Source organism: Ruegeria sp. BHSB064, assembly GCF_059613205.1.
Genome location: NZ_JBXWSB010000017.1, coordinates 1 through 55,474 on the forward strand (window position 1 = coordinate 1; position 55,474 = coordinate 55,474).

Sequence of the window (55,474 nt, forward strand, 5' to 3'; positions counted from 1 at the left end):
GTAAACTGACGCGGGATAGCGTCAAAATCTAGCGGTCAGGCTTCCATAATGAACATCTGATTGTGTAGCGACGCCTTGAGAACGGCTTGCGCCGTTGTTTCGACCGACAACGCTTCGCGCGCGAGTCGCAGGTGCTTTTCCACAGTGGCAGAGGTCAGCCCCATGAGCAGCGCGATGTCTTGCGTGGTTTTGCCGTCTCCCACCCATTGCAAAGCTTCTCGCTGCCGTTTCGTCAAAGCACGGTTTGGCGGGTTGAAGGGCAAAGTGAGAATTTTCAGATGCGCGACGTTGTTCATCAACAGAATGTCTTCGCCATGCTCTTCCCAGACTGCATCGATCTCCTCCTGGCTCATCCCGTTTTGAGCCGAAAGTGAAATCGCACCTTTGGACCGCATGGAGACCGAGTTGAAACTGACTGTATAGCCAGTCACAACACCCATGGACTTGTTAAACTCGAACACTTTGCGTTCTTCGTTCGTCAAAGTTCCGCTGGAGTTCATGTCCTGAATCATTTTCCAGCTGGCAGCTCCTTCATTGTCCAATGCCCATTTCAACATGGGAGCATGAAAATAAAGGCCGCCCTTCAGGAAACCGTCCACATAAGCGCGCTTATGGTTGGTCAGAATTACAAAGTCTTCAGGGTCGCCCAAAGACGTCGCCGTTCTGTAGACCGTATATCCATAAATCAGGCGATCGAATCCGTACTTACCCATTTGACGACAATGCGCATCCCACAGGTCTTCCATGGTTTTGGTGTAGCTGACGTAGCGCAGGTATTCTTTGAGTGTCATGCCGCGTCACCCGCTTTCAAATGCGCGGACAGTGCATCCAGAGCCAGAATGTAACCTTGCGCACCAAAGCCGCAAATCTGACCCAGAGCAACCGGCGCGATAAAGGATTTGTGCCGGAACGGTTCGCGGGCATGAATATTGGAAAGATGCACCTCGACCAACGGCAGTTCGACCGAGGCAATAGCGTCCATCAACGCAATTGACGTGTGTGTAAAGGCACCGGCGTTTAGAACTAGACCTGATTGCACGCCACGCGCGGCATGGATTGCGTCAAGCAACACACCTTCGTGGTTGGATTGAAGATGCGCGACATCCAGCCCAACAGACGCGCCGTGCTGCACGCAACGTTCTTCGATCATGTGTAAAGTTGTGCTGCCGTAGACCTCAGGCTGACGCGTGCCAAGCAAATTGAGGTTTGGGCCGTTTAATACCAGTACTTTATGCATGTCTTCACAATCCCCATTAGTGGTTCATAGACATCTAAAGGCCGGGTTGTCTACCTAGCTTCACACAACAAAGCTTCGCCTGCGGCTTTGGTGCAAGACTTGTCCAAAAGCTGTATTTTCGGGTTTAGCTCATTCCATCGTTATGACCAGTTTTCCAAGCACGGATCGCTGCGACATTTGCTCAAGTGCCTCAGAGGCGCGTGCAAGGGGAAACCGGGCACTGATGTGTGGTTTTACTTGCGCGGATGCATGAAGGGCGAACAGATCTGAAATGTTCCGAGCATGCCCTTTGGGGTCGCGGTAAACGGACGCACCCCAGAATACACCGACAATCTGGCATCCCTTCAACAAAGGCAGATTTAGGGGGATTTTGGGAATACCTGCCGGAAAGCCAACCACAAGATAGCGCCCGTTCCACGCCATGCAGCGCAACGAGGGTTCGGCCAGAGCACCACCCACCGCGTCATAAACGACATCCACGCCATTGGGCCCGGCGATTTTCTTGACCTCGGCAGAGAAAGCCTTTTGCGCGTCTTTGTCCAAATCTTGCGGATAGATGATGACCTCATCTGCTCCAATCTGGCGGCAAAACGCGGCCTTTTCAGACGATGAAACGCCCGCGATCACTTTGGCGCCCATAGCTTTGCCAAGTTCAATGGCTGCAGATCCGACACCACCAGCGGCACCTAACACCAATAGTGTTTCGCCTGTCTTTAGGTCAGCCCTGTCTTTAAGCGCGTGATAGGAGGTGCCATAGGTGAAAATGAAACAAGCGGCGTCTTCATACGGCATGCTCTCAGGTATTTTGATGGCAGTGTCGGCCCGGATCGTCGCGTGGGTCGCAAAGCCATCATGCCCCGTCAGGGCAAGAATGCGATCGCCGACCTCGAAACCAGTCACGTTTTCGCCCAATGCCAGCACTTCGCCTGCGATTTCGCCACCGGGAGCAAAGGGGCGTGGCGGTTTAATCTGATACAGGTCCCGAATGATCAATGTATCGGGAAAGTTCACACCTGCAGCTTTAACAGCAACCAAAAGCTGGCCTTTACCGGGCTGAGGGTCGGGCAGGGTGGTAAGCTCCAGTGTTTCGGGCCCGCCCGGCGCGACGCTGAGTAATGCTTGCATACGACCTCTGTTCTGCCTGTAACTTGTCTTTGGGAAGTTTTGGTGCCGCTTTAAAGTTTGTCAACGTGAACGACGGCCGCCTGTCGTAACGGTAACAGGTGGAACAGGGCAAGCTCTGACAGGCATCAACGAGAGTGAGGAGCACCAGAATGACGCCAGACACCCTATTTTCGCTTGAGGGCAAAACCGCACTTGTCACAGGTGGCGCAACAGGCATCGGGCGAATGGCGGCGGAAGCGCTCGTGCAAGCAGGCGCGCGCGTTTTGATCGCCTCGCGCAAAGGGGACGCCTGCGCCGAGGTTGCAGCTGAGCTTAACGCGTTGGGTGCGCCAGGGCACGCCGAGGGCTTTGCGGGCGATATAGGCAGCGAGGCAGGTATAGCCAGCCTTGTATCAGATATTCTGAAGCGAACAGAAACACTTGATATTCTTATGAATAACTCGGGTGTGTCGTGGGGCGCGCCACTGGGGCAGTTTCCCTATGATGCGTGGGACAAGGTGATGTCTGTCAATGTGACGGGGATATTCGAATTGACCCAAAGGCTTTTGCCTATGCTCATGAAGTCAGGAACTGCCGACGATCCCGCCCGTGTTGTCAATGTAGGGTCTGTGATGGGTGAAGTGCCCATGGGGGACGGGGCCTATAGCTATTCGGCGTCTAAAGCTGCGGTTCTGCATCTGACAAAGATCATGGCAAAAGAGCTTTCTCCGTACCACATCACGGTCAACGCACTGGCACCGGGGCCGTTTGTATCCCGGATGACGGCTTTTGCCACAGCGGACGAGACCACTCGGGATAAAGTTGGCAAATCTGTGCCTCTGGGCCGGGTGGGACGTGACGAAGACATTGCAGGGTGCATGCTGTTTCTGTGCGGCCGGGGCGGCAGCTATGTGACCGGAGCGGTAATTCCGGTTTCGGGCGGGATCAATGTGGTGACTGCTGGCAATATTTTTGCAGAAGCCTTGTGATCGGAAGATAAGCCATGAGCAATGACACCAATCTCGATCTGGTTGCCGTGGATACGTACCTCGGCACGCATCTTTCAGGATATAAGGGACCGTTGGAGGCGACCAAATTCACGGTTGGGCAATCCAACCCGACTTTTGAGCTTCGAACGCCCCAAGCCACTTATGTGCTTCGACGTAAACCCCCGGGGGTGTTACTGAAATCAGCCCATGCCGTTGATCGTGAATTCAGAGTGCAACGCGCGCTGTCAGGCAGTCAGGTTCCGGTGCCTGAAATGTTCCTGTTGTGCGAGGATGACACCGTAATTGGTTCAGCCTTCTACGTGATGGAGCGCTTGCGCGGCAGAGTCTTTCCCGAACCAACCCTGCAAGGCGAAAGCAATGAAACGCGCACTGCGATGTTGGACGAAATGAACAGGGTGCTTGCCAGCTTGCATATGGTCGACATCGATGCTGTCGGTCTGTCCGATTTCGGCCCTGCCGGTAACTACTATGAGAGGCAGATATCGCGTTGGACCAAGCAATATCGTGCGTCCGAAACGTCGGTGATTGAAGACATGGATGCTTTGGCATCTGAACTTGAAAACTCGGTTCCTGCGGATGATGGGCAGCGCACCTTGGTGCATGGAGACTATCGCATCGACAACCTGATGTTTGCGCCGGACCGCACGGACTGCATCGGTGTGTTGGATTGGGAATTGTCTACGATTGGCCATCCATATGCGGATCTGGCCGCGGTGATCATGCAATGGCAGCTGCCGCCGGGAAAACAGGGGCGCGGCCTGGCGGGGATAGACCGCGCCAGCTTGGGTCTGCCCAGTGATCAGGCTTTTGTCGCCCAATATTGCAAGCGACGGGGTTTGCAGGGAATTGACAACTTCGGGTTCTACCTGGCCTTCAACTTCTTTCGTATGGCAGGCATTTTGCAAGGCGTCTACAAGCGCGCTTTGGACGGAAATGCCTCGGATCCGGAACGGGCCAAAGCATATGGTGCCTATGTCCCATTGTTTGCGCGGCACGGGCTGGATGCGCTGCGCAAAACATTCAATTGACTGTGTAAGCCTCAGGAATCAATCGCTTTGTGTCCGCTCTAACTCTACCTTTACGTTCGGCAGGCTGTTCTTGCCAAAAAACATCTCGGTCCCGACGAACACGGTAGGAACGCCAAAAACGCCGCGGCGAACATTGGCTTTGGTTTGATCTTTCAGGTCTTGTTTGACGTCAGGGCCGGTCATGGCTTCACGGATTTTGCGAACGGGCAATTCGTTTTCGTGCAGAATGTCGACAAGAACCGCCAGTTCGTCAACTTTTTGCCCATGTACCCAAATTGCATCAAAAATTGCATCTATGTACTTGGTTTCCCAAGATTTACCTCTCGCGAAATGAGCCCCGCGCATTGCGAATTTGGTGTTCATTGGGAAATGCGGGCTCATGTGAAAACTCAACCCACGCCGCCGCGCAAAGCGGTGAAGATCATGGGTCAGATAGGCTGTTTTCTGGCGGTTTTCTGAAAACGCTTGAAACGGGTTTTGGTTATGGGTCGCCTTGAAGACGATCGGTAGAAGAACAGGAACATAGTTGATCTCAACATCGTGCTGTGCGGCCAGATCCGGCAGCACTTTGTGGGCCAGAAAGGCATTTGGGCTGCAAAAGTCGTAAACAAAATCGATGTTTTGCGTCATGATGATCCCTTCCATCCGTTTTGGAGGCTCTGCTCTGATCAGTACACTGCGAATCCGGGTTAGCCGCACTCTAACACCTCATCGCAGGACAAGCTTGTGTCGTCTAAGACGAAACCGAGGATAACCCGAAATTTTCGCTGTTAACTCAGACCTCAAACCGACACACTCAAAGAAGAAAATTGGATGAAAGAAGTCACATGCCTTTACAGCCAGTGATGTTTGATCAGTCGCGCCTGGATCGAATTCGGATCTGGATGGACAGCTATGTCGAGCAACGGAAGTATGCAGGATCGTCCTTTTTACTGCGCCAAAACGGGTCCGAAGCTTTTTTTCATGCAAGTGGTCTCAGGTCAGTGGAAAACGATCTGCAATTTGAGCGCGACACGTTGGTACGCATCTACTCGATGACAAAGCCGATCACATCCGTTGCCTTGATGATGTTGGTTGAACGCGGTCTGTTTCATTTGGACGCTCCATTGTCGGAATTCTTGCCTGAATTCAAAGAGATGCGTGCGCTTGTTCCCGAAGCTGAAACCATAGACCAGACCGAAGATGCGCCAACGCCAACTCTGCATCAGTTGCTGACGCATACCAGCGGCTTCAGCTATCCGTTCAACCCTGGAATTCTGCCCGAAGCCATGGATGAGCAAGATCTCATGTTCAAACCAAATCAAGGACTTCTGGCAGATCGCGTGCAAGATTTGGCTGGTCTTCCGCTCGCATTTCAACCAGGCACCCGCTGGGAATATTCGGTCGGCACCGATGTTCTGGGCCGGGTGATCGAGGTTGTCTCTGGCCAGACGCTAGCGCAGTTCTTTGAACAGCATATCTTTGAACCGTTGGGCATGCGCGAGACCGGTTTTTTGGTGTCATCTGGGGCAGGGGACCGATTTGCCTCGCTCTACACACCCCTCACTGGGGACGCCATGGCGCTGAACTCTGCCAATCAAGGCGATGAAAGCCTGCGATTGGTCGACAGTTGTGCCAGATCACCGTTCTTCGAAACCACAACCTTTTCAGGCGGTGGCGGGCTGATCTCGACGCTTGATGACTACGCTAAGTTCGCAGATATGTTACGCAATCGCGGCTTTGGAAACGGGCAGCGCCTGCTTGGGCCGAAGACCATCGAGTTCATGATGCGCAATCATTTGCCGGGGGACATCGCCTCGATGGGGTCAAAAAGTTTTGCTGAACAACCTATGGAGGGAATGGGATTTGGTCTTGCCGGGTCGGTTGTATTGAACCCCGGACGTGTGCGGGTGCCGGGCTCGATTGGAGATTTCAGCTGGGGCGGCATGGCTTCGACCTATTTCTGGATCGATTGGCAGAACGACCTAACGGCCGTTTTCTTAACCCAGTTGTCGCCATCCAGCTCATACCCGTCCCGTGCCGAGCTAAAGGCACTGGTTCATGCGGCCATGATTGAATGATCTCAACCGGGCTGGTACCCAAGGCGCGATTACATAACTGTACGAGCTTAAGATGACCGAAGCGGAACGTGTCTTACTGGATCTTCTGGATATTGAACGACTGGAAGTTGATTTGTTCCGAGGCACGGGTTCGGGTGGTGAAACGCCGACACGTATCTTTGGCGGACAGGTTATTGCACAGGCGTTGGCTGCTGCCTATCGGACGGTTGAAGACCGCTTGTGTCATTCTCTACATGCGTATTTCATTCGCCCGGGTGATCCTGAAAAGCCCGTTATTTATCAAGTTGATAGAGCGCGAGATGGAGGGTCTTTCACAACTCGTCGCGTAGTTGCCATTCAGCACGGCAAACAAATTCTGAACATGTCTGCATCTTTCCATGTTCAGGACGAAGGCTGGGATCACCAGCATTCAATGCCATCCGTGAAGGCGCCCGAGAGCTACCCATCCCGGTCTGAGTTGCGGCAATCCTATGTAGACCGCGTACCCGAACGCTTGCGCGGTGAATTATTGCGTGAACGCCCGATCGAGGTGCGCGACGTGGACCCTTTGGATCTGTTTGTTCCAAAAGTATCTGATGACCGGAACCAGACCTGGTTTCGCATGGCTGCAGCGGCTTCGACCGATGCAAAAACACAGCATCTTTTACTGGCCTATGCGTCTGACATGAACCTCATGTCTTCAGGTTTACGTCCGCATGGTCTGAGCTGGTTTAGTGGCAAATTCAATGGCGCGAGCCTAGACCACGCGCTTTGGTTCCATGCGCCTGTTCAGTTTCAGAATTGGCACCTCTATGTGATGGACTCACCTTGGACGGGGCAGGGGCGCAGCTTTAATCGCGGATCAATCTACTCCGAAGATGGTACTTTGGTGGCATCGGTCGCTCAGGAAGGGTTGATGCGCAAGGCTCATCTCAAACGCTAAGATTGGCTGGTAAACTTCTGATGTAACTTAGACATTCCGGACAACCACCTGTCATAATCAGCGGTTTTGAGCTGCATGTAATCCAAAACTTGAGGATGTGGTAGTACAAGAAACTGTTCGGCTTGTATTGCTTTGATGCAGGCTTCGGCGACGTCACTGGGTTCCAGCATTCCGTCAATGGATGCAACCGAGACTTCGTGACCTTCGGTCATCTTCGAACGGACCGCTTGCGGGCACAAAACCGAGACTTTTAAACCTTGTGATCCGTATGTCAGCGCAAGCCATTCGGCAAATCCAACAGCTGCGTGCTTACTGACAGCGTACGGGGCTGCACCTGGTTGGTTCAACAAACCGGCAGCTGAGGCGGTCGTCAGTATGTATCCGCTGCCGCGGGCAATCATGCGGGGAACCAGATGCCGTGCTGTCCAAACATGTGACATCACGTTGATTTTCCAAATCCGGTCCCAATCTTCATCCGCAGTTTCGATTCCACCGAGCGTCAAAATTCCGGCATTCGCGCAGAACATATCGATTGGGCCGACTTCGTCTTCAGCAAAGTCGATCAACGCCTTGATTTGGTCCTCGCTGGAGACATCGCAGGCAAACGCATGCCCATTTATCTGAGCGGCCAGAGATTGCGCACCGTCTTGGTTGATGTCCGAACACACAACACGCGCGCCTTCATGAGCAAACCGTTCGGCCAATCCACGACCAATGCCGTGCGCGGCGCCCGTTACAACAACTGTTTTATCTTTGAAGTTCATGTACGTTCCTGAACGCTTTAAGCCAGTGTAGAAACAGTGTACGTGTGCGTAACGTTAGACAAGCTACTTCTGCTAAATTACCATAATACCAATTATGCGCCTTTTTACACTTTAAGTGAAAGGCAAGAAAATGCGGAAATTTTTGGTAACGGAACTTCTGGAACCGCTTGTCCGGCGCATCGGCACGGCAGTTGGAACCTTCGTAGCCGGTGCTAGCACCATTGCGGATGTAGAGCAAGTATCGGCGGCAGTCGTTCTCCTGCTCGGCGTCGGCATTGACCTGACGCTCTCGTATTTCGACCGCAACAAGGTCCGCTGATATGTGGGGTCCTGCAGCATGGGGAGCAGCCGCAAACGTCGCTGGAACCGTCCTTGGCGCTTTTGGCGTCGGCGGTGACAGCGACTACAAAGCACGTGTGCACGATTGGCAAATGATGGAAGCGCAACAGCGCTACTATGCTGCCAACCGTGCGCACGCGGAAAAACGCGAAGATATCCTGCGCGGCCATGCAGAGGCCCGCGCGGATTATCTCGACTACACCTACTACCAACGCCAACGCGAAGCGCTGGAACGCGCGGGTTACAACCCGCTGCTTATGGCACCAAACGGCGGCGCTGCCTCCGGCGCGATTTACTCTGGCGGTGGTGGATCACAGGGCTATGCCCCGCAATTCGGCTCCTCAGCCGGCGCAACCGGACCTGAACTAGCCGATAGTTTCCATTCGCTGTCAACGGCTCTCACAGACTTAGAAGCGGCCAACATGCGCCGCGCAGAATTGGAAGTCGAAAAGCAGCGCTTGGAAAAACTCAATCAGCGCACTATCTTGGAACCGCCTAAAGGCGGAATTTATGATAGGAATAAAGCTGATGCTTCGCGACTGTTTGGTGGCAATTCTCATACTGATGGTGATAGCCAGTCTGATTATGCTGGGCCTGATAGTCTTGGCGGAACACTAGCCCCAAACCGCGAAATTGAGGCCGCGCCATATTCAACTGGCGCGGGAATTACCGAACTCAACAACGCGGGAACCTTCAATAAACCGATAGTCGTCCCCGGCTCTGATGGCGAGCCCTGGGGGATCGATGAGGTTATGACCGCTTTAGTATTCGGCCTCCCCCAATGGGGCTATCGCGCTGGTCAACATATCAGCGACAAACTCAGCGAACGGCGCAACGACAAACTCTGGGAAGAGTGGTACGAGCGCGAACGCACCAAAACCCCCAAAAAGCCGCGCTCCGATCAAGAGCGCAAGGACTACATGCGTGAGTATTACCCGACCGTCTTTGACTGACGGTCGGCCCCTTAAACCTGTTCAAAAACAAAAGGATGAACAACAATGTCAAAGTATCAAATGCCTCGTGGTATCCGTCGCGAACGCCGCAAACCTGCCGGACGTTTCCGGGGCGGTAAGCTGGCCCCAGTCTACGCAACCGCTCTTCGCGAAAGTGAAGCGGGTGTGATCGATCAGACAATCACAATGGAACTCGACCCAATCCCGGGTCGCATGATTTCGCGCATGAAAGCGCAAGTGATCAGTGTCTACGTCCCTGCGCAAGCAATGGATGCGCTGAAAAACCCCGGCGACGCCTACCCCGGCAACGCTGAGGTTGTCCGGGAAAAACTGCTGAGCGGAAACCCGTTGTTCGGCCTCGAACCCGAAAACGAAATCTCCCAACGCTGCGGCATCAACCCCACGTCTGTCGGCTCCGTCAAAATGGTCAATGAAGCCACCCGCCTCGCCTACATCTGTGCAGTCAACCACCTGCGGCAACGCAAGTATGACAAGGCGCAGTTGCTGGATAGCACGTGCATGACCGTCACCCCTGCCCTTATCGGACAAACCGCGCTGGATCGCCTTAACGGCGTTCTTGACCCGGAAGATCGCGTAAATGGCAAAGTGAACCTTGAAGGATCGATCCCGGTACACGGTCTGGGTATCCAAATGAAGGACGATGAAACCGGCAACCAATACGGCACCCACCCCATCAAAATGCGCGATAGCGCGAAGCCGGGGTTGCCTCAAAGCGTCGACGCTTGGGTACAAAACGAATACGTCGATAGCGGCATCGCAATTCGAAGCGACCCCGTGTCCGGCTGGCCTGACGTCTTTGTCGATCTGGCCGATACGGCAGATATCAGCCTTCAAGACTTCTACTTGGCTGAACGTCAGGACCGACTGGTCCGCGCCATGCGCAAGCTTGTCAACGACAACCCGGAACACGGCGAAGAGATGCTCCAACGCTGGGTGCACGGCCTTTCCATCGACCCCGGCAAGCAACCCGTCGTCCTCTATGAGATGGAAGAGCCTTTTGAAGCCTATATGGAGCGCGCAATGGACGGGCCAAGCCTGAACATGCGTCAATCCAATCTGGTCTATCAGAAACGCTTTACCCTGACTGTTCCAAAGACCGAATTCGGCGGCGTGGTCATTACGCTGGCTGCTCTGAAACCGGACGAAACCTTGGTCAACCGCCCCCACCCCGTGCTCGCGGAACCTTGGGGCGCGCGCAACTACGCGGCAGATGAACTCATGCTTGATCCGGTTCCGGTCACAATGCGGCAACTAAACTCCGAAGTCACCTTGGCCGATGAGGATACAACCGCGTTCTACGTCGGCAACAACCACCTGTTGCGCAACTATGAGGACTACGGCTTTACTCGCAATCTCGACAAAACCACTGTCGAAAACGAACTGGCCATTTGGCAACTGGAAGTGCCAATGTCCGTTACCCCTCACTCGGTCATCTACCCGGACGATATTCCGCACCACCCCTTCGCGGATGAGACCGCCGAAGTGGTCCGTTACTGGCACGAGGGTGTCGCACGGATCATCACGCCGATCCAATTCGGCCCGACCCCGGTCGAAAACCTCGTCTCAATCGACAACGACGATCTGTTCGATGAGCAACAACCCTAAAAACCAATGACAGAAATCGTCCAGGACGATTTCTGTCCCTTTTCCCTCAAAGAAAGTGAAAACCATGAACGATCTCAACTATCAACAACTCTCCCGAGCGACGCTAATCGTACCGGCGTCCGGCGGAGAAATCGTCGCATTCAATCACGAAGGTGACGAAATGTGGTCATTAGGATTGCCGTCCGGCATCCATGAGGGCCGTAAATACCTCAAACTGATGGATGAGGACTGGACCCTTGATCTTACAATGGGTGTCACCGCCCGGCTCCCGAACGGGCGTAATGTAACTGCCATGGCCTACGGACCCGGCTACTCGGAAACCGGTGCAAACCCCGATTTCAAACCGACGCTTGCAAGCGCGGCAGAGGCCAACATGCGACGCCTGATTGAGCAATCCAACAAATCTGTCGAACGCCTTGAAAAGCGAATGCGGCAACTCAATCAGGTCCAGCAGCCCCAACCTCAACCCCAACCACAGGTGATTGATGAAACCGACAACAAAACCCCGCCAGAAACCCCGGCAGAAACCCCGCCGGAAACCCCGGAAGAAAAGTAAGTGCAACTGCAACCGTGGTTAGTGGAGGGCATTATAGCCCTCCTTCACCGGGCCAAAGAACTGGACGAACAAAATGAACGTGAGAACCTACTTCGGGAACATTCTGGCGGCGGTATTCCCGCACGAAAAGATGCAAGTTCCTAAACGGCAAACCGTCTTTTGCTACCAAGACGGGCCGATGTTTTACATCGGGCAACAAATCGTCAAGGCAATGGAAGATGCGGGATATCCGGCAAAGATCATTGAGTGCTATCGAACGCCGGAACGGCAACAACAACTCAAGGCCAAAGGCCGCTCGAAAGCCGGTGCGTGGGAAAGCCCTCACCAATATTATGAAGCCGTGGATATCATACACCCCGGCAAAGGGTGGAACGTTTCGTCTGAGTATTGGGATACCCTTAACGGCTGTGCGCGCATGGTGGCGGCGAAATTCGGGGTAGAACTCGAATACGGCTACGATTGGGGCTGGGATATGGCCCATATCGAACTCAAGGACTGGCGCAAGGTTCGCGAACGCCACCGCGTAGAAGTCCTAATGAGGGGCGAAGCGCATCCGCCGGACCAAAGGGCATTACTAGCGCGGTTCGAAGAGGTTTTGCCCACGGAATACAAGCGCTTGTGGCGCGATCTTCGCCTGCCGGACTTCGCCTATGAGGGCAAGCCGCATCCTCTTATGGGGCCAGTTAAAAACTTGGCTAAAGAACTCGAGCCAGTCCTTAAGAAGATGTACGGCAACAAATGAACCTCTGGCCCCTACCCCCAGAAACGCAACCAGACGTGATGCCAAAAGCGCATTACGTCTGGCCAAAAGGCTCAGCAAAACAGTGTGCCCGACTAACCTCGGGCCACTTAAAGGCAAACGGCTGGCGCATCCGAAACGGATGGCGTCCTTTCACGTGGCAGGAGTGGCTTAGCTGCTCCGAAATCGCGCGAGAAAGTGCCGTTGAACTGGCAGAAAAAGAGGGCTGGCGCATTAGCGCACCAGCCCTAGCGGAACGTGGTCGTGTTAAGAAACACGGCCACCGTTCCGCGCATACCCCTCTCGCTCCTGTATGCAATTACTGACACTTAGGACGCAAAGTTAATGTGCTCTAATCCACAAACCGCTTACACCGACGAGGGAACCATAGAGTTCGCCTGTCGTGTCTGTAACGAATGCATCAATGCCCGCAAAAACGATTGGGTCGCGCGCTGCATGGCGGAGAAGGCAACCATGGGCAACGCTCTGGTGCTACGCCTTTCATACCGCAACGATGCAGAGGGCAACCTGCCCCCGCGCGCTCGGGCATTCCACTACTCAGACGTTCAAGCCTTCCTCAAACGCCTTCGCGAGGAATACTACCGGAAATACGAAGCGCGCAATGAAATCTCTTACATCATTGCAGGCGAAAGAGGCTCAAAACGTGGTCGGGTCCACTGGCATATGGTCCTGTTCTCGAAACGACCGATTGACGAACTCGGCAAATGGCAGGACTTCTACTTCAAACCGATAGACGCAATGCGACTTGAGGAAAACGTGCATTGGTCCTTTTGGGACCATGGACACATCTACCTTCAGGAACCCGGCCAGCAAGGTATGGCCTACGTTCTGAAATACTGCCTCAAGGACATGTTCAACATTGTCCGGTCGGCAGGAACCATGCGGGAAACCAAAGCCGAGAATCACGGCGCGTCTTACTTCCGCATGTCCAAAGTTCCACCTATCGGCTTCCGGTGGTTGGAACAACAGTGCGACGATTGGGAACGCCGCTTGACGGTCCCCGTATCGCTCAAACTGAAACCGCCGGGATACTCCGGCTTTTGGTGGCCAAAGGGAAAGCAAAGGGAATACCTGCTGAACCGGCTCCACCAAATCAACAAACTCAGCAACGAACAAAACGGGCGCGACTGCCCGCAGTGGAATACGTTGCTGGCGTCCGTAGTGGAAGTAGAAAAAGATTGGGAAGGGTTATTCTATGGCGAAATCGAAGAAACGGAAACCGACGAGTACGACGAGTGGGCGTGGCAAGAACACCTCGGCAACTGGAAGGCAAAGGTCCGCAAGCGCTGCGGCGGCCCAAACCCGTGCGCGCGCTGTCGAAGAGGAACTAATGCGCAAGAAAGAAAGGACTTTCGAGCGTGGTACACGGACCAGCAAGCGAAGTACGTCACGGACACAAAACGCCCAGGGCGATTTACGTTCGAACAATGGTTCCGTGATCACCAAGCCATCAACCCCTTCTGCAAACTCAAGGATATCGACGGACGCCCGGACGCGTTCAAGCGTAGTGCATGAGCCTGCGAATTCGTTGGCCGCAATGCAATCAGCAGACGAGCCATCGCGCACCAAAGATAAGGGCGTCAAGTGTAAACCTGATAGCCGCGAGGCCAGAAAGGGAACGGGCGGCTCCCGCGCGTTCATCCCGTGGAAGAAAAAGTGCTAGACACGGTTAAACGCAAGTGCTAACAAAAGCTAGGCAGTGCGCGCCGCCGGTTAAACCAAAGCTAGTTCAGCGCGTAAAGGGGGGCTTCATGCCCCTCTTTTTATTTACCAGCCCCCAAAATAGTTAGGCGGTTAAACGCTCTGTTATCCAGCGCGCGCATAGCAAGGCGGTTCGCGACAAGTTGGCCCTCCAACCTTGCGACCGCTAATTCATCACCAGCGGACCGCGCGTCCTTAAGCTCGGCCCGCAACCGGTCGGAAATTGCAAGCAACGCCATCTGAACATCACTCAACTCCACAACCAAACCCTTCCTAATCTAAGCAAAAAAACATGCCCTTTAGGGCATATCCGAAACTTTTCGAACCCGCCCTTAGGCGGGCTGCAAGCTTGCTTGCAGGTTTCGGCCCCAACTAACCATTTGCGCGGTAGGGCCGTACTATTCAGCGCTGGAGGCGCGCAGTAAACACAAGAAACGGTGTGTCTAGGCATAAACGTATGTTCCCCCGCGATAATTTGCAAATGGTCTCAATTTGACACAATGCGCAAACAAGCGTCTACCGTGCATAATATCGCTTTAGCGCAAACATAGACGCCTACCCGTGGTAGAAAACGCTTTGCGTCAAATAAAAAATCGAAAACGACGCCGCAAGGGCAAAAAACCGCTTGCAACCCCCGCAATTATGTGAAACTGATATGGGCAGGCGCTATATGTAGTTGTCGCTATGCGATTACCATACTACCAATTACACGATATACTTACTTCGCCTAAACCACCGTAACTAGATTTCTCATCAAATTGGTTTTTAACGGTAAAATATTGATCACGTCGAAATTTTCACGACGTGCTTTGGTTCCTTCCAGATCCAGGTAACTTCAGTTCTGCCCTAACTTTAGCCGAGTGCGTATCCAGCGCCGCGTACCGTGCGGACGGGATCCTCTCCACCATGTTGCGTCAAGGCCTTGCGCAGGCGTCCGATGTGAACATCAACCGTTCTTGTGTCGACATAGATGTCGCGCCCCCAGACACGGTCCAGAAGTTGCTCACGGCTCCAGACCCTGCCCGGCTTTTCCATGAAAGTGCTGAGCAGCCGGAACTCGGTTGGACCGAGTTTCAACGGTTTGCTGTCGCGGCTCACTTTGTGCGTCTCAGAATCCAGAACGATGTCGTCGAACTCCAGCCGTATGCCAACAGTGGCCGGACGAACGCGGCGAAGCTGTGTGCGAACGCGCGCCATCAATTCGACAACAGAATATGGTTTGACCACATAGTCATCCGCGCCGGTTTCCAAACCACGCACCTTGTCGACTTCTTCAGTGCGCGCCGACAGCATGATGATCGGGATCGAACGCGTCTCGGGCCGGCTTTTCAGGCGGCGGCAGACTTCGATGCCGCTGAGATTTGGCATCATCCAATCCAAAACGATGATATCGGGGCAATCTTCGTCCACCAGCAACATGGCTTCATCGCCGCTGGCGGCTTTCGAGACGCGAAACCCTTCTGCTTCGAGGTTGTAGGCCAGCACTTCGCGTTGGGCCAGTTCATCCTCAACCACCAGAACTGTCGGTTGATCTGCGGACATTTCGGTCGTCTCCTACACGGTTTGCGACGTGGTGTCGGCCTTGGGTCGAGCCTCGGTTGGGCGTTCCCCGGTAACCAGATAAACCACCTGCTCGGCAATCGAGGTGACGTGATCGCCCATGCGCTCGATGTTCTTGGCGATGAAATGCAGGTGCATACAGGACGAGATATTGCGCGGATCCTCAGCCATGAAGGTCAGGAACTCACGGAACAGCCCATTATACATCTGATCGACCTCTTCATCACGGTTGATGACATCAGTGGCCAGTTCGGCGTCGCGCTGAATATAGGCGTCCAGCGCATCGCGCAGCATCCGTTCGACCTCGCGTGCCATGCGCCGCAGGGCTGCGGCACTTCCGTTGATCTCGCCCGCATCGACCAGCACCGTGGTACGTTTGGCGATGTTCTTGGCATAGTCACCGATCCGCTCGAGGTTGCCCGAGACTTTCAGGACGGACAGCACCAAGCGCAAATCGCTGGCTGTTGGCGCACGCAATGCGATCAGGCGTGCGGTTTCTTCGTCGATGATGTCTTCCAGCGCATCGATGGCTTTGTCGCCCTGCCGCACTTCTTGCGCCAGTTCCACATCGCGGGTCTCTAACGAGCGCGCGGCGCTCATGATGGCGGCTTCGACAAGGCCGCCCATCTTCATGATATGCGCTTGGATCGCCTCGAGATCGCGATCGAATACGGATGCAATATGTTGTTCGCTCATTGTCAAATACCTGAACTCAGCCGATACGGCCGGTGATGTAGCTTTCCGTGCGCGGATCTACGGGGTTGGTAAAGATCTGTCCGGTTTCCCCGAACTCGACCAGATTGCCCAGATGGAAGAAGGCGGTTTTCTGACTGACCCGTGCGGCCTGCTGCATCGAGTGGGTCACGATCACAACCGAATAGCGCGAGCGCAGTTCGTCAATCAGTTCTTCGACTTGCGCGGTTGCAATCGGGTCCAGAGCTGAGCAAGGCTCGTCCATCAGCAGAACTTCCGGTTCAGTGGCTACGGCGCGGGCGATGCACAGACGCTGTTGCTGACCACCCGACAGACCTGTGCCGGGCGCGTCCAAGCGGTCTTTGACTTCGTCCCAGATCGCGCCACGACGCAGGGATTTTTCAACGATTTCATCCAGTTCAGCCTTGTTCTTTGCAAGGCCGTGAATGCGTGGGCCATAAGCCACGTTGTCATAGATCGACTTGGGGAACGGGTTCGGCTTTTGGAACACCATGCCCACCTTGGCGCGCAACTGAACCGGGTCGACGCGTTTGTCATAGATGTCTTCGCCGTCCAGAAGGATATCGCCTTCGACCCGGCAGATGTCGATGGTGTCATTCATCCGGTTCAGACAGCGCAGAAACGTGGATTTGCCGCAGCCCGACGGGCCGATAAAGGCGGTCACAGTCTTGTCTTCAATCGCGACATCCACGTCTTTGATGGCGTGAGTGTCGCCGTAATAGACCTGAACCTTTTTGGCGTTGATCTTGATGTCTTTGGAGTCCACGGCTCTCTCCACTCGTGTCATGTCGTTCATTGTTGCCCCCTCTTACCAGCGGCGTTCAAAGCGGCGGCGCAGGATGATTGCGATGATATTCATGGTCAGCAGGAACATCAAAAGGATGATAATGCCGCCCCAGGCTTTCTCGTAGAACCCAACATCGGCGCGCGCGGCCCATGTGTAAATCTGCGCAGGCATGGCCGAGTTCGGCTCGGTAAAGCCAGCGACGAAGCCATCGGGATATCCGCGCGCCACAAAGCCCACCATGCCGATCAGAAGCAATGGTGCGGTCTCGCCCAGGGCTTGCGCCAGACCAATGATGGTGCCGGTCAGAATCCCCGGTGCGGCCAGCGGCAGAACGTGGTGGAACACGGCCTGCATTTTTGAGGCCCCTACCCCCAACGCCGCGTCACGGATCGACGGCGGAACCGCCTTCAGTGAAGCCCGGGTTGAGATGATGATCGTCGGCAACGTCATAAGGGTCAGCACCAGACCACCGACCAAAGGCGCCGATTGCGGCAGATGCATAAACTGGATGAACACAGCCAGACCCAGAATTCCGAACACAATCGACGGAACAGCGGCGAGGTTCGAGATGTTCACCTCAATCAGATCCGTAAACCGGTTCTGCGGCGCGAATTCCTCAAGATAGATCGAAGCAGCAACACCGATGGGCAATGACAGCGCCAACACCACCAGCATCATGAAGAACGAACCTACAACCGAGGCCCCTATGCCCGCCCCTCCGGGGTTGTCCACGCCCGAGTCTGCACCTGTAATGAAGGGCCAATTAAATGCCTGTTTGATGATACCTGCCTCTTTCAGGGCATCGACCAGATCCAGATCGCTGAGCTGCAGGAAGCGGCTGTCTTGCAGGGTGTCACGCGAAACGCGACCCTTGAAGTATCCGTCAACCCGGCTTGACGCGGCCAGATCGAACTGTACCGGTTCGCCCAATTTGTCTGGGTTGTCTGCGTAAAAGGTTCGGATCGTGCCACCGACTTTACCCAAAAGACGCTCGATTGCGGCCTCATCGAAATCGACGGTGACACCGCTTTCGGACAACTGCTCGTTCAGCGCCCCGATAAAGAGGTCGGAATAGGCTTTGGTCTTGAACAGAGTGCCTTCCGCTTCGTCGCGTTGTGCCGGCGACAGGGTGAACTCGACGCTCACAACGGTGCGCTGAAAGGCCGGGATGCCCTGCGACAGGATCGAAGCGAACAGCACGATCAGAAAGAAAAGCCCGGTCGCGATTGCAACGATGCCGTAGGCCCGGAAGCGTTTTTCTGCATTCGCACGTTTCTTTGTCCGCGCGTCCGTGGCCATCAACGAAGTCGCGTGGCGGTTCGTGTTCGGGCTATCCATGCTTGCGTCGGTCATTCGTACTGCTCCCGATACTTACGCACGATGTAGAGGGCAAAAACGTTGAGCCCCAGCGTGAGGATGAAAAGGGTCATGCCAAGGGCAAAGGCGACAAGCGCCTCGGGCGATGCGAAATCCGCGTCGCCGGTCAGCTGGCTGACGATTTTGGCGGTGACGGTTGTCATCGCTTCAAAAGGATTGAGGCTGAGCCGGGCGGCGGCCCCTGCCCCCAAAACCACGATCATGGTTTCACCGATGGCGCGTGATGCTGCCAGCAGGATCGCACCCACGATACCGGGCAATGCGGCCGGAAGAACAACCTGTCGGATGGTCTCGGACTGGGTCGCACCCAAGCCGTAAGATCCGTCGCGCATCGCCTGCGGCACCGCGTTGATGATGTCATCGGACAGAGACGAGACAAATGGGATCAGCATGATGCCCATGACAATACCGGCGGTCATTACGGCTGTACCTGCCTTCATCCAGCCCAAGCCGTTGTCGCCGAACACGTCCAGCAAAAGCGGACCGACGGTCAACAGGGCAAACAGGCCGTAAACGATGGTCGGGATTCCGGCCAGAACCTCAAGCAGCGGCTTTGCGACTGAGCGCACGCGGGATGAAGCGTATTCGCTGAGGTAAATCGCGGCAAACAGTCCGATGGGCACAGCCACCAATAAAGCCACCAGCGAGATGTAGAACGTGCCCCACAGCAGAGGGATGATCCCCAGATCCGACGCGCCACCGCGGCCCGAGAAGCTGGGCGCCCAGGTTGTCCCAAAGAAGAAGTCAGACGCGGGATAGAGCTTGAAGAACTCCCACGTGTTGAACACCAGCGACAGAACGATTCCGATGGTCGTCAGAATGGCAATAGAGGCCGCCGCCAAAAGCAGAAAGCGGATCCCCTGCTCGACCACGTTGCGGGCACGATAGTCGGAATGTGTCTGAATCCAGCTGATCGCGGCACCGATCAGAGCGACCAGAATGACAGCACCCGTCATGATCGCGTAACCGGTTGAATTCATGGTGCGGTAGCTTTGTGCAGCCCGCAGAACCGGTTGAGTGATTTCAGACGTCACCACCTGCCCGGCATCTTTCAGCCGCTGCGTCACGTCGGTTACGTCAGCGCGCGCGTTGCGGGCCTGATCTTCCGAGAGCAACCCGGCCGCCACAGCGTTGTTCAGCCCGTCCGCCGTGCGGCGAACCTCGGCCATAACAAGGCTCAGTGACGAGCCTTCTTTAACGGAAGTCTCCGGGATCATTTCGGAAACCTGAGACGACACGTATAGCGGCTGCGCCAGCAGCCAAATGATCAGCAGACCAAAGGCGGGTACGATCGCTTTGAGGGCTACATTTGCGCCGTAGTAAGTTGGCAGCGAGTGCAGGTTCCTGCTGTCTCCGCCTGCGCTTTGCAAGGCGCGTGCGCGTCCTGACACATAACCGACTGCGGCGATCGCAAGCACGATCAGAAAGAGCCATAGTATCGGCATGACACCCCCGTAAGGTCTTGGCTGGGAATTTCGGAAAACACAGTTGGGGGCGGCATAAGCTGCCGCCCCCGGTCATTCAAGCCAAAGGCGGGATTAGCTGCCCGAACCCATGGTGACTTCGTTTGCAATCGCGTCCTGGGTCTTAGCCAGCTCAGGATCCGCAACCAGACCATAGTTGGCCAGAGGGCCGGAACCGCCTGCGATTTCGTCAGCAGTAAAGAACTGTGCGTATTCTTTCAGGCCAGGGATCACGCCGATATGTGCTTTTTTGACGTAGAAGAACAGCGGGCGCGACACAGGGTATTCACCCGAGGCGATGGTCTCGGTCGAAGGTGCGATACCGCCCATGGTGGCCACTTTCAGCTTGTCGGTGTTGTTCTCATAGAACGCCAGACCAAACACGCCGATGCCGTTGGGGTTGGTGTCGATACGCGCCAGAGTTTCGGTGTAGTCGCCGTCGATGTCGACCGACTTACCGTCGGTGCGGACGTCCAGGCACGCGTCTTCGGCGTCATCTTCGCTCATGCCGCCTGCAACCATGGCTTCCATGGCGCCAGTGGCTTCACAGCCTTCCAGCAGAACTTTGTCTTCGAACACTTCACGGGTGCCGTGCTTGGTGCCCGGGATGAACATCGCGATTTCAACATCCGGCAGATCGGCGTTGAATTCGGCCCAGCTGTTGAAGCTGTTGTCGACCAATGCGCCGTCTTTCATGACTTTCGAACCGATGGCGTTGTAGATGTCAGCAGGCTCGAAAGCAGTGAAGGCAGGGCCCGACTGCTGGCTGGCAAATACGATGCCGTCATAGCCGATGCGGACTTCCATGATGTCGGTCACGCCGTTTTCGGCACAGGCTTTGATTTCTTTTTCGCGGATGGCACGCGATGCGTTTGCAACGTCGATGGTGTTTTCGCCAACACCCTCACAGAAACGCTTCAGACCGGCCGAAGAGCCACCGGATTCTACAACCGGGGTCGGGAAATCGGTGTTTTCACCGAACAGTTCAGCAACAATCGAAGCATACGGCAGAACGGTCGACGAACCGGCAACCTGTACGTTGTCACGGGCAGCAGCAGTGGTTGCCGATACGGCAGCAATTGCCAGCGCAGAAGCCGACAGTTTGACAAAGGACATTTCAGTCTCCCTGAAAAGGTATGTTTGATCACCCCCATGATGATCCTGCGCGAACCCCTAGGCCGCGTGCGTAAGCCTTTTGTGACAAGTGTGTAACGGTTTTATGACAACCCGCGTTTTGTAACGCTTTACCTGTCGTAAAGTGATCCGGCTTTGCGAACAGAAGCTGCGCGAAACCTAGCCCGACACGGTGTCACCGTGGCAAAATCACCGTAAAAACAGAGCCTTTACCCAACTCACTTTCAACACGCAGCCGTCCCCGGTGGCGATTGACGATATGCTTGACGATGGCAAGCCCAAGTCCGGTTCCACCCAATTGTCGGGATCTGTGGCTGTCCGCGCGATAGAATCGCTCGGTCAGTCGTGGCAGGTGAATCGGATCAATACCGGGGCCCCGGTCGATGACTTGTACGCGCACAGAAGGGCCCCGCATCGCTGTGTCCCGATCCATAGACAGAACGCGAACCAAAACATTTCCGCCGCTGCCGCCATATTTTATGCCGTTCTCGATCAGGTTGGTGAAAACCTGACGCAGCTGGTCGCTGTCGCCGGTCACAGACACCGGACCGTCCTGAGCTTCAAGCGTCAGGTTAACGCCTGCATCCTCGGCAAGCGGACGAACCGAATTCAGAATGGATTGTAACAGCCCGGTAAGTTCCAGTTGCTCACTGGGTCGCACGCGTTCTTCGCTTTCAACGCGGTTGAGGGACAACAGATCGCCCACCAAACGGTTCATCCGGTTGGCTTCATCCGTCATGATCTGAAGAAACCGGTCGCGCGCGCCGGGATCATCCCGCGCCGGTCCACGCAGGGTTTCGATGAAACCCATCAACGCAGTCAGTGGAGTGCGCAGCTCGTGACTGACATTGGCCACGAAATCCCGACGCATTTGACTGGCATGTTCCAGATGGGTGATGTCCTGAAACGTGGCCAGGATGGCGCCACCGGACACGGCCCCAATCCCGTTCATGTAGCGGCACTCAACCTCGAATGTCGTGTCCTGCGCGCCGTCATTGGACAGGTGACGCGTCTTTTTTGTGCTTTTGGACAGAAGGCTTTGTTCAATAGCCTCCAAAACCTGAGGTTGCCGCAGGATCGTGGCGAAATGCCGCCCGACTATATTTTGGCCAAGCAAGGTCGTTGCATCGGTATTGGCGGCAATGATCCGCTCTGTCTGATCCACCATCAGCGCAGGCATCGGAATAGCACGGACAAATTCGTCTAACAGGTTGGTGGACATGACTTACATCTCAATTGGCCCGGACGCCTTACGAGACGGGTTTTAAAGTTTTGCGAAACTTGCGCATGTTTTCCTGATAATGCAGCGCACTAAGGGTAATACGCTGCGCCCCTGCCTCGTCCAACTGTCGCACGACCTTGCCCGGCGCGCCCATGACAAGCGAGTTATCTGGAATTTCCTTGCCCTCGGTGATCAGGGCCCCTGCCCCAATCAGGCAATTCCGCCCGATCTTGGCACCGTTCAGAACAATCGCGCCCATGCCGATCAAAGAGTTGTCGCCAATGGTGCAACCGTGCAGCATCACCTTGTGCCCAATTGTGCAGTTTGCACCGATGGTCAATGGAAAGCCCGCATCGATATGCATGACGCAGTTTTCCTGAACATTGCTGCCTGCGCCGACGCGGATTTCCTCGTGGTCAGCGCGGATCGTGCAGCCAAACCAAACCGAAGCCCCCTGTTCCAGCACCACCTTGCCGATCAGGTTGGCATCAGGCGCGACCCATGTGTCCTCGTGAATCTCTGGCGTGTGATCTCCCAGCGCGTAAATGGTCATGACAGGCCCTCGAACTCATTTTGCAGTTTGCGCACATGCTGTTGCAGCTTTGGTTGCTGGATACGGCGCATACGTTCGGCGCTGACAATGGTCTTCAGCTTTTCTTCGGTCGCCTCAAGATCGTCATTGATCAGGACATAGTCGTAATAGCCCCAGTGGCTGATCTCATCCCAACTTTTAAGCATCCGCTTACCGATAACATCATCGGTGTCCTGACCGCGGGTCTCAAGACGGCGGCGCAGTTCGCGGATCGACGGTGGCAGGATAAAGATCGACAGGGCGTGTTTGCCGAGGTCAGAGTTTCTGATCTGCACCTCACCTTGCCAGTCCACGTCGAACAGAACGTCCTTGCCGGTGTTGATCGACTTGCGCACGGGGTCAGCGGGTGAGCCGTAGAAGTTTCCAAAAACATGGGCGTGCTCCAGCATCTGCCCTTCGGCCACGTGTTGCTTGAACTCGTCCTCTGACAGAAAGAAATACTCGCGCCCATGTTCTTCGCCGGGGCGCGGTGCGCGGGTCGTGGCCGAGATCGAGAATTCCAGATCCGTATCCCAGGCCATCAGCCGTTTGGCCAATGTGGATTTGCCCGCCCCGGACGGAGATGACAGGATGATTAAAAGGCCGCGGCGATCCGCCATGTCAGTTGTTCCCATACTCATTCTACGTTCTGCACTTGCTCGCGCATTTGATCGATTACCGCCTTAAGCTCAAGCCCAACAGCCGTCAGGTCCGAGCTTTGGGCTTTTGAACACAGTGTGTTGGCCTCACGGTTGAACTCCTGCATCAGGAAATCCAGCTTACGGCCCACGACACCGTTCTGCCCCAACAAGTTGCGTGCGGCTGTGACATGCGCGGTCAATCGGTCAATCTCTTCCGTGATATCAGCTTTGACGGCGATCATGGCGAGTTCTTGTGCCACGCGCTCGGGGTCTGCACCCTGAGAATTGTCCAGAACCCGGGCCAGATTCTCCCGTAGGGCTTCTGCCATTTTGTCCTTGCGCTGCTCCGCCAGTTCGGACGCCTTCGCGGTCAGCGTGGCGACCTGATCCAGTTGCGTGATCAGGACAGCCGCCAGGGCTTCGCCTTCAGCCCGGCGCATGTCAAGGAACGCGCTAACGAGGGTGTCAAATTCAGCTGTAAGATGCGCAACCAACGGGCTTGGATCATCTGCGCACGAACCTGCATCCAGCATCCCTTTTAAGGCCAACAGGTCCGATGCCCGCGTTGGTGCCAGAGAAATTCCGCGCGACGCCGCCATTTGCTGTGTCTGTTCAAGCGCGGTCAGGGCCTCGGTCATGGCGGTTTCATTCAGGATCAGGTCCGGGGCCGAGTCCTCGCGGCTCAGACGCATCGACAGAGTAACATTCCCGCGGCTGAGGGATTTGGACAGTTTAGCCCTCAGCGCGGCCTCTAAGCCCGTCAACCAATCGGGCACGCGCAGGCGCATATCAAGGCCCTTGCCGTTGACGCTGCGCAGTTCCCACGTCCAGCTATGTGGCCCGTGCTGCCCCTTTCCCGAGGCAAACCCGGTCATGGATCTGATCATAACTGCCCTTTCTCGTGGATCTGCAACCTCAAACATCTGCTGCACCTAATGCCATCGGCCGGTGCAGAGCAAGTATTTGCTGACGCGGCATTTGTTTGATGCGGGTTAACCATTCGTTAAAGAATTGCTCCAAAATTGAATTAACCCGAGTCAAACTGCCCAAAGCAATGGTTTGCAGGCCGCGGATGCTCCCGATGTGTTGCATTTTAGGAAAATGGCGGCCTTTTGGCGTAAGGGTGAGAAGATGAAAACCTTTTTCGGGATTGGTTCCGGGTCAGAATTTGGAAAGATCGTCGCAATGGATCGCTTTGACAATGGGCGCAGCCTTTCGCCGATCCGCCAGGCCGAGGCGTATTGGACCGCTTTGCTGAACGGTGACAGCGTTCCCATGCGCTCTCAGATCGATCCGCGCGGCTTGGAAAACATTCTGGAATTCACGTTTATACTGGAACGCATCGCACCCGGCCTTGCCCGGTTTCGTCTGGCCGGAAGCCATTTGAATGCGCTTGCGGGGATGGAGGTGCGGGGCATGCCCATGACCGCATTCTTTCAGCCCGATGATCGGGCGGATGTTAAAGACGTGCTCGAACAAGTGTTCGCTGCGCCCGCAGTTGCAGAGTTGGGGCTGATCTCGGGCGGAATAATGGGTCGCGCACGGATGCAGGCCCGGATGATCCTGCTGCCGCTGAAAAGTGATCTTGGCGATGTCAGCCGCGTTTTGGGTGTCATGGTCGCTGACGGGACCATTGGCAAAACACCTCGACGGTTCTCAATCTCGGCCACGCGGGTCAAGCCGGTTGCAGATATTCAGGTTCCAAGTCCGGCTGCACCACAACCGGTTCAGGGATTCGCGGAAGTTGAAGGCGAATTTAAACGCCCTGCCAATCACTTGCGATTGGTCGTGTCACGCGACGACTAACGTTTCCCAAACGAAAAACAGCGGACCAATGGCCCGCTGCTTCAATTGATTTACAACCGTTTAGCTGGCGGCGCGTTTGCTGCCGTTGCGGCGCAGGTTTGTCAGCTCTTCGGCCACAAGGAACGCCAGTTCCAGCGATTGCGACGCGTTCAGTCGCGGATCGCAGGCGGTGTGGTAACGATCCGACAGATCCTCTTCGGTCACGGCGCGGACGCCGCCTGTGCATTCGGTCACATCCAGACCGGTCATCTCGAAATGCACGCCGCCGGGGATGGTTCCTTCGGCCTGATGCACGCCAAAGAAGTCACGCACCTCACGCAGCACTGAATCAAACGGACGTGTCTTGTAACCCGTTGCCGATTTGATCGTGTTGCCGTGCATCGGGTCGCAGACCCAGGTAACTTTGGCGCCTTCTTCCTTCACGGCCTTGACCAGACGCGGCAGGTGCTCACCTGCTTTACCCGCACCAAAGCGCGCGATCAGGGTCAGACGACCCTCTTCGTTTTCGGGGTTCAGTTTGGACATCAGAACCTTGAGGTCTTCGGCAGTCGTTGTCGGACCGCATTTCAGACCAATCGGGTTCAGAACGCCACGGCAGAATTCCACATGAGCACCGTCCGGCTGACGGGTACGATCACCGATCCAGATCATATGGCCAGACCCTGCCAGCCAGTTGCCTGAGGTCGAATCCAGACGCGTCAAAGCCTCTTCATACTCAAGCAGCAGCCCTTCGTGGCTGGTGTAGAATTCGACAGTCGAAAACTCATGCGTGGTGTCCGCCGTAATTCCCGCCGCTTCCATGAAGTCGATGGTGTCCTGAATGCGATCCGCGATCTCGGAATATTTCTGCACATCCTGTTCATCGGTGAACCCAAGGGTCCAGGAATGAACCATGCTCATATCTGCGAAACCACCGGTCGAAAAGGCCCTCAGCAGGTTCAGAGTGGCCGCCGCCTGGGTGTAGGCCTGCAGCATCTTCTGAGGATTCGGAATCCGTGCTTCAGGTGTAAAGGCCAACTCGTTGATGATGTCACCGCGGTAGCTGGGCAGTTCCACACCATCCACGACCTCGGTTGGCGCACTGCGCGGCTTGGCAAACTGCCCCGCCATGCGGCCGACTTTGACCACCGGCACTTTTGCGCCATAGGTCAGAACCATTGCCATCTGCAGCATCACCTTAAAGGTGTCACGGATCGCATCCGCGCTGAATTGTTCAAAGCTTTCAGCACAATCCCCGCCTTGCAGCAGGAAGGCCTCGCCGCGACCGGCGGCACCCAGATGTTGTTTGAGACGCCGCGCCTCACCGGCAAAGACCAGCGGGGGATACTGTGAAAGCTGGGCCTCGACTTTGGCCAGAGCGGCCGCGTCGGTATAGTCTGGCATTTGAACCCGGGGCTTGTTGCGCCAGTTCGTTTTTTGCCATTCGGTCATAGCTTTGATCTCCGCTGAAGTGTTCAGGTGGCCTCTATACAAAAAGCTTTGAAGAGTGACCATATCCCATTTGCGCCTCTTGACGACGCAAACAAGCTTTGATCATGGTGAATTCTAAATCTGTCGCTGGATACGGTTGTTTTCAGCGCCGAAGTAAGGACAACCCGCCATGCAATTGCAACGCCAGGCAGTCACAGTGGAAGACGCTGAGGCCATCCCGCGCCACTATGTATTTGTTCTGCTGGACAAGTTTTCGTTGCTGTCTTTTGCCTCAGCCCTTGACAGTCTGCGGATCGCAAACCGCATGTCGAACCAAGAGCTTTATACATGGACACTGTCGGGCGAAGGCGGTGACAGCGTGACATGCTCTGCCGGAACCGAGTTCAAGCTGGATACGGATCTGGAAGAACTGCAACGCGATGATGTGGTTCTGATCTGCGGCGGCGTTGATGTTCAGACTGCAACCACCAAACGGGTTCTGAACTGGCTGCGGCGCGAAGCGCGCCGGGGTCTTCGAATCGGCGGGTTATGCACCGCAGCCTATACGCTGGCAAAAGCCGGTTTGCTCGACAACAAGAAGGCTACGATTCACTGGGAAAACTCGGACAGCTTCATCGAGGAATTTGACGAGGTTGAGTTGACGAAGTCGGTGTTCCAGATCGACGGCAGCCGCATGACAACGGCGGGCGGCACTTCCTCAATCGATTTGATGCTGAAACTGATTGCGGATGATTTTGGGGAAGATCTGGCAAATGCGGTGGCGGATCAGATGATCTATTCGTCGATCCGGACAGATCAGGACACGCAGCGCCTTTCGACACCGACCAGGATTGGTGTGCGCCATCCAAAGCTGAGCCAGGTTATCCTGATGATGGAAAAGAATATCGAAGAGCCGATTTCGCCTTCGATTCTGGCCAAAGATGTTGGAATGTCGACGCGACAGCTAGAGCGTCTTTTCCGCCGGTACCTTAGCCGTTCGCCCAAGCGGTATTACATGGAACTGCGTTTGCACAAAGCGCGGAACCTTTTGATGCAGACGGATATGAGTGTGATCAATGTGGCGCTTGCCTGCGGGTTTGCCTCGCCCAGCCATTTCTCAAAGTGTTACCGGGCGCATTACAACACCACCCCCTACCGTGAGCGTGGTGCGCAAAGCGGTCGGTTGTCTGTTTAGCCCTGTGGTGCCATTCGGTACACGGCACCCTGCCCAACCGAAATGAACCAGATCGATCCGTCCGGGGCCTCGACAATGTCGCGCACGCGCTCTGTCTCGGGGCCCTTGATCTGTTCGACTTCCCGAAGCGGGTTGCCTGCAAGTCGGGCTATATAGTCAAACTTCAGAGACCCGACAAAAATGTCGTCTTTCCACTGCGGCCAGAGTTTACCGGAATAGACCAGCAGACCAGAGGGCGCGATTGAGGGGTCCCAAAACAGTTCCGGTTGTTCCAATCCAGCCTTCGATGTGCCCTCGCCAATCTTTTGACCCGAATAATGCGTGCCGTAAGAAATGACGGGCCACCCATAGTTTCGACCTGCGCGTGGTTGGTTGACCTCATCCCCACCACGGGCACCATGTTCCGAAATCCATAGCCGCCCCCGCGCATCCAACGCGGCCCCCTGAGGGTTACGATGCCCAAAGGACCAGATTTCAGGTTTGACGTTAGATTGCCCGACGAATGGGTTGTCCGCTGGGATGGACCCATTCCGATTGATCCGAATGATCGAACCTATCGGAGTGGACCTGTCCTGCGCGCTGTCAGGCGCTCCGCGATCACCGATCGTGACAAACAGCGTTCCGTCCCGTGCCTCAACAACGCGGCTGCCAAAATGCCTGCCACCCGATCCGCCGGGCGTGGCCTCGTAGATGACGCGCGTATTTGTCAGGCGCTTTCCGTCTTCGGACAGTCTAGCCACAGCGACCGCCGTTCCAGCTCCGCGATTTTGAGGTTTTGAGAAGGTCAGGAGGACTTCGCGACTTTGCGCGAAATCGCGCGGGATCGTCACGTCCAGCAGGCCGCCCTGCCCCGAGGCCGCGACCTTTGGAACACCCCGCACAGCGTTGGCCTTGCCGTTCTTGACAAACAGCAGATCGCCATCCCGCTCGGTTACCAGGAACGCCCCGTCCGGCAAGATGCCCACCGCCCAAGGTGTATCCAGGCCGCCGACCATCTTTGTCAACGCAACACGCCCGGCGGATGTCGAAAGGGTCTGCGCCGCGGCTGAAACCGCGCTGAGCGTGATAAACAGAATCGTAAAGACGCGAAGCATGTTGGCCCCTTTCGTTGGCAATCAGGGAAGAATTTCCAACAAAACAGTTAGTTTCCTGATCAGCAAAAACACGTTTGCGTTAGGACTTTTCTTTTCCGGACAGCTTGCCTAGGGTCAGGACCAGAACAAAGATGTTCATAACAGGGAGTAACCGTATGAAAAAGCTGCTTACTGCAACTGCAGCAACCGCACTACTGGCTGGCGCGGCCATGGCCGACGACGTGAAACTGGGCATTCTGCTCGGCTTTACCGGCCCGATTGAATCGCTCGCGCCTGCTATGGGGGCCGGTGCCGAAATGGCGATTGCCGAAGTCAACGAGTCTGGCAAGTTCATGGATGGTGCTACTGTCGCCGGTATGCGTGCCGATACAGGTTGCATCGACAACGGCCTTTCCACCTCGAACGGTGAACGCATGATTGCGGATGGTGTCGCTGGTATCATTGGCGGCGATTGCTCAGGCGTGACCGGTGCGATCCTGCAGAACGTGGCCATTCCGAATGGCATGGTCATGATCTCGCCCTCGGCGACATCGCCGGGCCTGTCGACCATGGAAGACAACGGCCTGTTCTTCCGCACCGCCCCGTCGGATGCGCGTGAAGGTCAGGTGATGGCTGACATTCTCAAGGATCGTGGCATCAACTCGATCGCCCTGACCTACACCAACAACGACTACGGCAAAGGTCTGGCAGACGCGATTCAGGCGTCGTTCGAGGCCGCCGGAGGCGAAGTAACCATCGTAGCTGCACATGAAGACGGCAAGGCAGACTATTCTGCCGAAGTCGGCGCGCTGGCCTCTGCCGGTGGCGACATTCTGGTTGTTGCTGGCTATCTGGACCAGGGTGGTCTGGGCATCATCCAATCCTCGCTGGACAGCGGTGCGTTTGACACATTTGGTCTGCCCGGCGGCATGATCGGTGACTCGCTGCCTGCAAATGTCGGCCCTGATCTGAACGGCTCGTTTGGTCAGATCGCCGGGTCCGGTGGTGAAGGTGCCGAAAAGTACTTTGCCCTGGCTGAAGCTGCCGGTTTTGACGGCTCTTCGCCGTATTCGCCGGAATCCTATGACGCTGCTGCGCTGTTCATGTTCGCAATGCAGGCTGCGGGCTCGACCAATCCGGCCGACTACGCAAGCAAGGTTATGGAAGTGGCAAACGAGCCGGGTGAAAAGATTTATCCGGGTGAACTGGCCAAAGGATTGGAACTGCTGGCTGCTGGTCAGGACATCGACTATGTCGGCGCATCTGGCGTTGAGCTGATCGGCCCTGGTGAAAGCGCGGGTTCCTATCGCGAGATCGAAGTAACCGACGGCGAGAACAAGACCGTAAACTTCCGTTGATCAAACGTAAAATACCATAAAAACAAGCAGCCCGGGCCTTGTGTCCGGGCTGTTTCAATGACAAAAGGCTGCACCTCGCAACGCGAGGCAAAGGCAAGGGGATAACATGATCGTCGTCGAAGACGTGCACAAGCATTTCGGCGGGTTTCACGCGGTGGACGGGGCATCGCTGGAAATCCAAAAAGGGTCGATCACCGGCCTGATCGGGCCGAACGGTGCAGGAAAAACCACTCTGTTCAATGTGATCGCGGGCGTTCTGCCACCTACCAGCGGCAAGGTGTTCATGGATGGTGAGGATATCACCGGCCTGCCCCCGCACGAGCTGTTTCACAAGGGGCTGCTGCGCACGTTCCAGATCGCGCATGAATTCTCATCCATGAGCTGCCGCGAAAACCTGATGATGGTGCCCGGCGCACAATCGGGTGAATCGCTGTGGAACACCTGGTTTGGCCGCAAGCGTATCGCGGATGAAGAACGCGCGCTGCGGGCCAAGGCCGATGAGGTGCTTGAGTTTCTGACCATCGAACATCTGGCCGACCACAAGGCAGGTCAGGTCTCGGGCGGGCAGAAAAAGCTGCTGGAACTCGGGCGCACCATGATGGTCGACGCCAAGATCGTGTTTCTCGACGAGGTCGGTGCCGGTGTGAACCGTACCCTGCTGATGACCATCGCCGACACCATCCTGCGCCTGAACAAGGAACGCGGATATACCTTCGTGGTTATCGAGCACGACATGGATTTCATCGGCAAAATCTGTGACCCGGTCATCTGTATGGCAGAGGGCAAGGTTCTGGCCGAGGGCACTCTGGACGAGATCAAGGCAAATGAGCACGTGATTGAGGCTTATCTGGGCACCGGCCTTAAGAATAAAGACAAGCTGGAGGCAGGCGCGTGAGCGACAATCCTTACCAGGACGACAAAGGGAACAAGGACGCCTCGATCACCAACACGCACGGTGTTGGCACGATGACGCCCGCGCATCCCAAAAGTGGTGAAGCGCAATACGTCGGTGGCGGCGGCCCCTTCCTGATTGGCGACACGATGACCGGCGGCTATGGCAAGGGGCCGGACATCCTGCATGACTGCACCATTGCAGTCGACAAGGGTGAGATCGCGGTGATCGTTGGCCCCAACGGCGCGGGCAAGTCAACGGCGATGAAAGCCGTGTTCGGAATGCTGGACGTGCGTGCCGGTTCGGTTCGGCTGGACGGTGAAGACATCACCAAGCTGTCACCGCAGGACCGCGTGATCAAAGGCATGGGCTTTGTGCCGCAGACATCGAACATCTTCACGTCGATGACGGTGGAAGAGAACCTAGAAATGGGGGCCTTCATCCGCCGCGACGATATCACTGAGACGATGGAGCAGGTCTATGACCTTTTCCCCATCCTGCGCGACAAACGCAATCAGGCCGCCGGTGAGCTGTCTGGCGGTCAACGCCAACAGGTCGCCGTGGGCCGCGCGTTGATGACTCAGCCCAAGGTTCTGATGCTGGACGAACCCACCGCTGGCGTGTCTCCCATCGTGATGGATGAGTTGTTTGATCGGATCATCGAGGTATCCCGCACTGGCTTGCCGATCCTGATGGTCGAACAGAACGCCCGTCAGGCGCTGGAGATCGCGGACAAGGGATATGTGCTGGTTCAGGGGCGGAATGCCTATTCCGGCACGGGCAAGGAACTGCTGGCCGATCCCGAAGTGCGCAAGAGTTTCTTGGGGGGGTGAGGATGCGATCAATCTACCCAATTGCATTCGCAACAACTATAGCCAGCCCTGTATTCGCATTTGAAGAGGCAATTGACTACGCGCTAACGCTGGACTGCCGAAGTGTCTCAGTTTGCAAAATCAATGGCGAATGCAAAAGAAAAGCGCGCGACATTCAGTTTGTTTTGGTCAGACATGATGGGGATGAAGTTGCCTATTTGGGCCATTCTCCCACCGAGAAAGGCTATTACACGAGAATCCAACTTCTCGACAATGTCTTTCGCAGGAAACCTGACCACGACTTTTCAACCTCTGTGCCCGATGACCACGCAGTTGATTTTCGAGGTGATGATGAGTTTGAACTTGAAAGTGGCGTACTCTTTCTAAACTACGTCCCTCGCGGATACGAATGGATCGAGCGGAACTTCAAAAATTCCAGCCTCTCCGAATTTCTCGTAGAGTTTCAGGGGTGTGAAAGCAAATAATGGACTTCCTCAACGCCCTTGTGGCGCTCTCCAACTTCGTCCTTGTTCCCGCAATCGCCTATGGCAGCCAGTTGGCGCTGGGGGCTTTGGGGGTGACGCTGATCTATGGCATCTTGCGGTTCTCGAACTTTGCCCATGGCGACACGATGGCCTTTGGCGCGATGATCGCCGTTCTGGTGACGTGGGGCCTGCAAGCCGCCGGGGTCAGTTTCGGACCGCTGCCAACCGCCCTGCTCGCCCTGCCCTTTGCCATTCTGGGCTGTGTCATATTGGTGCTGATCACCGACCGGCTGGTTTACAGGTTCTACCGTGAACAAAAGGCCAAGCCGGTGATCCTCGTGATCGTCTCAATGGGCGTGATGTTCATCATGAACGGCATCGTGCGCTTTATCATCGGGCCGGATGATCAAAGGTTCTCGGACGGTGCGCGCTTCATTATCTCGGCGCGCGACTTCAAGGCACTGACCGGGCTGCGTGAGGGATTGGCGATCAAAACCTCTCAGGGCATCACCGTGATCGTGGCCGTTGTCGCCGTTGCGTTGCTGTTCTGGTTCCTCAACAAGACCCGTACCGGCAAGTCCATGCGTGCCTATTCGGATAACGAGGATCTGGCGTTGTTGTCCGGCATTAACCCCGAGCGTGTAGTGATGATCACATGGATCATCGTCGCCGCACTGGCGACCACGGCGGGGGTGCTCTACGGTCTCGACAAAAGCTTTAAGCCCTTCGTCTATTTCCAGCTTCTGTTGCCAATCTTTGCCTCGGCCATCGTGGGCGGGCTTGGCAATCCGCTGGGTGCCATCGCAGGCGGGTTCATCATCGCGTTTTCCGAGGTGACCATCACCTATGCGTGGAAAAAGGTGCTGACCTATCTGGCTCCGGAAAGTCTGGAACCGTCTGGGTTGGTCCAGTTCCTCTCCACCGACTACAAGTTTGCTGTCAGCTTCGTGATCCTGCTGATTGTGCTTCTGTTTAAGCCCACGGGCCTGTTCAAGGGGAAAGCGGTATGACCGAGTCTGTCAAAAACACGCTGCTTTTTGCTGTTGTCGCCGGGCTGATCCTGCTGACAGGGTTCACCCAAAGCTGGAACACCGCCATTCTGATCCTGAACATGGGGCTGATCTCGGCCATCATGGCCATTGGGGTGAACCTGCAATGGGGCTTTGCGGGTCTGTTCAATGTGGGCGTTATGGGCTTTGTTGCACTTGGTGGTCTGGCCGTGGTTCTGGTATCGACGCCGCCCACACCGGGGGCCTGGAGTGCTGGCGGCTACGGGATTGTGTTGTCCTTGCTGTTGGGGGCCGCGACCGTTGTGGCTGCTGTTCTTGTGGCGACCAAAATGCCGAAAGGCCGGGCACAGACCCTGACCATCATCGCAGTTCTGGTTGTTGGGTTCTTCATTTACCGCGCTGTGTTCGACCCTAATGTCGCTGCAGTCGAAGCCATTGATCCAGCGATTGCAGGCAATATCGGCGGTTTGAACCTTCCGGTTCTGCTGGCCTGGCCTGCGGGTGGTTTGTTAGCAGCGGGCGCTGCGTGGCTGATCGGTAAAACGGCTTTGGGTCTGCGGTCGGATTACCTGGCCATTGCCACACTGGGCATTGCCGAGATCATCATTGCCGTCATGAAGAACGAAGACTGGCTGGCCCGGGGTGTGAAAAATGTCTACGGCATTCCGCGCCCTTCCCCTGTTGTCGGTTACGAAGTTGAACTGCAACAAGATCCGGCGTTTCTGGCGCGAGCAGAATGGTTCGGGCTTGATCCGGTCACAGCCTCTACCCTTTCGGTCAAACTTGGTTATTCGCTGCTGTTCCTGATCGTCCTGCTGGCGTTGCTGTGGATGGCCCAAATGGCACTGAAAAGCCCGTGGGGCCGCATGATGCGCGCGATCCGTGACAATGAGGTCGCGGCCGAGGCGATGGGCAAGGACGTGACCCGTCGCCACTTGCAGATCTTTGTTCTGGGGTCGGCCATCTGCGGGATCGCAGGGGCCATGATGACCACGCTGGACGGTCAGCTGACACCAAGCGCCTACCAGCCCCTACGTTTTACCTTTCTGGTCTGGGTGATGGTGATCGTCGGCGGTTCGGGCAACAATTTCGGGTCTGTACTTGGGGCATTTCTGATCTGGTTCCTGTGGGTTCAGGTGGAGCCAATCGGCCTGTGGCTGATGAACCTGATTACCTCGGGTATGCCGGACGGCAGTTGGCTGAAAGCGCATCTGATCGAGAGCGCCGCCCATATGCGCCTGTTCACTATGGGTCTTATCCTGTTGATTGTTCTCAGATTTAGCCCAAGGGGCTTGATACCCGAGAAATAGGATCAAACGATAACCAATTCGTGAAACCGCGCCTTCATGGAGGTGCGGTTTCTTGATTTTCAAAGGTTTATTGAATAGACGGACCTACCGCAGCGTTTTACTTTTGCGGTCTGTTGCTGGCACTCACACCCGCCCAAGCCGATCTGAAACGATCATTCTAACGTGTTGATAAGAGTAAAAAATGAAAGCACCACGCTTCGGAACTGTTTTCCTGTTTTCGGTTGTTGCCGTTACAACTGCCGCCTGTATTCCCCGACCAGAGGATCTTGAGACGACGCCTGTCAAGGTGCAAACACCCCAGGGCGTTGTGACCTGTCAGTTGTATCGCCAGGACCGGGTCACTTGGGACCGCGCCATCGATTTCCCTGCAACGAAAATGTCTGTCCCACAGGCTGATGCCTATTGCCGCCAGGAAGGTCAGCGCCGGTTAAAGTAATGGCGTCGGCGCCCGTATCGAGCGCCACGACCTTATCTGTTTTTGAACAAACCGCCCAGAATACCGCGCACAATACGGCGTCCGGTTGTTCCCTTCAGTTCCTTGATCACAGCATCTGTCATTGCCGTTGCGAAGGTGTCCTTTCTGCGCTGCACACGTGAAGAAGATCGCCCGACCCGACTGCCGGAATACCTGCGCGCCGCAGAAAACTCGCGTTCCATTGGCGATTGTGCTTCAAGCACATCATCCAATTCCGCCTGCTCAGCAGCTTGTGCAGCCGCCTCGGCCCGCGCTTGCAGAATCTCAAAGGCGGATTTTCTATCTATACCTTTGTCATATTTTCCTGCCATCGGGGACGCGGCCAAGATCGCTTTGCGGTCAGCACCAGAAATCGGTCCCAGCTGAGACCCGGGCGGACGAATCAAGGTGCGTTCGACAATGCCGGGTACCCCTTTCTTTTGCAGCATCGAGGTCACCGCCTCACCCACGCCAACTTCTCGGATCGCCGCTTCGGTGTCGAAAGCCGGGTTCTCTCGGTACGTTTCCGCGGCCATGCGCAGGTTCTTACGGTCCCGCGCGGTGAAAGCCCGCAGGGCATGTTGAACGCGATTACCCAGTTGGCCCAGAATGTCTTCGGGTATATCTGCAGGGTTTTGCGTGATGAAATAGACCCCAACGCCTTTTGATCGGATCAGACGCGCCACCTGTTCGACCTTGTCCACCAAGACCTTTGGGGCGTCGTCAAACAGCAGATGCGCTTCGTCGAAAAAGAAGACCAGCTTGGGTTTTTCCGGGTCGCCAACCTCGGGCAGTTCCTCGAACAATTCACTCAACAGCCAGAGCAGGAAGGTTGCGTAAAGTCGGGGTGAGGCCATCAATTTGTCCGAGGCAAGGATGTTCACCATCCCCTGCCCGTTCTCATCGGTCCGCATCAGATCACCCAGATCCAGCGCCGGTTCGCCAAACAGTTTGGTGCCACCCTGATTTTCCAACACCAGCAAGCGTCTTTGGATTGCACCGATCGAAGATGTCGACACGTTGCCATATCGCAGGGACAACTGAGTCCGGTTCTCTCCGATCCAGACCAGCAACGCCTGTAGGTCCTTCAGATCCAGCAGTGGCATCCCTTCTTCGTCGGCCACCCGGAAGGCGATGTTCAGTATGCCTTCCTGCGCTTCGCTGAGCTCCAGCAGACGCGACAACAGAAGCGGCCCCATCTCTGTGACCGTCGTGCGCACCGGGTGGCCCTGTTCACCAAACAGATCCCAGAATGTCACCGGGCAAGCAGCGTAGTTGAAATCAGAAAACCCGATGCGTTCGGCGCGGTCCATAAACGCCTGATGCAGTTTGTGCGACGCGCTGCCAGCCACGGCCAGACCGGACAGGTCCCCTTTCACGTCTGACAGAAACACCGGGACACCAGCCTGCGAAAACCCTTCGGCAAGTATTTGCAGGGTCACGGTTTTACCCGTTCCTGTCGCACCCGCGATCAACCCATGGCGATTTGCAAAGTTCAGCGCCAATTCCTGCGGTGTGCCATACCCTTCACCACCGCCGCCCAGAAAAATAGTCTTGCCCATTAACACTGCCTTATAGTTCACCGATCCGTGACCAGCATACAAAGTTAACCTTTGACTGCGATAGTCATTTTGCCTCGCGGCGGTATTGATCTCGTGGGGCAGACTTCCTCCCTGTCGACTGGCCGTGCCTTCGGGCACGGCTTTTTTCACTTGCACCAACACATGTGAAAGTGCTGAGGGTCAGATTAAAATTTCAGGATAGCTGTTGACCCATCAGCGCCGCTCTCGTAGGGTTTGCGCATAAATAAGTCGGCCAGTCCGACGGGGAGAACCTTTTGGGGAAGGGAGCTGCTAGATCGGCTCCCTTTTTCTATGCAAAGGCGGGCGCGTTCGGGGTGTCAGGCAAGAAACTGTTCACGTTCACAATGAGTGTTCTGTTAGTGCCTGACACCGGTTCAGAAGAGTGTTAAACGAAGCAAAAAGTCCAATCATCCAACCGAGGCATACATGATCAAGAAACTTCTATCCGCGAATGTTCTGGCCGCCGTTTTTCTCAGCAATGCGGTCTATGCTCAAGAGGCCACTGAAGAGACCCAGCCGGAGGCTGACGTCCCCCAGACCGAAGCGACGCAAGATCTCGATCTGGGTGAAAGCGGGCCACGTGTTGGAGAGCAATATGTCAAAGACACCAGCGGCGACTGGAATATAACTTGCCTTAAGACAGAAGAAGGCGATGACCCCTGCCTCTTGCGTCAAATACTTTCGGGCTCCGAAGGGCAACCCATTGCGGAAATTTCGATCAACAAACTTCCCGAAGGTGCTACTGCCGTCGCTGCCGCCAGCCTGATCGTACCGCTTGAGACATTGCTACAGGCACAAATCGCCATTTCCATCGATGGTGCACCGAGCAAGAGGTATAACTATCATCACTGCAACCCCGTGGGCTGCGTGGCTCAGTTGGGCTTTACGCAGGGCGACATCGACGCAATGAAGGCAGGCAGTAAAGCAACGATATCTCTTGTCTCGATCCTGGCCCCCAGCCAACTTTTGCAACTTGATATGTCACTGGCTGGTTTCACCAGCGGGTACGATCAGTTGGACGTCCTGCGAAACTGATGGATTTCAAAAAAAGGCCGCCCTGTTACGCGGCGGCCTTTTCATTTTGAGCACTTTGTTCAAACCCGCTTTAACGCCAAGACCGCATTCAGACCGCCAAAGGCAAACGCGTTGCTGAGGGCGACGTTTACTTTCGCCTCTCGCGCTTCGTTCGGCACCACGTCCAATGCGCATTCCGGGTCTGGCTCTTCATAGCCAATGGTTGGTGCAATCACTCCGTCTCGCAAAGCCATGATACATGCCAGCAACTCCACCGCTCCGGTGCCGCCGATCAGATGGCCGTGCATGGATTTTGTGGACGAGATCATCAGGTCATCGGCATGCGGTCCAAACACATCCGCAACCGCTGCGCATTCGGTTTTGTCATTGGCCGCCGTGCCCGTGCCATGCGCGTTGATATAACAGACATCGCTGGCGTTTAGCCTGGCATCGGTCAAGGCACCAGCCATGGCCCGCGCCGCCCCCTGTTTGCTGGGCATCACAATGTCGGCTGCATCCGACGACATCGCAAAGCCGACGACTTCACAAAGGATCTCGGCCCCCCGCGCGCGCGCATGCTCGTGTTCTTCGAACACAAATATGCCGGCCCCTTCGCCCTGAACCATTCCATTGCGATTAGCACTGAACGGGCGGCAAGCGTCTTTGGACATCACGCGCAGGCCTTCCCACGCTTTGATCCCGCCGAAACACAACATGGATTCGGACCCGCCGGTAATCATCGCCGGGGCGGCCCCACTGCGCACCATCTGAAAAGCCTGCGCCATAGCGTGGTTCGACGAGGCACAGGCCGTCGAGACAGTAAAGCTGGGGCCTTTTAGATTATGTTCCATCGACACATGGCTGGCCGCGGCATTGTTCATCAGTTTGGGAACAACGAACGGGTGCACACGGTTCTTTCCGTCTTCATAAACCGAACGGTAATTGTCATCCCAGGTTGAAACACCGCCGCCAGCGGTGCCAAGCACGACACCTGATCTGGCCGCCAATTCACCGTGAAACTCGATGCCCGACTGTTCGATAGCCTCTTTGGCAGCTGTCAGAGTGAATTGGGTAAACCGGTCGTACAGAGACATCTGCTGGCGATTAAACCGCCCTTCCGCCTCAAATCCCCGGACCTGACCACCGATCTTGATGGCCAACCGTTCGACATCGCGGAATTCCAGTTCCGAGATGCCACAACGCCCTTCGCGCATGGCTTCCAGAGTGTCAGGAACCGAATGGCCCAGTGAGTTGATCGTACCTGCGCCGGTAATGACAACACGTTTCATGAGAGCAGGTCAGACCTTTTCCGACACAAGCTGTTCGATCCCGGCAATGATCGCAGCCACATTCGAGATATCGAAGTCATTGGATTCAGGTTCGTTCGCGTTGAACGGAACCGATATGTCGAACTCTTCCTCGATCGCAAAGATGCTTTCAACCAGACCCAGGCTGTCGATACCCAAATCTTCCAGCGTGCTTTCGGGCGTGACGTCCAACGGCTCCAGCACGGCCTGCTCTGCAATGATTGCGATGACGCGGTCGCTGATGCTCATGTCGATCCCCTGACTTTCGTTCTGAGGATGATTTAATCACTCGGGGACTGTTTGAAAACAGCCTTTTTGAGTGCCTCAACGTCGCGGGCCATGCGCGGTAAACGGCGTTGGGCTTTGTAGATGTCTGTATGTGTTTCCATCTTGATGCCCGGATAGCCCATTATGACGCGGCCTGCCGGTACGTTGGACAGAATTTTTGTGCCGCCACCGGCAATGACGCCATCACCAATAAAGATGTTATCAACAACGCCGGTCTGCCCTCCCAGAACAACGTTATTGCCGATCTCGACCGATCCCGACACGCCGGTTTGACCACACAAAAGGCAATCGCGACCCACACGCGTGTTGTGCCCCACATGCACAAGATTATCCAATTTCGAGCCGTCACCTATCCGGGTGTTGCGGATCGTGCCGTTGTCGACGGTGCAGTTGGATCCGACCTCGACGTCATTGCCAATCTCAACCGCGCCCAAAGAGTGGATGCGAAGCCAGCTTTGTGCCTTGGCCTCACCTTGATCACCCATGGTCTTGCGCGCATTCTCAGCGCCAGAGACTTCGGGGGTGACAAAGCTGAACCCATCCCCTCCGATCCGGGCACCAGGTTGCGCAATGAAACGGTCTCCGATCTGCGCCCGAGCACCGATGCTGACCATCTCGCGCAGCAACGCGCCTTTTCCTAATGTAGCATCGATGCCGACCGTACAATGCGCACCGATTTCGGAACCTTCTCCAATCCGTGCGCGTGCACCAACAACTGTCAGAGGTCCAATAGAAACGTTCGCGCCAATCTCTGCCGTCGGATCAATCACGGCCGAAGGGTGAATGCCTGGCTCGACCCCTTGCCCGCGATCCAGCATCGAAGTAATACCGGCCATGGCCATACGTGGGCGTTTGACAAAGATGGCCGCGCGCAGACCCATGGCTTGCCAATCGGCCCCTTCCCAAAGAACCGCTGCGCGCGCTTCTCCACCGGAAAGAACCTCAGCATATTTCGGAGACATTGCCATCGCCAGATCCGTGGGGCCCGCGTCACTGGGTTCGGCAGCTCGCACAATCGTTAGGCTAGTGTCGCCCTGACACTCAGCGCTCAGGGCGTCGGCGATTTGTTGAACGGTGAACTGCATGACGGGCTTCCTTTTGGCAGGATTTGACCCGTGCTTACCCCTGAACGTCCGGCAGGGCCACCCCTGCCTTTTGAAGTGCGTCCCAAATCTTGGCATCGCGATTATAGACATCGCGACGATACTGCACTTCGCCCTTCGGGCCGATATAGGCGGTGCGATAGATCAGGTGCACCGGTACATGTTGATCCAACTCAACCTTGGTTTCCTTGCCGGTCTTGAGAACACGATGGAAAAAGGCCTTTGGGTCTTCCTCTTGTTTCGCCAGCAGCGCATAGGCGAATTCGAAAGGTTGCGCCAAGCGTATACACCCGTGCGAGAACGCCCGCACCTCACGCGCGAACAGGTTTTTCTGAGGTGTATCATGCAGATAGATGTTGTACTTGTTGGGGAACATGAACTTCACCAAACCCAGCGCATTGCTTTTGCTGGGGGGCTGGCGCATTGCAAACGGGAAGTTTCGCGCCGTGAACTGAGTGAAATCCACCGCCCCGCGGTTAACCTGCCGCCCGCTGCGGTCAGTGATCTGTATATGACCCACAGCATTTGGGTTGGACTGCAGTTTCGGCAAATATTCTTTCGTGATGATCGAACGCGGCACATACCAGCTCGGGTTGATCACCATATGCTCCATCACATCCGAAAACTCGGGGCTGCGGCGATCATGTGTGTTCTTGCCAATCACCGCGCGGGTTTCAAATGTGACCTGCCCGTCATCAACGATCTTGGCCGAGAAATCGGCCTGATTCACCAGTATGTGACGCGCGCCACGCTCTCGCGGCAGCCAGCGTTCCCTTTCCAGCGCGACATAGACTGCCTTTAGCCGGTCCGAGGCCGGACGGTTCAACTCGGTAATTGTGCCCTGGCCTGCAACACCGTCAGGCTCCAGCCCATGCGCTGTTTGAAAGGCCTGAACGCCAGCCAGCAACGCATCGTCAAAAGACGGGCTGGCCGACGGTTTCATGTACCCCATCGCCACAAGACGATTGCGCAATTTGACCACGTTCGGCCCGGTGTCACCATATTCCAGTTTCGCGACCGGGACCGTTGACCCCCAACCACCTTGATCCACCAAAGCTTGCAGCTGCAGCTTTTGTTTCATAAGCGCGCGATACTGACGTGTTTGCGGTGGCAGTTGTTCCAGATACTTCACCCCGTGGTCCGCCAGCCCCGATAAATGCTCGGCAGCGCTACGGCGCTCCACACCCCGTACCAAACCATCGTCCACGCGCCCAGGCTCAACGGTGCCGGAATAAAGCGCATCAGCGTATTCCACATACACTCGGCTGAGCTCGGCCTCGACCGTTCCAAGGTCACGAACAGAGCGGGCCTGTTCCATCTTGTCCATCAATGCCGATACGGTTGCATCTGCCCGAGGCAAACCGTGTAGATGTGCTTTGGACAATGCTTCAATCAACGCGGCCCTGCGTTGCATGTGTTCCGGGGTTTCACCTACCCAAATCGGTGCAAATCCATTCGTCCGGTAAAACTCGGCAATTGTAGATGCCTGCGGCGTGTGTTCCGCAATCGCCATTTGAAACGCTGTATTCGGTTCGGGCGCAGACGTTGTGTTCGCAAAACCAGCGGTTGCAGCAAAACACGCGGTGAGAAGGATACTGGTACTGGTGCGGAAAACAGAAAGCATTACGGGGCCTTGAATACTCAAATGATTGAACTGAGGATATGTGCGTCAAGCAACTATGGGTTTGCTTGGGAATGCTTGTCTATTCACAAATCCCTTACCAAATCGCTTCTGGTGGTGTCTGATGCGTGTTTGCATCGGCCGGTTGGTAAAAACCGCACAGTTGCATAAATTCTAAGTGGCACTGTGTCATTTGCGCAAAAAACTGCCGAAATTTCCCCCTTGAAATGATGAATCCGAAACACTTCTTGGCCACTGATTCCGATTGTGTCATAAAAACCGCATCTGGGATGGGAAAAAATTAAGACGGCGCGCGTAACATCGTGCGCAGGCAGGAACAGTACGGGACGAACCAAAAATGACCAAGAGCAGTTCCTCGGGCTTGACCCGGCGTGCCCTATTGGGTGCATTTGCAGCTACCGCAGTTGCGGCAGCCCCAACCTACTCCAACGCAGCAGGCTTTTTGCGAGGTGGCGGTGATATCCGTCGCATTCGTATGTATTCCGGTCGCACAGGTGAACGGCTGGATATGATCTATTGGGTTGATGGTAAGTATATCAAAGACGCTGTCAAAGAAGTGAACCATTTCATGCGCGATTGGCGCACGGATCAGGTTAAATCCATCGATTTGCGCGCGATTGATATCATGGCGGCATCACACAACCTTCTGGATGTGAACGAACCCTATATGCTGCTGTCCGGCTATCGCTCTCCTCAGACCAATGCAATGCTGCGCGCCCGTTCCCGCCGTGTCGCTCGAAAGTCGCTTCATATGGAAGGTCAGGCCGCTGACCTGCGTCTGGCGTCCCGCTCGGTTTCCCAGATGGCCAAGGCCGCAATGTCGTGCCGTGCAGGTGGTGTCGGTCAATACTACCGCTCGAACTTTGTCCACATGGATTGCGGCGTTGTTCGCACTTGGCGCGGTTAACGCGCAAACCAATCGGGTCTCTTTTATCTGAACCGCTGTAGCAGGAAGACTGGTTTTACCTGCTATATTCCTGCATCTCCTCCTGCACCGCCTGCGTCACCACCTGCAGAGTCGCTGCTGGTTGGCGTTTCGGCAGTCGAGCTGCCAGTTTCACGCGTCTTTTCCTTGTCTAAGTCAGATTCAACATTAGTGGTAGAAACAGTGCTGCTCTCTGCTTCATCGTCGCTGTCTGACTCGTCGTCGGTCAGCTTGCCAAGGATGAATGCAAGCACCACACCGACAATAACCCAGCTCAAAACGCTAGGGAGTGAATAACCCGAAACAACAGTACAGCCCAAAACCGCTACTATTATGACCACAACGAAAAACGATTTTTTTGAAGAGATGACTTGCACGTTCTTTCCTCCATCAAAGGTGACGCGAACCAACCCCATCCGGAAAGTGTATCGCAAAATGAGCCGATAGAGAAATTTACACTTCAATAAGAGTGTCTGAGGACGTTCTCAAAATCTGGCTAAACCTAAAACTGGTCCGATCCAAGACGGTTGAGAACATGTAGGAAAATGGCGCACCTGAGAGGATTCGAACCTCTGGCCTCTGCCTTCGGAGGGCAGCGCTCTATCCAGCTGAGCTACAGGTGCGTTGGTCGTTAGCTAACCTTGATCCGGTTTGGGTGCAACTGGAAATCGTGCCTGTCGCACCCAGTTTCAGATCAAAGTCAGGCGAAAAGATCATGCGCCAATTCAAGGGCATCGATCAGAATGTCGACCTCTTCCGTGGTGTTATAAAGACCAAAGCTGGCCCGGCAGGTTGCAGTGACGCCCAGATGGTCCATCAATGGTCCGGCACAGTGATGACCCGCACGGACGGCTACGCCTTTTTTGTCCAGGATGGTGGATACATCGTGCGCATGACCGGCCCCATCGAGCGTAAAACTGAAGATGGCGGCCTTGTCCGGGCGTGTGCCTTGCACTTGAAGCCAATTCAATCCGGTCAGTCGCTGCATTGCATAGTCGCGCACACTGGATTCATGAGCTGCGATGTTCGCCATGCCCAGATCCATCATATAATCCAGTGCCACGCCCAGTCCGATGGTCTGAACGATACCGGGCGTACCGGCTTCGAACTTCATCGGTGGGTCATTGTAAATGACCTCTTGCTTGCTGACCTCTTTGATCATGTCACCGCCGCCGATAAAGGGGCGCATTTCGGCCATGCGTTCGGATTTGATGTAAATCGCGCCTGACCCGGAAGGGCCATAAAGCTTGTGACCGGTGATCGCGTAAAAATCACAGCCGATCTCTTCAACGTTCACCGGCATATGGACTGCGCCCTGGCTGCCGTCCACCAGAACCGGAACTCCTTTGGCATGGGCCCCTTCGGTGATCGCTTTGACGTCAACAACTGTACCCAAAACGTTCGAACACTGGGTCACTGCAACCAGCTTGGTCTTTGGACCTATGGCATCAATTACGGCCTGAGGGTCCAAACCCCCTTCTGCGTCCACATCCACCCATTTCAAAACCACGCCCTGCCGTTCGCGCAAAAAATGCCAGGGTACGATATTGGCGTGATGCTCCATGACGCTCAGAACGATCTCGTCCCCGGCCTCAAGTCGCGGCATCGCCCAGCCGTAAGCGACAAGGTTGATCCCTTCGGTCGTGCCCGAATTCAGGACGATCTCGTCCTCATTCGAAGCACCTAGAAAGCGCGCGATGGTGCCACGCACGGACTCGTATTTCTCTGTCGCAAGATTGGACAGGTAGTGCAGACCGCGATGGACGTTCGAGTATTCCTCGGCATAAGCACGCGTCACAGCGTCGATGACGACCTGAGGTTTCTGAGCCGAAGCACCATTGTCCAAATAGGTCAGAGGCTTGCCATTGACCTGACGTGACAGGATCGGAAAGTCAGAGCGGATTTTCTGCACATCGTACATAGGTATTTTTCCTAGACGGGTCCGGTTGGGTTGAACATCAGGACAATGGGTAAGGCAGCAATTGCAGCCAACAGAATTACGGCAAATGCTTTACCAAGCGAACCGAACTGATGCGCCTCGTTCAGAAAATGCAGCGTAATGTATAGGCTCCACCCCAATGTCGCCAGCAGCAGCAATAGCGTCAGAGCGGGTAAAGTCACGCTGGAAAGGACCATGGCCAGCAACGCGCCGCTTTGCAAAAAGCTCAGCCAGATCATCAGGATCAACAAGCCGGAAAGCGTTGCGCGACCCCCAAGAACACGTCCGACCAAAAGAAAGGCGACTACGCTCAGAAGCATCGCACCAGCGGATCGGATTAGAATGAACGGGATGCTTTCGGCCTCGGCGTTCACTGGGGCTTCGGGCGCCATAAAGATCAGGTCCGTGCTGAGCTGGATCAGGCAGTTGAAGACCACCACCAGAAAAAAGCTCAGCCAGACCGCTTCACGTCCCAGATTCAGAGCCAATATCTGACGGGCCGCCTCGGCAGGGCGCCTGAGCGTCAGAAGCACCAGTGGACCCAGTTGTGGAATAGTCATTCAGCCGACCTTTGCACTTGTCTGAGACCGGATAACCAGAACCACACAAAAACAGCAACCCAGAGGATGCCCACAATTGACAAAGCAGGTCCGGGTCCGATGAATCCGGCCACCAGACCATTCAGCAAAACCAGTGGTGCGGATGATAGCAGCGCCCAGAACAAAGCCAGCCTTGCCCCATAGGCAGAACCCTTGCCGCCAACCAAGCGCGCGGCCCAGTGCGAAACCAAAGCCAGCGTGTAGAAAAACAACGGCAAAATGAACACGGTACCCAAAAGCGCACCGCCAAGCAGCATGTTCAGCTCCACACCTTCCAGATGCGCTTGGCGTGCGAGGCCGGGCATCTGCGCAATAAACGCGACGATGCAAAAGCCCATCACAAATACCAATGCCCGGTCTTCTCGTGGCCCCAAATCCAGAAGCCGGCGAACAACACGCCCCGGCCCCCGGTATGTTGCCAATATATCTGACGAAAGAGGCATCAGCTGCGGCGGGCGAGCCACCCCTCCAGACGGCTGACAATCGCTTCTGCCAACGCGCTGTCTTCAATTTCGTCCACCGCTTCGGCCAGGAACGCAAGTGTCAGCATATTGGTCGCGTCTTTGGTCGGCACCCCGCGTGACCGCAGGTAGAACAGCGCAGTTTCGTCAATCGCGCCCGAAGTCGAGCCATGCGAGCACGCCACATCGTCGGCGTAAATCTCAAGCTCGGGCTTGGCAAGGAACTGGCTGTCGTCATCCAGAAGCAGCGATTGGCTGATCTGATACCCGTCGGTTTTCTGGGCGCCTTCCTTTACAAGGATTTTGCCCTGAAACACACCGGTTGCTCCGTTTCGCAGAACCTTTTTGAACACCTGACGGCTTTCGCAGTTCACTGCGTCATGGGTGATGAAGACCGTGTCGTCGTGATGGAAATCGCCGTCTCCAACACAGGCACCGGCCACATGGGCAATTGCATCATCTCCGGTCAGTTCAACGACTTGCTCGTTACGGGTCAGGACGCCATTTACCGTCAGCGTGAAGGACTTATACACTGACTCTTTCCCCAGACGCGTGAACATATGGGTCGCGGCGCGACGTTCATGGTCCCTGCCCTGCGCGCGCACGTGATGCAGCGTACCGTTGTCAGCTATATCGATCTCCATGCACTTGTTAAAACGCGAGGCTGCCGGACCGGTTTCAAGAATTGTCGCCTCGGCCTCACTTTCCACACGAACCACGTGATGCAAGATCGCGTCTGACGTTGGCGACGCATGGCGGTAGATCAGGTTAATTGGCTTGGACGGTTTGCCTGTCACATGAATGGCAACACCATCCGACGCAAAAGCTGTGTTCAGTGCTGCCAACGGACGCTGAACCGGAGACTGACCGCGGGCTTCCAAAACGCCATACAGGTCTTTGGCCCAATGGATGTCTTTGCAGCAAATGTCTTCGAGACGGTCGATGCTTACGCCTTCCATCGACAGGTCGTCCGACTCTTCGGCGCTGAACACACCGTCTACGAAGACGATGTTGAGCCGATCAAATTCACTGAAAACCAGCGGCTCATCATCGGCAAACACTGCAGCGGGGATCGCGTCGGGCGCGACAAGTGTGTCGGGTTGAGTGTATTTCCAGTATTCGTCGCGGCGCCCTGGCAGACCCATTTCCAGAACACGCGCCAGAGCGTCTTCGCGGGCAGCACGGGTGCAGCCAGCGTCTGGCATCGTCAGCGCAGACAGCCGTGCCTCGGTTGCGGATTGTTTGACTTCGGGCAAGGCCATCAGTTCACCTCGGCAAGAATGTCGGCATAACCGTTGTTTTCAACCTCAAGCGCCAGATCCGGGCCACCGGTTTTGACGATGCGGCCATCCGCCATGATATGCACAACGTCCGGTTTGATGTGGTCCAGCAAGCGCTGGTAATGCGTGATCACCAGAAACCCACGGCCTTCGTCGCGCAGCGCGTTCACACCTTCGGCCACCAGCTTCATCGCGTCCACGTCAAGGCCCGAGTCGGTCTCGTCCATGATGCACATCTTGGGTTCCAGCATGGCCATCTGCAGGATCTCGTTGCGTTTTTTCTCACCACCCGAGAAGCCTACGTTGACCGGGCGCTTCAGCATGTCAGCATCGATCTTCAGGGTTTTCGCCTTGGCGCGTACCTCTTTCAGGAAGTCGGCTGCCGACAATTCTTCTTCTCCACGCGCTTTGCGCTGTGCATTCACGGCGGTCCGCAGGAAGGTCATGTTGCCAACGCCGGGAATCTCAACGGGATATTGGAATGCCAGGAAAACACCTGCTGCGGCACGCTCTTCCGGCTCCATCTCCAAAAGGTCTGCACCGTCCAGCGTGGCCGAACCCTCGGTGACTTCATATCCATCACGACCGGACAGAACATAGCTGAGCGTCGATTTACCCGACCCATTGGGCCCCATGATCGCATGCACCTTGCCGGCCTCAACCGTCAGGTCCACACCTTTGAGAATTTGCTTGTCTTCTTCTTCAAGCTGCACGTGCAGGTTCTTGATTTCCAGCATGTTTTGTCCTTTTGCGTATCGCAAGGGGCACCGCGGCCCCGTCTATTACCTAGCCCAGAATTCTGCGGATCAGACGCGCGGCAATCCAACCCAGGATTGCCCCTCCGCCCACCGCCCATACCGGGTTGATGAACTCCATATGATTGACATTGACGTAGGCAACGCCCAGCAACCCTCCCAGAACCGGAAAGATGTACCCAATCCAGGTCACCACATCACCTTTCTGGATGCGGGTGCGAGGCGCGCGCGTCATCAACCAACCGAACCTTCCAGCGAAATTGCCACCAACTGCTGCGCCTCCATGGCAAATTCCATCGGCAGCGCCTGAAGCACGTCCTTGCAAAAGCCGTTGACGACCAGCGCGACGGCCTCTTCTTCGTCCATGCCGCGCTGACGGCAATAGAACAGTTGATCGTCATCCACTTTCGACGTCGTCGCCTCATGCTCAACACGGGACGAGTTGTTCTTGACCTCGATATACGGAACCGTGTGTGCGCCGCATTTGTCTCCGATCAGCAAGCTGTCACACTGCGTATAGTTCCGGCTGTCTTTGGCTTTCGGATGCATCGAGACCAGACCACGATAGGTGTTCTGCGCCTTGCCCGCGCTGATGCCTTTGGACACGATGCGCGATTTGGTGTTCTTGCCCAGATGAACCATCTTGGTGCCGGTGTCGGCCTGCTGATAGTTGTTGGCAATCGCGATCGAATAGAACTCACCCTGGCTTTCGTTACCGCGCAGAATGCACGACGGGTATTTCCAGGTCACGGCCGAGCCGGTTTCCACCTGCGTCCACATCACTTTGGACCGATCACCCCGGCAATCGGCGCGTTTGGTTACAAAGTTATAGATGCCGCCCTTGCCGTTCTCATCCCCGGGGAACCAGTTCTGAACGGTCGAGTATTTCACCTCGGCGTCTTCTTCGACGATGATCTCGACCACAGCCGCGTGCAGCTGGGCCGTATCACGCTGAGGCGCGGTGCAGCCTTCCAGATAAGAAACGTACGAGCCCTTGTCTGCGATAATTAGCGTGCGTTCGAACTGACCGGTGTTTTCGGCGTTGATGCGGAAGTAAGTGCTCAGCTCCATAGGGCAACGAACACCCGGCGGGATGTACACAAACGACCCGTCCGAGAACACGGCCGAGTTCAGTGTCGCATAGAAGTTGTCCGAAACAGGAACGACCGTGCCAAGGTACTTCTTGACCAGTTCGGGATGTTCTTTGATCGCTTCCGAGATCGAGCAGAAAATCACGCCCGCCTTCTTCAGTTCGGCCTGAAAGGTTGTACCGACTGATACCGAGTCAAAAACCGCGTCTACAGCAACCTTGCGGCCTTCGGCTGGCGCATCTTCAGCGCCTTCGACACCGGCCAGAATCATCTGTTCTTTCAGCGGGATACCCAGCTTTTCGTAAGTCGCCAGCAGCTTGGGATCGACCTCATCCAGCGACTTTGGCTTTTCTTCCATGGATTTCGGACGCGCATAGTAATACTGATCCTGAAAGTCGATCTCAGGGTAGTTGACCATCGCCCATTTGGGCTCTTCCATCTTGGTCCAGCGTTCAAATGCGGCCAGGCGCCATTCGGTCATCCATTCCGGTTCATCATTCTTATCCGAGATCAGACGGACGATATCCGGGTTCACGCCTTTTGGCGCGTACTCCATCTCGATGTCGGTATCCCAGCCGTATTTGTAGGTTCCGACCTCGCGTACCGCATCCACGGTTTCCTGATCGACACCCTCTTTCACCTGGGTCTGGTCCAAAGCGGCCATAACTTACCCTCCGTCAAATCACGCGGCCCGCGCGCGATGCTTTTTCTCTTTCTCAAGCCACGTTTCGGCGAAACGCAGCACATCTTCTTTCGTTGTCCGAGGGCCCAGCGAAACGCGGATCGCGCTGCTGGCTGTCACCTCGTCGTATCCCATTGCGGTGAGCACCGCGCTGGCACGAACCTTGCCGCTGGAACAGGCAGAGCCCGCACTGACCGCAAAACCCGACAGATCCATCTGCATGACCTGGGTTTCACCTTTCCAGCCGGGGGCGGCAAAACACAGGGTGTTGGGCAGGCGTTGCCGCCCTTTCCCGACAAAAATAGGTGATTTTACAGCAGCCTCAAGAGCGTTTTCTAGAATATTTCTAAATTCTTCAACCTGCTCCCAAACACCACTGGCCAGGTCACGTGCTGCCGCTTCAGCTGCGGCGCCGAAACCCGCGATTCCAATGACATTTTCCGTTCCAGACCGGCGACCCATTTCCTGACCACCGCCCTTGATCTGAGCTGGCAGGTCAGTTCCGCGCTTCATAACAACCGCGCCGACACCCTTGGGGCCGCCCAGTTTATGCGCCGACACCAGAGCCATCTGGGCATACATCCAGTTGAACGCAATCGGCAGCTTCCCAAAGGCCTGCGTGGCGTCTGTCACAGCCAATCCGGGCGGTAATGTCTGAACGACTCCGGTCTCAGAATTTGCCAGTTGAAGGGTCGAGGCTTCGGGTGACGCGACCAACACTTCGCCAGTTTCAGAAACGGAGAGGTCTTCTTTGATCCAAGCCCTTACGGCATCATGTTCAACCGCAGAACCATGCAGGTGACGCCCAGCCAAAGTTAATGCTGCGCCCTCCGTCGAGCCCGAGGTGAAAACGATATCTGCCCCATCTGCACCAAAAGCCGCAGCAACCTGTGCCCGCGCCCGTTCGACAAGCGCCTTTGCGGCGCGGCCTTCGGCGTGAACAGAGGACGGATTTCCGCAGACATCCATCGCAGCGATCATCGCATCTCGTGCTTCGGGCCGCAGAGGCGTCGTCGCATTATGATCCAGATAAACACGATTCATGGATGCATCTTTTCGCCAACAAATTTCATATGCCTGTGTCGCCTCACCGGATTACTCGTCCACCACCGAGAACAGGCTCGGCACGGCGGGGCATGGGGCAAGGTCGTTCTTGATCACGTCAGACAGGCGCGTCTGATGCAAAAACACATAGACATGGGCGCTCAGGCTTTCCCAAAGGCGGTTGGTCAGGGATTGCGCGCGGCTGCCCGAAGATGCGCCAGAGGCTCCGGCCCCTTTTTGCAACGCATCAACCGTTTCATCCACGGCGGCCAAAATCTCGACCACGCGGATTTCAGACGCAGGTCGCGCCAGCCGGTACCCGCCGCCCGGCCCGCGTACCGATGAAACCAGTTCGGCCCGGCGCAGTTTCACAAAAAGCTGCTCCAGATAAGGCAGCGACACATCCTGGCGTTCTGAGATTTCTCCAAGGGTCACAAGCCGGTCGCTTGGCTGCAACGCAATATCCGCCAAGGCAACCATCGCGTATCGCCCTTTGGTCGACAGCTTCATCTTTTGCCCCCTCTTTGCAGGAATTGCGCGAAATCATTGACGCCGACGCTGCCAGTGCGTATCTCCGACTGACAGCGCTGATGCGCGGTGAAATGTAATTAGAACCGTTCTAAGGTGTCCGACGATTATCGTCAAGTATATCCCGGCACCCGCACGAAAAAGACAGGACCAAAGCACACATGCCCGAGGTGATTTTTCCCGGACCCGAAGGCCGCCTGGAAGGCCGCTACCACCCGCAAAAGGAAAAAGACGCACCGATCGCAATCGTGCTTCACCCGCATCCTCAATTTGGCGGGACCATGAACAACAAGGTGGTCTATAACCTGCACTATGCCTTTTACAACATGGGCTTCACCGTGTTGCGCTTTAACTTCCGCGGTGTGGGCCGCAGTCAGGGAGAGTATGATCAGGGCGTAGGTGAGCTAAGCGATGCTGCCTCTGCGCTGGATTATCTGCAGTCGATGAACAACAACTCGAAACACTGCTGGGTCGCAGGGTTTTCGTTTGGGGCATGGATCGGAATGCAGTTGCTGATGCGCCGCCCGGAAATCACGGGGTTCATCAGTGTGTCGCCTCCCGCGAACATGTACGACTTTTCGTTCCTGGCGCCCTGCCCCTCATCCGGCCTGATCATCAACGGATCCGCTGACCGCGTGGCACCTCCGGCAGATACAACGTCGCTGGTGAACAAACTGCACGAGCAAAAGGGCATCACGATCACTCACAACGAGGTTGAAGGTGCAGATCACTTCTTCCAGGATCGACACATGGACACGCTGATCACAGACGTCAGCGACTATGTGAAACGCCGCCTGACCGAGAACACCCGCTGATGTCCGACACCATCACAACTCTTGCGGCCAAACTGGCCGAAGATACGATGAAGGTTATGGACGAAACCGGGGAAGACCGTTTCTTTGTCGAAGTCGGTGAGGTACTGGGTGCCGCGTCGCAGTCTTTGGAAGAGGCATTTCTGACCGAAATCCGCGTACGCCTGGCCGAACGCAAGGCCAGACAGTTTGTCATCAGACGTCTGGCGGCACACCGCTCCAAACAAAAAGCGATTGAAAAGCAATGAGTGATCGTTTGTCGGCCCAGATTGAGTTTCTGAAACGGGCCGACATGCTGAAAACGGTCGAGCGTGCAAACGTTTTGCTCGACCAGTCCCGCCCCGAAAACTCTGCCGAACACAGCTGGCATCTGGCATTGTGGGCCATGGTGATGGCCCCATTGGCCGGGCCAGATGTGTCGATTGATCGGGTTATCCGAATGTTGCTGTTGCATGATTTGGTTGAAATCGTCGTGGGCGACCACCCAATCCATTTGGAAACCGACTGGGATAAGTTGGCGGATGCAGAACAAACTGCAGCGTCAGAGCTGTTTGGGCTGTTACCTGAAGATCAGGCGCAAGTCTTTTTGTCCTTGTGGCAAGAGTTCGAGGCTGACCAGACACCAGATGCGCGGTTTGCGAAAGTTCTGGATCGATGCCAACCGCTGTTTCAGGTGCTGTGCGCGTCTGATCCCAAACCAGACCATGTGGATATTGCCCGCGCCAATCTGGACGGTGGACGCGCGGCCTATCTTTCACAGGTCTTTCCACTGGCCTACCGCCACGCAAATGACCTCCTGACCGGGTCGGAACCTCAGGACAATGCCTTTACAAGGCGGCTCGACTTTCTGACCGAAGCAGATCAGTTGAAATCGGTGATACGCGCGTCGCGCCTTATGGCTGCGGATCGGTTAGAGAACTCGGCAGAGCATTCATGGCATATCATGCTTTACGCCTGGGTTTTGTCAGAACACGCACATTCCGAGATTCATGTGGATCGTGTTCTTCAGATGCTTCTTCTGCACGATATCGTCGAAATCGACGCCGGAGATCACCCTATTCACGGTCAGGTCAACTATGCCGAGCAGGAAGCAAAGGAACAAGCGGCGGCTCAGCGTTTGTTCGGCCTTTTGCCAGACGCGCAGCAGAAATTTTTCACGGACTTGTGGCAGGAATTCGAGGCCTGCGAGAGTGTCGACGCTCGATTTGCAAAATCAGTCGACCGCTTTCAGACACCAATTGCCAACCTCGAAAACGGTGGCGGCTCCTGGCGCGAATACAACGTGTCTTTTGCTCAACTCGAAGCGCGTGTGGGACCGGCGATCAGAAACGGAGCGCCAGATCTTTGGAGTTGGCTGTACCCCAAGCTCGTCGGTTTTTTTCAAAGCCAAGAAGCTGCACCACTGGACGCATAACAGAAAAAAGGAGCCCAAAGGCTCCTTTTTCCCTTTCAAGTTCCGAGTGGCTTTAGAACACACGACTAACATCAAACTGTTGAACCACAATGGCTGCCTCATTTTCGACGGACCCCCCGTCGGCAAGCCACCCAAGTGCCACTATCAGACCAGAAACAAAAATGACTGACTTTGCGAATGTCGTCATCGGAAAAAACTCATTAACAAATCATAAAATATGAAGCATATCTTACACTTGTTCTAAGCCGGGAATAGTAAGGTATACCTGACCCCACGGAAGTTTTATTTTGAGACCGGGCTTGCCTGTTCTGTGCGTTCTGTGTTCAAGGCGCAGAAAACTCATAACTTCGAGAGACCCTGATGCCTCAAGCCTATCTGTTTCTGTTACTCGCCGTGATGGCGGAAACCATCGGCACAACCGCTCTGCAGGCCAGCCAGCAATTCACCCGGTTTTGGCCGTCCGTCCTTGTTGTTTTGGGGTACGGGGTCGCGTTCTATCTTCTGGCGCTGACCCTCAGAACCATGCCTGTTGGCATCGTTTACGCAATCTGGTCCGGGCTGGGAATCTTTCTGATCGCAATCATCGGGTTCCTGGTGTTTGGTCAGAAGCTGGATTGGCCTGCGGTGCTTGGCCTGACAATGATTCTGGCTGGAATTTTGATCATTCACCTGTTTTCGAAGACAGCCGGCCACTGATCCACGGTTAGGGCTGGTATATTTTGCCGCGCCGCGTTATGCGCGCGGCAACTTCCCGTTCAAAGGCTGACCTCTCATGGACCTGCGCAATATCGCAATCATCGCTCACGTGGACCACGGTAAAACGACTCTGGTGGATGAGCTGCTTAAACAATCCGGTGCGTTCCGGGAAAATCAGGCTGTGGCGGAACGTGCCATGGACAGCAATGATCTGGAACGTGAACGCGGCATTACCATTCTGGCCAAAGCCACTTCGGTCGAGTGGAAAGATACCCGCATCAACATCGTCGACACCCCAGGCCACGCTGATTTCGGTGGCGAGGTTGAGCGGATCCTCAGCATGGTTGACGGCGTTGTCCTGCTGGTTGACGCCGCCGAAGGTCCGATGCCGCAGACCAAATTTGTGACCTCCAAAGCGCTGGCCCTTGGCTTGCGCCCGATCGTGGTTCTGAACAAGGTCGACAAACCGGATGCCGAACCGGATCGCGCGCTGGACGAATGTTTTGATCTGTTCGCCAACCTTGGGGCGGATGATGATCAGCTTGATTTCCCAGCCATGTACGCGTCAGGCCGTTCCGGCTGGGCAGATATGGAACTAGACGGCCCCCGCAAGGATCTGAGCGCCCTGTTCGATCTTATCGTTGATCACGTCCCTGCCCCCAAGCAAATCGAACACAAGGATGAGCCGTTCCGCATGTTGGCCACCACGCTCGGCAGCGATCCATTTATCGGTCGAATTCTGACGGGTCGCGTGGAAAGCGGCACCCTGAAAGCGGGCGATAGCCTGAAAGCGCTCAGCCGTGATGGCACACTGATCGAAAACTTCCGGGCGTCAAAAATCCTGGCTTTCCGTGGCCTGGCGCAACAACCCATCGATGTCGCCGAAGCCGGGGACATCGTGACCATTGCCGGTATGAGCAAGGCCACTGTGGCGGATTCGCTGGTTTCCCCACAGGTTGAAGAGGCCCTGCCCGCGC

General features: G+C 55.7%; 59 protein-coding genes and 1 tRNA gene (1 of these 60 cut by a window edge). 26 read left to right on the top strand and 34 right to left on the bottom strand.

The annotated features are described in order from the left end of the window. Positions 1–35 precede the first annotated feature (35 nt). The 3 genes from AC2FNU_RS06200 to AC2FNU_RS06210 form a co-directional block, all read right to left on the bottom strand. The gene (locus tag AC2FNU_RS06200; RefSeq protein ID WP_496786122.1) at positions 36–791 is read right to left on the bottom strand and encodes an autoinducer binding domain-containing protein; all 756 of its coding nucleotides are present in this window, start codon (positions 789–791) and stop codon (positions 36–38) included. Beyond that, positions 788–1,237, bottom strand: coding sequence for a type II 3-dehydroquinate dehydratase (gene aroQ, locus AC2FNU_RS06205; protein ID WP_496786124.1), 450 nt, complete (start codon positions 1,235–1,237; stop codon positions 788–790). The genes AC2FNU_RS06200 and aroQ overlap by 4 nt, the downstream gene beginning before the upstream one ends. 129 nt (positions 1,238–1,366) lie before the next feature. Continuing rightward, the gene (locus tag AC2FNU_RS06210; protein WP_496786125.1) at positions 1,367–2,362 is read right to left on the bottom strand and encodes an NADPH:quinone oxidoreductase family protein; all 996 of its coding nucleotides are present in this window, start codon (positions 2,360–2,362) and stop codon (positions 1,367–1,369) included. Positions 2,363–2,511: 149 nt separating this feature from the next. Here AC2FNU_RS06210 and AC2FNU_RS06215 point away from each other — a divergent pair, with 149 nt between their 5' ends. After that, positions 2,512–3,330: an SDR family oxidoreductase gene (locus tag AC2FNU_RS06215; RefSeq protein ID WP_496786128.1), complete on the top strand. Its 819-nt coding sequence runs from the start codon at positions 2,512–2,514 to the stop codon at positions 3,328–3,330. 14 nt (positions 3,331–3,344) lie between these two features. Next, complete coding sequence (locus tag AC2FNU_RS06220) at positions 3,345–4,379, top strand: phosphotransferase family protein (protein ID WP_496786131.1); 1,035 nt, start codon at positions 3,345–3,347, stop codon at positions 4,377–4,379. Between the two features lie 18 nt (positions 4,380–4,397). Here the strand turns inward: AC2FNU_RS06220 and AC2FNU_RS06225 are convergent, their stop codons facing one another. Further along, the gene (locus tag AC2FNU_RS06225; protein ID WP_496786135.1) at positions 4,398–5,009 is read right to left on the bottom strand and encodes a 2-hydroxychromene-2-carboxylate isomerase; all 612 of its coding nucleotides are present in this window, start codon (positions 5,007–5,009) and stop codon (positions 4,398–4,400) included. 215 nt (positions 5,010–5,224) lie between these two features. Here AC2FNU_RS06225 and AC2FNU_RS06230 point away from each other — a divergent pair, with 215 nt between their 5' ends. Together AC2FNU_RS06230 and AC2FNU_RS06235 are read left to right on the top strand one after the other, a co-directional pair. Beyond that, positions 5,225–6,439, top strand: coding sequence for a serine hydrolase domain-containing protein (locus AC2FNU_RS06230; protein ID WP_496786140.1), 1,215 nt, complete (start codon positions 5,225–5,227; stop codon positions 6,437–6,439). Positions 6,440–6,491: 52 nt separating this feature from the next. Continuing rightward, positions 6,492–7,361 carry an acyl-CoA thioesterase gene (locus AC2FNU_RS06235; RefSeq protein WP_496786142.1) on the top strand — a complete coding sequence of 290 codons (870 nt, stop codon included), beginning with the start codon at positions 6,492–6,494 and terminating at the stop codon, positions 7,359–7,361. Here the strand turns inward: AC2FNU_RS06235 and AC2FNU_RS06240 are convergent. Continuing rightward, positions 7,358–8,125 carry an SDR family oxidoreductase gene (locus AC2FNU_RS06240; RefSeq protein WP_496786143.1) on the bottom strand — a complete coding sequence of 256 codons (768 nt, stop codon included), beginning with the start codon at positions 8,123–8,125 and terminating at the stop codon, positions 7,358–7,360. The two genes, AC2FNU_RS06235 and AC2FNU_RS06240, sit on opposite strands and share 4 nt — an antisense overlap. A gap of 115 nt (positions 8,126–8,240) precedes the next feature. Here AC2FNU_RS06240 and AC2FNU_RS06245 point away from each other — a divergent pair, with 115 nt between their 5' ends. From AC2FNU_RS06245 to AC2FNU_RS06270, 6 genes are all read left to right on the top strand, one after another. Continuing rightward, positions 8,241–8,444, top strand: a complete 204-nt coding sequence (locus AC2FNU_RS06245; protein WP_496786147.1) for a hypothetical protein — start codon at positions 8,241–8,243, stop codon at positions 8,442–8,444. A gap of 97 nt (positions 8,445–8,541) precedes the next feature. After that, the gene (locus tag AC2FNU_RS06250; protein WP_496786151.1) at positions 8,542–9,417 is read left to right on the top strand and encodes a hypothetical protein; all 876 of its coding nucleotides are present in this window, start codon (positions 8,542–8,544) and stop codon (positions 9,415–9,417) included. A 45-nt stretch (positions 9,418–9,462) separates the two neighbouring features. After that, positions 9,463–11,043, top strand: a complete 1,581-nt coding sequence (locus tag AC2FNU_RS06255; RefSeq protein WP_496786155.1) for a hypothetical protein — start codon at positions 9,463–9,465, stop codon at positions 11,041–11,043. Between the two features lie 64 nt (positions 11,044–11,107). Beyond that, complete coding sequence (locus AC2FNU_RS06260; RefSeq protein ID WP_496786157.1) at positions 11,108–11,599, top strand: hypothetical protein; 492 nt, start codon at positions 11,108–11,110, stop codon at positions 11,597–11,599. Positions 11,600–11,672: 73 nt separating this feature from the next. After that, a complete protein-coding gene (locus AC2FNU_RS06265; protein WP_496786159.1) occupies positions 11,673–12,341 on the top strand; it encodes a M15 family metallopeptidase in 669 nt (222 codons plus the stop codon). Between the two features lie 453 nt (positions 12,342–12,794). Then, complete coding sequence (locus AC2FNU_RS06270) at positions 12,795–13,874, top strand: rolling circle replication-associated protein (protein WP_496786163.1); 1,080 nt, start codon at positions 12,795–12,797, stop codon at positions 13,872–13,874. A gap of 1,038 nt (positions 13,875–14,912) precedes the next feature. Here the strand turns inward: AC2FNU_RS06270 and phoB are convergent. The 11 genes from phoB to AC2FNU_RS06325 all read right to left on the bottom strand — a co-directional run bounded on the left by phoB (position 14,913) and on the right by AC2FNU_RS06325 (position 24,621). Further along, positions 14,913–15,602, bottom strand: a complete 690-nt coding sequence (gene phoB, locus AC2FNU_RS06275; protein WP_171090046.1) for a phosphate regulon transcriptional regulator PhoB — start codon at positions 15,600–15,602, stop codon at positions 14,913–14,915. Between the two features lie 12 nt (positions 15,603–15,614). Then, positions 15,615–16,316 (bottom strand): phosphate signaling complex protein PhoU, encoded by a 702-nt coding sequence (gene phoU / locus AC2FNU_RS06280; protein WP_171183636.1) that lies wholly within the window; start codon positions 16,314–16,316, stop codon positions 15,615–15,617. Positions 16,317–16,332: 16 nt separating this feature from the next. After that, positions 16,333–17,130 carry a phosphate ABC transporter ATP-binding protein PstB gene (gene pstB / locus AC2FNU_RS06285; RefSeq protein ID WP_171090042.1) on the bottom strand — a complete coding sequence of 266 codons (798 nt, stop codon included), beginning with the start codon at positions 17,128–17,130 and terminating at the stop codon, positions 16,333–16,335. A gap of 12 nt (positions 17,131–17,142) precedes the next feature. After that, positions 17,143–18,474, bottom strand: coding sequence for a phosphate ABC transporter permease PstA (gene pstA / locus AC2FNU_RS06290; RefSeq protein ID WP_496786168.1), 1,332 nt, complete (start codon positions 18,472–18,474; stop codon positions 17,143–17,145). Next, entirely contained in the window at positions 18,471–19,943 is a 1,473-nt protein-coding gene (gene pstC, locus AC2FNU_RS06295; protein ID WP_496786170.1) for a phosphate ABC transporter permease subunit PstC, read from the bottom strand. Before pstC ends, pstA begins: the two co-directional genes overlap by 4 nt. A gap of 93 nt (positions 19,944–20,036) precedes the next feature. Further along, positions 20,037–21,077 (bottom strand): substrate-binding domain-containing protein, encoded by a 1,041-nt coding sequence (locus AC2FNU_RS06300; RefSeq protein WP_480798992.1) that lies wholly within the window; start codon positions 21,075–21,077, stop codon positions 20,037–20,039. A gap of 193 nt (positions 21,078–21,270) precedes the next feature. After that, positions 21,271–22,317, bottom strand: coding sequence for a sensor histidine kinase (locus tag AC2FNU_RS06305; RefSeq protein ID WP_496786175.1), 1,047 nt, complete (start codon positions 22,315–22,317; stop codon positions 21,271–21,273). A gap of 28 nt (positions 22,318–22,345) precedes the next feature. Next, a complete protein-coding gene (locus AC2FNU_RS06310; RefSeq protein WP_496786178.1) occupies positions 22,346–22,870 on the bottom strand; it encodes a gamma carbonic anhydrase family protein in 525 nt (174 codons plus the stop codon). Next, complete coding sequence (gmk, locus tag AC2FNU_RS06315; protein ID WP_496786283.1) at positions 22,867–23,508, bottom strand: guanylate kinase; 642 nt, start codon at positions 23,506–23,508, stop codon at positions 22,867–22,869. The genes AC2FNU_RS06310 and gmk overlap by 4 nt, the downstream gene beginning before the upstream one ends. Before the next feature lie 17 nt (positions 23,509–23,525). Beyond that, entirely contained in the window at positions 23,526–24,416 is an 891-nt protein-coding gene (locus tag AC2FNU_RS06320) for a YicC/YloC family endoribonuclease (protein WP_496786180.1), read from the bottom strand. 28 nt (positions 24,417–24,444) lie between these two features. Then, a complete protein-coding gene (locus AC2FNU_RS06325) occupies positions 24,445–24,621 on the bottom strand; it encodes a hypothetical protein (RefSeq protein ID WP_496786182.1) in 177 nt (58 codons plus the stop codon). Positions 24,622–24,660: 39 nt separating this feature from the next. Here AC2FNU_RS06325 and AC2FNU_RS06330 point away from each other — a divergent pair, with 39 nt between their 5' ends. Beyond that, entirely contained in the window at positions 24,661–25,335 is a 675-nt protein-coding gene (locus AC2FNU_RS06330) for a PAS domain-containing protein (protein ID WP_496786184.1), read from the top strand. Between the two features lie 60 nt (positions 25,336–25,395). Here AC2FNU_RS06330 and AC2FNU_RS06335 read toward each other — a convergent pair whose 3' ends face one another. Beyond that, positions 25,396–26,766 carry a class II 3-deoxy-7-phosphoheptulonate synthase gene (locus AC2FNU_RS06335; protein ID WP_496786186.1) on the bottom strand — a complete coding sequence of 457 codons (1,371 nt, stop codon included), beginning with the start codon at positions 26,764–26,766 and terminating at the stop codon, positions 25,396–25,398. A 169-nt stretch (positions 26,767–26,935) separates the two neighbouring features. Here AC2FNU_RS06335 and AC2FNU_RS06340 point away from each other — a divergent pair, with 169 nt between their 5' ends. Next, on the top strand, positions 26,936–27,940 hold the full coding sequence (locus tag AC2FNU_RS06340; RefSeq protein ID WP_496786187.1) for a GlxA family transcriptional regulator: 1,005 nt from the start codon (positions 26,936–26,938) through the stop codon (positions 27,938–27,940). On the opposite strand, the gene AC2FNU_RS06345 is transcribed toward AC2FNU_RS06340, so the two are convergent. Next, positions 27,937–29,034 carry a PQQ-dependent sugar dehydrogenase gene (locus tag AC2FNU_RS06345; protein ID WP_496786189.1) on the bottom strand — a complete coding sequence of 366 codons (1,098 nt, stop codon included), beginning with the start codon at positions 29,032–29,034 and terminating at the stop codon, positions 27,937–27,939. The two genes, AC2FNU_RS06340 and AC2FNU_RS06345, sit on opposite strands and share 4 nt — an antisense overlap. Positions 29,035–29,189: 155 nt before the next feature. Here AC2FNU_RS06345 and AC2FNU_RS06350 point away from each other — a divergent pair, with 155 nt between their 5' ends. From AC2FNU_RS06350 to AC2FNU_RS06380, 7 genes are all read left to right on the top strand, one after another. Further along, a complete protein-coding gene (locus AC2FNU_RS06350) occupies positions 29,190–30,371 on the top strand; it encodes an ABC transporter substrate-binding protein (RefSeq protein ID WP_496786193.1) in 1,182 nt (393 codons plus the stop codon). 106 nt (positions 30,372–30,477) lie between these two features. Beyond that, complete coding sequence (locus AC2FNU_RS06355) at positions 30,478–31,266, top strand: ABC transporter ATP-binding protein (protein WP_171174031.1); 789 nt, start codon at positions 30,478–30,480, stop codon at positions 31,264–31,266. Next, positions 31,263–32,096: an ABC transporter ATP-binding protein gene (locus tag AC2FNU_RS06360; RefSeq protein WP_480798983.1), complete on the top strand. Its 834-nt coding sequence runs from the start codon at positions 31,263–31,265 to the stop codon at positions 32,094–32,096. The genes AC2FNU_RS06355 and AC2FNU_RS06360 overlap by 4 nt, the downstream gene beginning before the upstream one ends. A 2-nt stretch (positions 32,097–32,098) precedes the next feature. Further along, on the top strand, positions 32,099–32,560 hold the full coding sequence (locus AC2FNU_RS06365; RefSeq protein ID WP_496786202.1) for a hypothetical protein: 462 nt from the start codon (positions 32,099–32,101) through the stop codon (positions 32,558–32,560). Next, entirely contained in the window at positions 32,560–33,570 is a 1,011-nt protein-coding gene (locus AC2FNU_RS06370; RefSeq protein WP_496786205.1) for a branched-chain amino acid ABC transporter permease, read from the top strand. The genes AC2FNU_RS06365 and AC2FNU_RS06370 overlap by 1 nt, the downstream gene beginning before the upstream one ends. Next, entirely contained in the window at positions 33,567–34,880 is a 1,314-nt protein-coding gene (locus tag AC2FNU_RS06375; RefSeq protein ID WP_496786208.1) for a branched-chain amino acid ABC transporter permease, read from the top strand. The genes AC2FNU_RS06370 and AC2FNU_RS06375 overlap by 4 nt, the downstream gene beginning before the upstream one ends. Before the next feature lie 181 nt (positions 34,881–35,061). Then, the gene (locus AC2FNU_RS06380; protein WP_496786212.1) at positions 35,062–35,316 is read left to right on the top strand and encodes a hypothetical protein; all 255 of its coding nucleotides are present in this window, start codon (positions 35,062–35,064) and stop codon (positions 35,314–35,316) included. Positions 35,317–35,348: 32 nt separating this feature from the next. Here the strand turns inward: AC2FNU_RS06380 and AC2FNU_RS06385 are convergent, their stop codons facing one another. Further along, the gene (locus AC2FNU_RS06385; protein WP_496786214.1) at positions 35,349–36,896 is read right to left on the bottom strand and encodes a helicase HerA-like domain-containing protein; all 1,548 of its coding nucleotides are present in this window, start codon (positions 36,894–36,896) and stop codon (positions 35,349–35,351) included. Positions 36,897–37,343: 447 nt separating this feature from the next. Between AC2FNU_RS06385 and AC2FNU_RS06390 the strand changes: the two genes are divergently transcribed. Then, the gene (locus AC2FNU_RS06390) at positions 37,344–37,952 is read left to right on the top strand and encodes an invasion associated locus B family protein (protein ID WP_496786216.1); all 609 of its coding nucleotides are present in this window, start codon (positions 37,344–37,346) and stop codon (positions 37,950–37,952) included. A 59-nt stretch (positions 37,953–38,011) separates the two neighbouring features. Here AC2FNU_RS06390 and AC2FNU_RS06395 read toward each other — a convergent pair whose 3' ends face one another. From AC2FNU_RS06395 to AC2FNU_RS06410, 4 genes are read right to left on the bottom strand one after another with little or no spacing between them, the layout of a single operon-like run. Beyond that, complete coding sequence (locus AC2FNU_RS06395) at positions 38,012–39,220, bottom strand: beta-ketoacyl-[acyl-carrier-protein] synthase family protein (protein ID WP_496786219.1); 1,209 nt, start codon at positions 39,218–39,220, stop codon at positions 38,012–38,014. A 9-nt stretch (positions 39,221–39,229) separates the two neighbouring features. Next, positions 39,230–39,487, bottom strand: a complete 258-nt coding sequence (locus AC2FNU_RS06400) for an acyl carrier protein (protein ID WP_496786221.1) — start codon at positions 39,485–39,487, stop codon at positions 39,230–39,232. Positions 39,488–39,519: 32 nt separating this feature from the next. After that, the gene (lpxD, locus tag AC2FNU_RS06405) at positions 39,520–40,611 is read right to left on the bottom strand and encodes a UDP-3-O-(3-hydroxymyristoyl)glucosamine N-acyltransferase (RefSeq protein WP_496786222.1); all 1,092 of its coding nucleotides are present in this window, start codon (positions 40,609–40,611) and stop codon (positions 39,520–39,522) included. 34 nt (positions 40,612–40,645) lie between these two features. Continuing rightward, a complete protein-coding gene (locus AC2FNU_RS06410) occupies positions 40,646–42,253 on the bottom strand; it encodes a L,D-transpeptidase family protein (RefSeq protein ID WP_496786224.1) in 1,608 nt (535 codons plus the stop codon). 355 nt (positions 42,254–42,608) lie between these two features. On the opposite strand from AC2FNU_RS06410, the gene mepK reads away from it, so the two are divergent. Continuing rightward, positions 42,609–43,178: a peptidoglycan L,D-endopeptidase MepK gene (gene mepK, locus AC2FNU_RS06415; RefSeq protein WP_496786226.1), complete on the top strand. Its 570-nt coding sequence runs from the start codon at positions 42,609–42,611 to the stop codon at positions 43,176–43,178. 62 nt (positions 43,179–43,240) lie between these two features. Here mepK and AC2FNU_RS06420 read toward each other — a convergent pair whose 3' ends face one another. From AC2FNU_RS06420 to iscR, 11 genes are all read right to left on the bottom strand, one after another. Further along, positions 43,241–43,612, bottom strand: a complete 372-nt coding sequence (locus AC2FNU_RS06420; protein WP_496786228.1) for a hypothetical protein — start codon at positions 43,610–43,612, stop codon at positions 43,241–43,243. A gap of 130 nt (positions 43,613–43,742) precedes the next feature. Further along, positions 43,743–43,819 (bottom strand) — tRNA-Arg (locus AC2FNU_RS06425). A gap of 77 nt (positions 43,820–43,896) precedes the next feature. Further along, a complete protein-coding gene (locus AC2FNU_RS06430; RefSeq protein ID WP_496786230.1) occupies positions 43,897–45,117 on the bottom strand; it encodes a cysteine desulfurase in 1,221 nt (406 codons plus the stop codon). An 11-nt stretch (positions 45,118–45,128) separates the two neighbouring features. Beyond that, positions 45,129–45,695, bottom strand: coding sequence for a YIP1 family protein (locus tag AC2FNU_RS06435; protein ID WP_496786233.1), 567 nt, complete (start codon positions 45,693–45,695; stop codon positions 45,129–45,131). After that, positions 45,692–46,177 carry a YIP1 family protein gene (locus tag AC2FNU_RS06440; RefSeq protein ID WP_496786236.1) on the bottom strand — a complete coding sequence of 162 codons (486 nt, stop codon included), beginning with the start codon at positions 46,175–46,177 and terminating at the stop codon, positions 45,692–45,694. The genes AC2FNU_RS06435 and AC2FNU_RS06440 overlap by 4 nt, the downstream gene beginning before the upstream one ends. Next, complete coding sequence (locus AC2FNU_RS06445; RefSeq protein ID WP_496786240.1) at positions 46,177–47,457, bottom strand: SufB/SufD family protein; 1,281 nt, start codon at positions 47,455–47,457, stop codon at positions 46,177–46,179. The genes AC2FNU_RS06440 and AC2FNU_RS06445 overlap by 1 nt, the downstream gene beginning before the upstream one ends. Continuing rightward, positions 47,457–48,212: a Fe-S cluster assembly ATPase SufC gene (gene sufC / locus AC2FNU_RS06450; protein WP_480798968.1), complete on the bottom strand. Its 756-nt coding sequence runs from the start codon at positions 48,210–48,212 to the stop codon at positions 47,457–47,459. The genes AC2FNU_RS06445 and sufC overlap by 1 nt, the downstream gene beginning before the upstream one ends. Positions 48,213–48,261: 49 nt before the next feature. Continuing rightward, positions 48,262–48,465 (bottom strand): hypothetical protein, encoded by a 204-nt coding sequence (locus AC2FNU_RS06455; RefSeq protein WP_496786246.1) that lies wholly within the window; start codon positions 48,463–48,465, stop codon positions 48,262–48,264. Continuing rightward, positions 48,465–49,985, bottom strand: coding sequence for a Fe-S cluster assembly protein SufB (sufB, locus tag AC2FNU_RS06460; protein ID WP_171089979.1), 1,521 nt, complete (start codon positions 49,983–49,985; stop codon positions 48,465–48,467). Before sufB ends, AC2FNU_RS06455 begins: the two co-directional genes overlap by 1 nt. A gap of 18 nt (positions 49,986–50,003) precedes the next feature. Beyond that, positions 50,004–51,047: a cysteine desulfurase family protein gene (locus tag AC2FNU_RS06465; RefSeq protein ID WP_496786252.1), complete on the bottom strand. Its 1,044-nt coding sequence runs from the start codon at positions 51,045–51,047 to the stop codon at positions 50,004–50,006. Positions 51,048–51,098: 51 nt separating this feature from the next. Continuing rightward, entirely contained in the window at positions 51,099–51,557 is a 459-nt protein-coding gene (gene iscR / locus AC2FNU_RS06470) for a Fe-S cluster assembly transcriptional regulator IscR (RefSeq protein ID WP_171089975.1), read from the bottom strand. A 179-nt stretch (positions 51,558–51,736) separates the two neighbouring features. On the opposite strand from iscR, the gene AC2FNU_RS06475 reads away from it, so the two are divergent. From AC2FNU_RS06475 to typA, 5 genes are all read left to right on the top strand, one after another. Continuing rightward, positions 51,737–52,390, top strand: coding sequence for an alpha/beta hydrolase (locus tag AC2FNU_RS06475; protein WP_170324952.1), 654 nt, complete (start codon positions 51,737–51,739; stop codon positions 52,388–52,390). After that, a complete protein-coding gene (locus AC2FNU_RS06480; RefSeq protein ID WP_171089973.1) occupies positions 52,390–52,635 on the top strand; it encodes a hypothetical protein in 246 nt (81 codons plus the stop codon). Before AC2FNU_RS06475 ends, AC2FNU_RS06480 begins: the two co-directional genes overlap by 1 nt. Then, positions 52,632–53,801 (top strand): HD domain-containing protein, encoded by a 1,170-nt coding sequence (locus AC2FNU_RS06485; protein WP_496786262.1) that lies wholly within the window; start codon positions 52,632–52,634, stop codon positions 53,799–53,801. Before AC2FNU_RS06480 ends, AC2FNU_RS06485 begins: the two co-directional genes overlap by 4 nt. A 360-nt stretch (positions 53,802–54,161) precedes the next feature. Then, the gene (locus AC2FNU_RS06490; protein WP_496786266.1) at positions 54,162–54,497 is read left to right on the top strand and encodes a DMT family transporter; all 336 of its coding nucleotides are present in this window, start codon (positions 54,162–54,164) and stop codon (positions 54,495–54,497) included. A gap of 76 nt (positions 54,498–54,573) precedes the next feature. After that, positions 54,574–55,474, top strand: the beginning of a protein-coding gene (gene typA, locus AC2FNU_RS06495) for a translational GTPase TypA (protein WP_496786269.1). The gene runs 917 nt beyond the window's last position; only the first 901 of its 1,818 coding nucleotides appear in the window; its start codon is at positions 54,574–54,576; its stop codon lies beyond the right edge, outside the window.

Excerpts from the sequence above, each read along its gene's own strand:
- AC2FNU_RS06200 (WP_496786122.1), bottom strand. The coding sequence starts at position 791 with ATGACACTCAAAGAATACCTGCGCTACGTCAGCTACACCAAAACCATG.
- aroQ (WP_496786124.1), bottom strand. The coding sequence starts at position 1,237 with ATGCATAAAGTACTGGTATTAAACGGCCCAAACCTCAATTTGCTTGGC.
- AC2FNU_RS06210 (WP_496786125.1), bottom strand. The coding sequence starts at position 2,362 with ATGCAAGCATTACTCAGCGTCGCGCCGGGCGGGCCCGAAACACTGGAG.
- AC2FNU_RS06215 (WP_496786128.1), top strand. The coding sequence starts at position 2,512 with ATGACGCCAGACACCCTATTTTCGCTTGAGGGCAAAACCGCACTTGTC.
- AC2FNU_RS06220 (WP_496786131.1), top strand. The coding sequence starts at position 3,345 with ATGAGCAATGACACCAATCTCGATCTGGTTGCCGTGGATACGTACCTC.
- AC2FNU_RS06225 (WP_496786135.1), bottom strand. The coding sequence starts at position 5,009 with ATGACGCAAAACATCGATTTTGTTTACGACTTTTGCAGCCCAAATGCC.
- AC2FNU_RS06230 (WP_496786140.1), top strand. The coding sequence starts at position 5,225 with ATGTTTGATCAGTCGCGCCTGGATCGAATTCGGATCTGGATGGACAGC.
- AC2FNU_RS06235 (WP_496786142.1), top strand. The coding sequence starts at position 6,492 with ATGACCGAAGCGGAACGTGTCTTACTGGATCTTCTGGATATTGAACGA.
- AC2FNU_RS06240 (WP_496786143.1), bottom strand. The coding sequence starts at position 8,125 with ATGAACTTCAAAGATAAAACAGTTGTTGTAACGGGCGCCGCGCACGGC.
- AC2FNU_RS06255 (WP_496786155.1), top strand. The coding sequence starts at position 9,463 with ATGTCAAAGTATCAAATGCCTCGTGGTATCCGTCGCGAACGCCGCAAA.
- AC2FNU_RS06260 (WP_496786157.1), top strand. The coding sequence starts at position 11,108 with ATGAACGATCTCAACTATCAACAACTCTCCCGAGCGACGCTAATCGTA.
- AC2FNU_RS06265 (WP_496786159.1), top strand. The coding sequence starts at position 11,673 with ATGAACGTGAGAACCTACTTCGGGAACATTCTGGCGGCGGTATTCCCG.
- AC2FNU_RS06270 (WP_496786163.1), top strand. The coding sequence starts at position 12,795 with ATGGCGGAGAAGGCAACCATGGGCAACGCTCTGGTGCTACGCCTTTCA.
- phoB (WP_171090046.1), bottom strand. The coding sequence starts at position 15,602 with ATGTCCGCAGATCAACCGACAGTTCTGGTGGTTGAGGATGAACTGGCC.
- phoU (WP_171183636.1), bottom strand. The coding sequence starts at position 16,316 with ATGAGCGAACAACATATTGCATCCGTATTCGATCGCGATCTCGAGGCG.
- pstB (WP_171090042.1), bottom strand. The coding sequence starts at position 17,130 with ATGAACGACATGACACGAGTGGAGAGAGCCGTGGACTCCAAAGACATC.
- pstA (WP_496786168.1), bottom strand. The coding sequence starts at position 18,474 with ATGACCGACGCAAGCATGGATAGCCCGAACACGAACCGCCACGCGACT.
- pstC (WP_496786170.1), bottom strand. The coding sequence starts at position 19,943 with ATGCCGATACTATGGCTCTTTCTGATCGTGCTTGCGATCGCCGCAGTC.
- AC2FNU_RS06300 (WP_480798992.1), bottom strand. The coding sequence starts at position 21,077 with ATGTCCTTTGTCAAACTGTCGGCTTCTGCGCTGGCAATTGCTGCCGTA.
- AC2FNU_RS06305 (WP_496786175.1), bottom strand. The coding sequence starts at position 22,317 with ATGTCCACCAACCTGTTAGACGAATTTGTCCGTGCTATTCCGATGCCT.
- AC2FNU_RS06310 (WP_496786178.1), bottom strand. The coding sequence starts at position 22,870 with ATGACCATTTACGCGCTGGGAGATCACACGCCAGAGATTCACGAGGAC.
- gmk (WP_496786283.1), bottom strand. The coding sequence starts at position 23,508 with ATGGCGGATCGCCGCGGCCTTTTAATCATCCTGTCATCTCCGTCCGGG.
- AC2FNU_RS06320 (WP_496786180.1), bottom strand. The coding sequence starts at position 24,416 with ATGATCAGATCCATGACCGGGTTTGCCTCGGGAAAGGGGCAGCACGGG.
- AC2FNU_RS06325 (WP_496786182.1), bottom strand. The coding sequence starts at position 24,621 with ATGCAACACATCGGGAGCATCCGCGGCCTGCAAACCATTGCTTTGGGC.
- AC2FNU_RS06330 (WP_496786184.1), top strand. The coding sequence starts at position 24,661 with ATGAAAACCTTTTTCGGGATTGGTTCCGGGTCAGAATTTGGAAAGATC.
- AC2FNU_RS06335 (WP_496786186.1), bottom strand. The coding sequence starts at position 26,766 with ATGACCGAATGGCAAAAAACGAACTGGCGCAACAAGCCCCGGGTTCAA.
- AC2FNU_RS06340 (WP_496786187.1), top strand. The coding sequence starts at position 26,936 with ATGCAATTGCAACGCCAGGCAGTCACAGTGGAAGACGCTGAGGCCATC.
- AC2FNU_RS06345 (WP_496786189.1), bottom strand. The coding sequence starts at position 29,034 with ATGCTTCGCGTCTTTACGATTCTGTTTATCACGCTCAGCGCGGTTTCA.
- AC2FNU_RS06350 (WP_496786193.1), top strand. The coding sequence starts at position 29,190 with ATGAAAAAGCTGCTTACTGCAACTGCAGCAACCGCACTACTGGCTGGC.
- AC2FNU_RS06355 (WP_171174031.1), top strand. The coding sequence starts at position 30,478 with ATGATCGTCGTCGAAGACGTGCACAAGCATTTCGGCGGGTTTCACGCG.
- AC2FNU_RS06365 (WP_496786202.1), top strand. The coding sequence starts at position 32,099 with ATGCGATCAATCTACCCAATTGCATTCGCAACAACTATAGCCAGCCCT.
- AC2FNU_RS06370 (WP_496786205.1), top strand. The coding sequence starts at position 32,560 with ATGGACTTCCTCAACGCCCTTGTGGCGCTCTCCAACTTCGTCCTTGTT.
- AC2FNU_RS06375 (WP_496786208.1), top strand. The coding sequence starts at position 33,567 with ATGACCGAGTCTGTCAAAAACACGCTGCTTTTTGCTGTTGTCGCCGGG.
- AC2FNU_RS06380 (WP_496786212.1), top strand. The coding sequence starts at position 35,062 with ATGAAAGCACCACGCTTCGGAACTGTTTTCCTGTTTTCGGTTGTTGCC.
- AC2FNU_RS06385 (WP_496786214.1), bottom strand. The coding sequence starts at position 36,896 with ATGGGCAAGACTATTTTTCTGGGCGGCGGTGGTGAAGGGTATGGCACA.
- AC2FNU_RS06390 (WP_496786216.1), top strand. The coding sequence starts at position 37,344 with ATGATCAAGAAACTTCTATCCGCGAATGTTCTGGCCGCCGTTTTTCTC.
- AC2FNU_RS06395 (WP_496786219.1), bottom strand. The coding sequence starts at position 39,220 with ATGAAACGTGTTGTCATTACCGGCGCAGGTACGATCAACTCACTGGGC.
- AC2FNU_RS06400 (WP_496786221.1), bottom strand. The coding sequence starts at position 39,487 with ATGAGCATCAGCGACCGCGTCATCGCAATCATTGCAGAGCAGGCCGTG.
- lpxD (WP_496786222.1), bottom strand. The coding sequence starts at position 40,611 with ATGCAGTTCACCGTTCAACAAATCGCCGACGCCCTGAGCGCTGAGTGT.
- AC2FNU_RS06410 (WP_496786224.1), bottom strand. The coding sequence starts at position 42,253 with ATGCTTTCTGTTTTCCGCACCAGTACCAGTATCCTTCTCACCGCGTGT.
- mepK (WP_496786226.1), top strand. The coding sequence starts at position 42,609 with ATGACCAAGAGCAGTTCCTCGGGCTTGACCCGGCGTGCCCTATTGGGT.
- AC2FNU_RS06420 (WP_496786228.1), bottom strand. The coding sequence starts at position 43,612 with ATGGGGTTGGTTCGCGTCACCTTTGATGGAGGAAAGAACGTGCAAGTC.
- AC2FNU_RS06430 (WP_496786230.1), bottom strand. The coding sequence starts at position 45,117 with ATGTACGATGTGCAGAAAATCCGCTCTGACTTTCCGATCCTGTCACGT.
- AC2FNU_RS06435 (WP_496786233.1), bottom strand. The coding sequence starts at position 45,695 with ATGACTATTCCACAACTGGGTCCACTGGTGCTTCTGACGCTCAGGCGC.
- AC2FNU_RS06440 (WP_496786236.1), bottom strand. The coding sequence starts at position 46,177 with ATGCCTCTTTCGTCAGATATATTGGCAACATACCGGGGGCCGGGGCGT.
- AC2FNU_RS06445 (WP_496786240.1), bottom strand. The coding sequence starts at position 47,457 with ATGGCCTTGCCCGAAGTCAAACAATCCGCAACCGAGGCACGGCTGTCT.
- sufC (WP_480798968.1), bottom strand. The coding sequence starts at position 48,212 with ATGCTGGAAATCAAGAACCTGCACGTGCAGCTTGAAGAAGAAGACAAG.
- AC2FNU_RS06455 (WP_496786246.1), bottom strand. The coding sequence starts at position 48,465 with ATGACGCGCGCGCCTCGCACCCGCATCCAGAAAGGTGATGTGGTGACC.
- sufB (WP_171089979.1), bottom strand. The coding sequence starts at position 49,985 with ATGGCCGCTTTGGACCAGACCCAGGTGAAAGAGGGTGTCGATCAGGAA.
- AC2FNU_RS06465 (WP_496786252.1), bottom strand. The coding sequence starts at position 51,047 with ATGAATCGTGTTTATCTGGATCATAATGCGACGACGCCTCTGCGGCCC.
- iscR (WP_171089975.1), bottom strand. The coding sequence starts at position 51,557 with ATGAAGCTGTCGACCAAAGGGCGATACGCGATGGTTGCCTTGGCGGAT.
- AC2FNU_RS06475 (WP_170324952.1), top strand. The coding sequence starts at position 51,737 with ATGCCCGAGGTGATTTTTCCCGGACCCGAAGGCCGCCTGGAAGGCCGC.
- AC2FNU_RS06480 (WP_171089973.1), top strand. The coding sequence starts at position 52,390 with ATGTCCGACACCATCACAACTCTTGCGGCCAAACTGGCCGAAGATACG.
- AC2FNU_RS06485 (WP_496786262.1), top strand. The coding sequence starts at position 52,632 with ATGAGTGATCGTTTGTCGGCCCAGATTGAGTTTCTGAAACGGGCCGAC.
- AC2FNU_RS06490 (WP_496786266.1), top strand. The coding sequence starts at position 54,162 with ATGCCTCAAGCCTATCTGTTTCTGTTACTCGCCGTGATGGCGGAAACC.